At 70.6% G+C, this 55,727-nt stretch carries 55 protein-coding genes and 1 riboswitch (2 of these 56 only partly in view); of the genes, 32 read left to right on the top strand and 23 right to left on the bottom strand.

The features are described from left to right. From SALPAC2_RS0105050 to SALPAC2_RS0105035, 4 genes are all read left to right on the top strand, one after another. Positions 1–1,202: the 3' portion of a flavin-containing monooxygenase gene (locus SALPAC2_RS0105050; RefSeq protein WP_018215559.1), read on the top strand. Its footprint begins 283 nt before the window's first position; only the last 1,202 of its 1,485 coding nucleotides appear in the window; its start codon lies off the left edge, out of view; the stop codon is at positions 1,200–1,202. Continuing rightward, a complete protein-coding gene (locus tag SALPAC2_RS0105045; RefSeq protein ID WP_018215558.1) occupies positions 1,195–2,124 on the top strand; it encodes an SDR family NAD(P)-dependent oxidoreductase in 930 nt (309 codons plus the stop codon). The genes SALPAC2_RS0105050 and SALPAC2_RS0105045 overlap by 8 nt, the downstream gene beginning before the upstream one ends. A gap of 85 nt (positions 2,125–2,209) precedes the next feature. Continuing rightward, positions 2,210–3,463, top strand: a complete 1,254-nt coding sequence (locus tag SALPAC2_RS25760; RefSeq protein WP_080636872.1) for an MFS transporter — start codon at positions 2,210–2,212, stop codon at positions 3,461–3,463. A 336-nt stretch (positions 3,464–3,799) separates the two neighbouring features. After that, positions 3,800–4,642: a hypothetical protein gene (locus tag SALPAC2_RS0105035; RefSeq protein WP_018215556.1), complete on the top strand. Its 843-nt coding sequence runs from the start codon at positions 3,800–3,802 to the stop codon at positions 4,640–4,642. 45 nt (positions 4,643–4,687) lie between these two features. Here the strand turns inward: SALPAC2_RS0105035 and SALPAC2_RS0105030 are convergent, their stop codons facing one another. The 3 genes from SALPAC2_RS0105030 to SALPAC2_RS0105020 all read right to left on the bottom strand — a co-directional run bounded on the left by SALPAC2_RS0105030 (position 4,688) and on the right by SALPAC2_RS0105020 (position 8,123). Beyond that, positions 4,688–6,310 (bottom strand): alkaline phosphatase D family protein, encoded by a 1,623-nt coding sequence (locus SALPAC2_RS0105030; protein ID WP_018215555.1) that lies wholly within the window; start codon positions 6,308–6,310, stop codon positions 4,688–4,690. Between the two features lie 93 nt (positions 6,311–6,403). Beyond that, positions 6,404–7,849 carry an MFS transporter gene (locus tag SALPAC2_RS0105025; RefSeq protein ID WP_018215554.1) on the bottom strand — a complete coding sequence of 482 codons (1,446 nt, stop codon included), beginning with the start codon at positions 7,847–7,849 and terminating at the stop codon, positions 6,404–6,406. 37 nt (positions 7,850–7,886) lie between these two features. Further along, positions 7,887–8,123: a hypothetical protein gene (locus SALPAC2_RS0105020; RefSeq protein WP_018215553.1), complete on the bottom strand. Its 237-nt coding sequence runs from the start codon at positions 8,121–8,123 to the stop codon at positions 7,887–7,889. A 212-nt stretch (positions 8,124–8,335) separates the two neighbouring features. On the opposite strand from SALPAC2_RS0105020, the gene SALPAC2_RS0105015 reads away from it, so the two are divergent. The 3 genes from SALPAC2_RS0105015 to SALPAC2_RS0105005 all read left to right on the top strand — a co-directional run bounded on the left by SALPAC2_RS0105015 (position 8,336) and on the right by SALPAC2_RS0105005 (position 10,403). Further along, complete coding sequence (locus SALPAC2_RS0105015) at positions 8,336–9,484, top strand: geranylgeranyl reductase family protein (RefSeq protein WP_018215552.1); 1,149 nt, start codon at positions 8,336–8,338, stop codon at positions 9,482–9,484. 470 nt (positions 9,485–9,954) lie between these two features. Next, entirely contained in the window at positions 9,955–10,152 is a 198-nt protein-coding gene (locus tag SALPAC2_RS0105010) for a hypothetical protein (RefSeq protein WP_018215551.1), read from the top strand. Between the two features lie 92 nt (positions 10,153–10,244). Further along, on the top strand, positions 10,245–10,403 hold the full coding sequence (locus SALPAC2_RS0105005) for a hypothetical protein (protein WP_018215550.1): 159 nt from the start codon (positions 10,245–10,247) through the stop codon (positions 10,401–10,403). 4 nt (positions 10,404–10,407) lie between these two features. Here SALPAC2_RS0105005 and SALPAC2_RS0105000 read toward each other — a convergent pair whose 3' ends face one another. The 3 genes from SALPAC2_RS0105000 to SALPAC2_RS0104990 all read right to left on the bottom strand — a co-directional run bounded on the left by SALPAC2_RS0105000 (position 10,408) and on the right by SALPAC2_RS0104990 (position 12,911). Beyond that, on the bottom strand, positions 10,408–11,100 hold the full coding sequence (locus SALPAC2_RS0105000) for a hypothetical protein (protein ID WP_397540868.1): 693 nt from the start codon (positions 11,098–11,100) through the stop codon (positions 10,408–10,410). Between the two features lie 321 nt (positions 11,101–11,421). Then, complete coding sequence (locus SALPAC2_RS0104995; RefSeq protein WP_018215548.1) at positions 11,422–11,889, bottom strand: hypothetical protein; 468 nt, start codon at positions 11,887–11,889, stop codon at positions 11,422–11,424. A 140-nt stretch (positions 11,890–12,029) separates the two neighbouring features. Beyond that, the gene (locus tag SALPAC2_RS0104990; protein WP_018215547.1) at positions 12,030–12,911 is read right to left on the bottom strand and encodes a universal stress protein; all 882 of its coding nucleotides are present in this window, start codon (positions 12,909–12,911) and stop codon (positions 12,030–12,032) included. 370 nt (positions 12,912–13,281) lie between these two features. On the opposite strand from SALPAC2_RS0104990, the gene SALPAC2_RS0104985 reads away from it, so the two are divergent. From SALPAC2_RS0104985 to gcvP, 11 genes are all read left to right on the top strand, one after another. After that, the gene (locus SALPAC2_RS0104985) at positions 13,282–13,890 is read left to right on the top strand and encodes a CDP-alcohol phosphatidyltransferase family protein (RefSeq protein WP_018215546.1); all 609 of its coding nucleotides are present in this window, start codon (positions 13,282–13,284) and stop codon (positions 13,888–13,890) included. Further along, positions 13,887–14,810 carry a DUF881 domain-containing protein gene (locus tag SALPAC2_RS0104980; RefSeq protein WP_018215545.1) on the top strand — a complete coding sequence of 308 codons (924 nt, stop codon included), beginning with the start codon at positions 13,887–13,889 and terminating at the stop codon, positions 14,808–14,810. Before SALPAC2_RS0104985 ends, SALPAC2_RS0104980 begins: the two co-directional genes overlap by 4 nt. Continuing rightward, complete coding sequence (locus SALPAC2_RS0104975) at positions 14,807–15,139, top strand: small basic family protein (RefSeq protein WP_018215544.1); 333 nt, start codon at positions 14,807–14,809, stop codon at positions 15,137–15,139. Before SALPAC2_RS0104980 ends, SALPAC2_RS0104975 begins: the two co-directional genes overlap by 4 nt. 10 nt (positions 15,140–15,149) lie before the next feature. Further along, complete coding sequence (locus SALPAC2_RS0104970) at positions 15,150–16,103, top strand: DUF881 domain-containing protein (RefSeq protein ID WP_018215543.1); 954 nt, start codon at positions 15,150–15,152, stop codon at positions 16,101–16,103. 62 nt (positions 16,104–16,165) lie between these two features. Then, positions 16,166–16,546, top strand: coding sequence for a glycine cleavage system protein GcvH (gcvH, locus tag SALPAC2_RS0104965; protein ID WP_018215542.1), 381 nt, complete (start codon positions 16,166–16,168; stop codon positions 16,544–16,546). 217 nt (positions 16,547–16,763) lie between these two features. Continuing rightward, positions 16,764–17,216 (top strand): oxoglutarate dehydrogenase inhibitor Odhl, encoded by a 453-nt coding sequence (gene odhI / locus SALPAC2_RS0104960; RefSeq protein ID WP_018215541.1) that lies wholly within the window; start codon positions 16,764–16,766, stop codon positions 17,214–17,216. Positions 17,217–17,266: 50 nt separating this feature from the next. After that, positions 17,267–17,956 (top strand): transcriptional regulator FtsR, encoded by a 690-nt coding sequence (gene ftsR, locus SALPAC2_RS0104955; RefSeq protein ID WP_188115874.1) that lies wholly within the window; start codon positions 17,267–17,269, stop codon positions 17,954–17,956. 162 nt (positions 17,957–18,118) lie between these two features. Further along, positions 18,119–18,583, top strand: coding sequence for a bifunctional nuclease family protein (locus SALPAC2_RS0104950; protein WP_018724884.1), 465 nt, complete (start codon positions 18,119–18,121; stop codon positions 18,581–18,583). A 185-nt stretch (positions 18,584–18,768) separates the two neighbouring features. Then, the gene (locus tag SALPAC2_RS0104945; protein WP_018215538.1) at positions 18,769–19,344 is read left to right on the top strand and encodes a MerR family transcriptional regulator; all 576 of its coding nucleotides are present in this window, start codon (positions 18,769–18,771) and stop codon (positions 19,342–19,344) included. Between the two features lie 37 nt (positions 19,345–19,381). Further along, positions 19,382–20,317, top strand: a complete 936-nt coding sequence (locus SALPAC2_RS0104940; RefSeq protein WP_018215537.1) for an NAD-dependent protein deacetylase — start codon at positions 19,382–19,384, stop codon at positions 20,315–20,317. Positions 20,318–20,403: 86 nt separating this feature from the next. Continuing rightward, positions 20,404–20,503, top strand: a riboswitch (glycine riboswitch). Between the two features lie 71 nt (positions 20,504–20,574). After that, a complete protein-coding gene (gene gcvP / locus SALPAC2_RS0104935; RefSeq protein WP_018215536.1) occupies positions 20,575–23,391 on the top strand; it encodes an aminomethyl-transferring glycine dehydrogenase in 2,817 nt (938 codons plus the stop codon). Positions 23,392–23,515: 124 nt separating this feature from the next. Here the strand turns inward: gcvP and SALPAC2_RS0104930 are convergent, their stop codons facing one another. Further along, entirely contained in the window at positions 23,516–23,716 is a 201-nt protein-coding gene (locus SALPAC2_RS0104930; RefSeq protein ID WP_018215535.1) for a DUF5999 family protein, read from the bottom strand. Between the two features lie 97 nt (positions 23,717–23,813). Here SALPAC2_RS0104930 and SALPAC2_RS0104925 point away from each other — a divergent pair, with 97 nt between their 5' ends. Continuing rightward, positions 23,814–25,043: a chorismate-binding protein gene (locus SALPAC2_RS0104925; RefSeq protein WP_080636993.1), complete on the top strand. Its 1,230-nt coding sequence runs from the start codon at positions 23,814–23,816 to the stop codon at positions 25,041–25,043. A gap of 218 nt (positions 25,044–25,261) precedes the next feature. Here SALPAC2_RS0104925 and SALPAC2_RS0104920 read toward each other — a convergent pair whose 3' ends face one another. Continuing rightward, positions 25,262–25,849: a DinB family protein gene (locus SALPAC2_RS0104920; RefSeq protein WP_026184440.1), complete on the bottom strand. Its 588-nt coding sequence runs from the start codon at positions 25,847–25,849 to the stop codon at positions 25,262–25,264. Between the two features lie 268 nt (positions 25,850–26,117). Between SALPAC2_RS0104920 and SALPAC2_RS0104915 the strand changes: the two genes are divergently transcribed. The 3 genes from SALPAC2_RS0104915 to SALPAC2_RS0104905 all read left to right on the top strand — a co-directional run bounded on the left by SALPAC2_RS0104915 (position 26,118) and on the right by SALPAC2_RS0104905 (position 29,087). Then, complete coding sequence (locus SALPAC2_RS0104915; protein ID WP_026184439.1) at positions 26,118–27,542, top strand: right-handed parallel beta-helix repeat-containing protein; 1,425 nt, start codon at positions 26,118–26,120, stop codon at positions 27,540–27,542. A 97-nt stretch (positions 27,543–27,639) separates the two neighbouring features. Further along, the gene (locus SALPAC2_RS0104910; RefSeq protein ID WP_018215531.1) at positions 27,640–28,143 is read left to right on the top strand and encodes a peptide deformylase; all 504 of its coding nucleotides are present in this window, start codon (positions 27,640–27,642) and stop codon (positions 28,141–28,143) included. Positions 28,144–28,307: 164 nt separating this feature from the next. Beyond that, on the top strand, positions 28,308–29,087 hold the full coding sequence (locus tag SALPAC2_RS0104905; RefSeq protein WP_018215530.1) for an endonuclease/exonuclease/phosphatase family protein: 780 nt from the start codon (positions 28,308–28,310) through the stop codon (positions 29,085–29,087). A gap of 26 nt (positions 29,088–29,113) precedes the next feature. Here SALPAC2_RS0104905 and SALPAC2_RS0104900 read toward each other — a convergent pair whose 3' ends face one another. Then, the gene (locus tag SALPAC2_RS0104900; protein ID WP_018215529.1) at positions 29,114–29,680 is read right to left on the bottom strand and encodes a hypothetical protein; all 567 of its coding nucleotides are present in this window, start codon (positions 29,678–29,680) and stop codon (positions 29,114–29,116) included. Between the two features lie 854 nt (positions 29,681–30,534). Between SALPAC2_RS0104900 and SALPAC2_RS0104895 the strand changes: the two genes are divergently transcribed. Continuing rightward, complete coding sequence (locus SALPAC2_RS0104895) at positions 30,535–32,439, top strand: AfsR/SARP family transcriptional regulator (RefSeq protein WP_018215528.1); 1,905 nt, start codon at positions 30,535–30,537, stop codon at positions 32,437–32,439. 8 nt (positions 32,440–32,447) lie between these two features. Here SALPAC2_RS0104895 and SALPAC2_RS0104890 read toward each other — a convergent pair whose 3' ends face one another. Genes SALPAC2_RS0104890 through SALPAC2_RS0104855 form a run of 8 tightly spaced genes read right to left on the bottom strand, consistent with a single transcriptional unit; the run spans position 32,448 to position 41,848 of the window. Continuing rightward, positions 32,448–33,080 carry a hypothetical protein gene (locus SALPAC2_RS0104890; protein WP_018215527.1) on the bottom strand — a complete coding sequence of 211 codons (633 nt, stop codon included), beginning with the start codon at positions 33,078–33,080 and terminating at the stop codon, positions 32,448–32,450. A 4-nt stretch (positions 33,081–33,084) separates the two neighbouring features. After that, positions 33,085–35,208, bottom strand: coding sequence for a glycosyltransferase (locus SALPAC2_RS0104885; protein ID WP_018215526.1), 2,124 nt, complete (start codon positions 35,206–35,208; stop codon positions 33,085–33,087). Positions 35,209–35,225: 17 nt separating this feature from the next. After that, positions 35,226–36,449: an endonuclease/exonuclease/phosphatase family protein gene (locus tag SALPAC2_RS0104880; RefSeq protein ID WP_018215525.1), complete on the bottom strand. Its 1,224-nt coding sequence runs from the start codon at positions 36,447–36,449 to the stop codon at positions 35,226–35,228. Further along, complete coding sequence (locus SALPAC2_RS0104875; RefSeq protein ID WP_018215524.1) at positions 36,446–37,468, bottom strand: glycosyltransferase family A protein; 1,023 nt, start codon at positions 37,466–37,468, stop codon at positions 36,446–36,448. Before SALPAC2_RS0104875 ends, SALPAC2_RS0104880 begins: the two co-directional genes overlap by 4 nt. Next, a complete protein-coding gene (locus tag SALPAC2_RS0104870) occupies positions 37,465–38,475 on the bottom strand; it encodes a glycosyltransferase family 2 protein (RefSeq protein ID WP_018215523.1) in 1,011 nt (336 codons plus the stop codon). Before SALPAC2_RS0104870 ends, SALPAC2_RS0104875 begins: the two co-directional genes overlap by 4 nt. A 14-nt stretch (positions 38,476–38,489) precedes the next feature. Continuing rightward, positions 38,490–39,488, bottom strand: coding sequence for a UbiA prenyltransferase family protein (locus tag SALPAC2_RS0104865; protein ID WP_018215522.1), 999 nt, complete (start codon positions 39,486–39,488; stop codon positions 38,490–38,492). Positions 39,489–39,503: 15 nt separating this feature from the next. Further along, positions 39,504–40,538, bottom strand: a complete 1,035-nt coding sequence (locus tag SALPAC2_RS0104860) for an NAD-dependent epimerase/dehydratase family protein (protein WP_018215521.1) — start codon at positions 40,536–40,538, stop codon at positions 39,504–39,506. Beyond that, on the bottom strand, positions 40,532–41,848 hold the full coding sequence (locus tag SALPAC2_RS0104855) for an aspartate aminotransferase family protein (protein WP_080636992.1): 1,317 nt from the start codon (positions 41,846–41,848) through the stop codon (positions 40,532–40,534). Before SALPAC2_RS0104855 ends, SALPAC2_RS0104860 begins: the two co-directional genes overlap by 7 nt. 343 nt (positions 41,849–42,191) lie before the next feature. Here SALPAC2_RS0104855 and SALPAC2_RS0104850 point away from each other — a divergent pair, with 343 nt between their 5' ends. Genes SALPAC2_RS0104850 through SALPAC2_RS0104835 form a run of 4 tightly spaced genes read left to right on the top strand, consistent with a single transcriptional unit; the run spans position 42,192 to position 45,911 of the window. After that, complete coding sequence (locus tag SALPAC2_RS0104850; protein WP_026184438.1) at positions 42,192–43,205, top strand: glycosyltransferase; 1,014 nt, start codon at positions 42,192–42,194, stop codon at positions 43,203–43,205. Continuing rightward, complete coding sequence (locus tag SALPAC2_RS0104845; RefSeq protein ID WP_026184437.1) at positions 43,202–43,921, top strand: polysaccharide deacetylase family protein; 720 nt, start codon at positions 43,202–43,204, stop codon at positions 43,919–43,921. Before SALPAC2_RS0104850 ends, SALPAC2_RS0104845 begins: the two co-directional genes overlap by 4 nt. Further along, entirely contained in the window at positions 43,921–44,616 is a 696-nt protein-coding gene (locus SALPAC2_RS0104840) for a class I SAM-dependent methyltransferase (protein ID WP_018215517.1), read from the top strand. The genes SALPAC2_RS0104845 and SALPAC2_RS0104840 overlap by 1 nt, the downstream gene beginning before the upstream one ends. Then, entirely contained in the window at positions 44,613–45,911 is a 1,299-nt protein-coding gene (locus SALPAC2_RS0104835) for a glycosyltransferase 87 family protein (RefSeq protein WP_018215516.1), read from the top strand. Before SALPAC2_RS0104840 ends, SALPAC2_RS0104835 begins: the two co-directional genes overlap by 4 nt. Here the strand turns inward: SALPAC2_RS0104835 and SALPAC2_RS0104830 are convergent. Continuing rightward, positions 45,863–46,474 (bottom strand): TetR/AcrR family transcriptional regulator, encoded by a 612-nt coding sequence (locus tag SALPAC2_RS0104830; protein ID WP_033661791.1) that lies wholly within the window; start codon positions 46,472–46,474, stop codon positions 45,863–45,865. The genes SALPAC2_RS0104835 and SALPAC2_RS0104830 overlap by 49 nt on opposite strands. A gap of 170 nt (positions 46,475–46,644) precedes the next feature. On the opposite strand from SALPAC2_RS0104830, the gene SALPAC2_RS0104825 reads away from it, so the two are divergent. Next, on the top strand, positions 46,645–46,968 hold the full coding sequence (locus SALPAC2_RS0104825; protein WP_018215514.1) for a GYD domain-containing protein: 324 nt from the start codon (positions 46,645–46,647) through the stop codon (positions 46,966–46,968). Between the two features lie 99 nt (positions 46,969–47,067). On the opposite strand, the gene SALPAC2_RS0104820 is transcribed toward SALPAC2_RS0104825, so the two are convergent. Continuing rightward, positions 47,068–48,120, bottom strand: coding sequence for a bifunctional NAD(P)H-dependent oxidoreductase/GNAT family N-acetyltransferase (locus SALPAC2_RS0104820; RefSeq protein ID WP_026184435.1), 1,053 nt, complete (start codon positions 48,118–48,120; stop codon positions 47,068–47,070). Positions 48,121–48,220: 100 nt separating this feature from the next. Between SALPAC2_RS0104820 and SALPAC2_RS0104815 the strand changes: the two genes are divergently transcribed. The 4 genes from SALPAC2_RS0104815 (at position 48,221) to SALPAC2_RS0104800 (ending at position 52,194) form a co-directional block, all read left to right on the top strand. Further along, complete coding sequence (locus SALPAC2_RS0104815; protein ID WP_026184434.1) at positions 48,221–48,673, top strand: MarR family winged helix-turn-helix transcriptional regulator; 453 nt, start codon at positions 48,221–48,223, stop codon at positions 48,671–48,673. A 166-nt stretch (positions 48,674–48,839) separates the two neighbouring features. Further along, positions 48,840–50,012 (top strand): MFS transporter, encoded by a 1,173-nt coding sequence (locus tag SALPAC2_RS0104810; protein ID WP_018215511.1) that lies wholly within the window; start codon positions 48,840–48,842, stop codon positions 50,010–50,012. A gap of 198 nt (positions 50,013–50,210) precedes the next feature. After that, positions 50,211–51,182: a hypothetical protein gene (locus SALPAC2_RS0104805; RefSeq protein ID WP_018215510.1), complete on the top strand. Its 972-nt coding sequence runs from the start codon at positions 50,211–50,213 to the stop codon at positions 51,180–51,182. 13 nt (positions 51,183–51,195) lie between these two features. Next, positions 51,196–52,194: a tyrosine-type recombinase/integrase gene (locus SALPAC2_RS0104800; RefSeq protein WP_018215509.1), complete on the top strand. Its 999-nt coding sequence runs from the start codon at positions 51,196–51,198 to the stop codon at positions 52,192–52,194. A gap of 23 nt (positions 52,195–52,217) precedes the next feature. On the opposite strand, the gene SALPAC2_RS0104795 is transcribed toward SALPAC2_RS0104800, so the two are convergent. The 4 genes from SALPAC2_RS0104795 to SALPAC2_RS0104780 all read right to left on the bottom strand — a co-directional run. Continuing rightward, positions 52,218–53,150, bottom strand: coding sequence for an LLM class F420-dependent oxidoreductase (locus SALPAC2_RS0104795; protein WP_018215508.1), 933 nt, complete (start codon positions 53,148–53,150; stop codon positions 52,218–52,220). A 12-nt stretch (positions 53,151–53,162) separates the two neighbouring features. Then, positions 53,163–54,074 carry a sugar phosphate isomerase/epimerase family protein gene (locus SALPAC2_RS0104790; protein ID WP_018215507.1) on the bottom strand — a complete coding sequence of 304 codons (912 nt, stop codon included), beginning with the start codon at positions 54,072–54,074 and terminating at the stop codon, positions 53,163–53,165. Continuing rightward, positions 54,071–55,237, bottom strand: coding sequence for a 3-dehydroquinate synthase family protein (locus SALPAC2_RS0104785; protein WP_018215506.1), 1,167 nt, complete (start codon positions 55,235–55,237; stop codon positions 54,071–54,073). Before SALPAC2_RS0104785 ends, SALPAC2_RS0104790 begins: the two co-directional genes overlap by 4 nt. A gap of 87 nt (positions 55,238–55,324) precedes the next feature. Next, positions 55,325–55,727: the end of a Gfo/Idh/MocA family oxidoreductase gene (locus SALPAC2_RS0104780; protein ID WP_026184433.1), read on the bottom strand. 602 nt of this gene lie beyond the right edge of the window; 403 of the gene's 1,005 nt are visible here — the last part of the coding sequence; its start codon lies beyond the right edge, outside the window — the gene reads right to left on this strand; the stop codon is at positions 55,325–55,327.

The following is a 55,727-nucleotide window of genomic DNA, read 5'->3' as shown; positions in this document are numbered from 1 at the left end:
GCGTCACCGAGCACATCCGCTTCCAGCATCGGGTCGTCCGCGCCGACTGGGACAGCCGTACCGCCCGCTGGACGGTGTACGCCCGCCAGGAGGGCGGCGAGGAGGTCGTCGTCACCTGCTCGTTCCTGCACACCTGTGCTGGCTACTACCGCTACGACCGGGGTTACACCCCCCAATTGCCCGGGGCGGAACGGTTCGCCGGCCGAATCGTGCACCCGCAGCACTGGCCCGCCGACCTCGACCACACCGGCCAGCGGGTGGTGGTGATCGGCAGCGGCGCGACCGCGGTGACCCTGGTACCCGCGTTGGCCGAGCAGGCCGCCCACGTGACGATGCTGCAACGCTCACCCACCTACATCCTGGCGCTGCCGGCGCGGGACTCAGCCGCCGCCGCGCTGCGCCGGGTGCTGCCGAAGGGGGTGGTCTACCCGGTGGTCCGCTGGAAGAATATCCTGCTGCTCACGGCGAACTACCAGCTCAGCCGGCGGGCCCCCAACCTGGTCCGGCGGCTGCTGCGGCGGGCCGCGCGAGGCCGACTTCCGGCCGGCTACGACCTCGACCGGCACTTCTCGCCCCGCTACAACCCGTGGGACCAGCGCCTCTGCGTTGTTCCCGACGGCGACCTGTTCCAGGCGATCGCGGCGGGCCGGGCCTCGGTCGTCACCGACACCATCGACACCTTCACCGAGTCCGGGCTCCGGCTGGCCTCCGGCGAGGAGCTGGCGGCCGATGTGGTCGTCACCGCCACCGGCCTGGAGCTGCTTGCGCTCGGCGACGCCCGGCTTACCGTGGACGGTGCGCCGGTCGATCTGGCCAATACGGTCGCCTACAAGGGGATGATGCTCTCGGGCGTCCCGAACTTCGCGATGACCGTCGGCTACGTCAACGCCTCCTGGACGCTCCGGGCTGACCTGATCGCGAGGTACGTGTGTCGGCTCCTCACCCACCTCGACCGCTCCGGACAGCAGGTCGTCACCCCGTTGCCGCCGCCCGACGACGAGCGGCGCCCTCTCCTTGACCTGACCGCCGGCTACGTGCTGCGCGGCCTCGCCGCCCTGCCTCGGCAGGGGGCTCGCGCGCCCTGGCGGCTGCCCCAGAACTACCCGCGGGACCTGTTGCTGATGCGGTACGGCCGGCTCACCGACGCGGGAGTCCGGTTCTCTCAGGCGGGCAAGCCGGAGCGGAGTCCCGCGCGTGCGTAGGTTTGACTATCACCGCGCGACCGCTGTGGTCACCGGTGCCGCCAGCGGGATCGGCGCCGCCCTCGCCCATGGTCTGGCGGCGCGCGGCAGTGACCTGGTCCTGCTCGATCGCGACGCGGAACGCCTGGCCACCGTGGTGGGCGCGGTCCGCGCCGCGTACCCCGACCGGCGGGTGGACCCGGTCGTCGTGGACCTCGCCGACGCGGTGGCCACGGCGGGGGTGGCCGAGCAGATCCTCGTCCGCCATCCCCGAATCCGGCTGCTGGTCAACAACGCCGGTGTGGCACTGGGCGGTCGGTTCGACCAGGTGACCCTGGACGAGTTCCAGTGGGTGGTCGACATCAACTTCCGTGCGGTCGTGCAGCTCACGCACGCGTTGCTGCCCGCCCTGAAGGCGGAGCCCGGCGCGCACCTGGTAAACGTCTCCAGCCTGTTCGGGCTGATCGCCCCGCCCGGGCAGGCCGCCTACTCGGCGACCAAGTTCGCCGTCCGCGGCTTCACCGAGGCGCTGCGGCACGAATTGATCGCCGACGGCGTCGGCGTCACCGCCGTGCACCCCGGTGGAATCGCCACCCGGATCACCGAGAACGCGCGGTTCGGCAGCGGCGTCGACCGGGACGACCACGAGGCGGGCCGGCGCCAGTTCCGTCGCCTGCTCCGCATCCCACCCGCCCGCGCCGCCGAGGTGATCCTGCACGGCGTGGAACGCCGCCGGCCCCGGGTGCTGATCGGCTGGTCGGCGAAGCTGCCCGACCTGATCGCCCGGATCGCACCGGGCTGGTACGGGCGGCTGCTGCGGGTCGGGCTCAACCAGACCACCGGTGCGCCGACTCGTCGGCTGACCACGGGGGCCGCGCCGGCACCGCAGCCGGCCGACCAGCCGCCGGCGTCGCCGTCACTCCCGGCGGACGACCTGGTGTGACCGCCGACGTCTGGCCTGGTCAGTCGTTACTCCTGATAGGACTGATCGGGAAGTACAACGGGTTCCTCCGGGTGCCGGTCTGGTGATGAGGAAGCACTACCGGTTGGCGCTTACCTCGCTGGGCATGGGAATCGCTGAGTTCGGGGACGTCGCCTATGTCGTCAGCCTGGCCGCCTCCCTGTACCTGTCGGGATCCCGCTCCGCGATCCACCTCAGTTTCGCCATGGCCGCCTATGGAGTGGGAAGTCTGGCCGGTTCGTGGCTGGGTGGTGCCCTGGTCGACGTACTGCCCGCGCGTCGCTGGATCGTCACCGGGAACCTGCTCGCCGGCGGCCTCGTGCTCGTCAACACCGTCGCCACGACGCTCGTCGCGGTCGTCGCCTTCGCCGGGGCGGTCAGCTGTGCCTCGCGGGCGATGCTCGTCGGGCAGCAGACGGTCCTGCCCCTGGTGGAGCCGGACGATCTCGTACGGGCCAACTCGGTGGTCATGGTGAGCCGTCGCATCGGCCAGCTCGCCAGCCCGGCGCTCGCTGGCGGCCTGGTGGCCGCCGGGCGACTGGACTGGGTCTACGTGGTCAACGCCGGGACGTTCTGCATCGCCGGTCTGATGATGTTCGTTGCCCTGCCACCGGGCGGCCGGGTGTCCCGGTTGCCCCGCATGGAGCGTGGCAGCCGGATCCGTGACAGCTGGCACGCTCCCGCGGTGTGGTCCGCCTTCGCGGTCAACTCCGTCACTGGGGTCATCGTGGGGGTCAGTAGCGTCTCGATCGTTGTCTACACCGGGTCGGTGCTGGGGGGCGGCGCGGCGGAGTACGCGGCATTGGCGGCGTTTGCTGCGGTCGGAGCCGTGCTGGGCACCCTCACCGCCTCGCTGGTGGGTCGGCTGCTCCCGACGAAACCGGCAGTCGGGACCGCGGTCGCGGTCGCCGGGGCCGCACTGGCCGCACTTCCGTTCGTTACGTGGCTTCCGGCGGCGGCCGTGCTTCGTGTCGCCAGCGGGTGGTCGGTAAACGTCGTCTTCATCCTGCTGATGGCGAATCTGCACGAGGGGGCGCCCGCCGCGCTGCGTGGTCGATTGATCGCCGCGACGCGCAGCGGGCAGGACACCCTGATGATCGTGATGACCATGGCCTCCGGGTTCCTGATCGCGCAGGCCGGTGTGCGCTGGATCCTGCTCGCCGCGGGCCTGCTGGCCGGCCTCTGCGCGCTGTTGTTGGCGGTCAGCAGGGATCCGTTTGACTGGCGGCCGGCGGTTCGGCAGGACGACCTGCGCGCCGCCGCGCCGCTTCCACCGCAGCCGCAGCCGAGGGCGGGGGCGGGGGCGTTGGCGGAGCGCTGACCGCGATCCAGCCGGTTCGCGCCGTCTAGACCGGTGCAGCCTCCGAGTCCGCCGCAGAGGGCCGTAGCGCGGTCTGGCCCGGCCTTCCGTACCCAGAACGCCCGGTGCGAACGATCCGTCGTCCACAACATGCTTTTGCGTTCTCTATCCGGTTTGCTGCTGGAGGTCGCCATCTGCCTGTGACCTGCGCCGCAGCTACTCCCATCCGGGGCGATCCCGGAATGTCGGACATGGCGATCGGGTTGTGTCCCCGGTACCGCCGGAACCCAAACCCCGTGTGGCGGTTCCCCGAGGAGTGCTCACCCGGAGCGCTTCGCCTGACCGAAAGGGCACATCGTGAAGGATGACTTCACCCGATGGCTCCCGGCCATCGCGAAGACCCCGTACCAATGGCTCTCGACCGAGCCGAACCGCAAGCTCGTTCTGAGCGTGGCTGGCGTCGCGGCGATCGGAGGTCTCGCGCTCGCGCCGACCACCGCCGCGGCATCGGTGACCAATGGCCCAGACCCGGGCGCCGTAGCCGCCATTGAGCTGGCCACCGGCAAGCAGGCCGCAGACGGTGACCCGGACCCGGACCTCGAGCCGGACCCGACGGAGTCGACCACCGACCCGGACCTCGAGCCGGACCCGTCCGGGGCGACCACCGACCCCGACCTCGAGCCGGACCCGACCGAGTCGACTCCGGACCCGGACCGGAGCCCCGAGACGGCGGCGAGCGACACCGACAGCACCGACTCGCCCAGCCGGGAACAACTGATCCCCCACGGTGTGCAGGGCGCCCAGTCCTACATCCAGGTTGACGACGCCCAGCGCGCGAACGCCAAGGAGATCATCGAGGTCGCCAAGGCGACCGGAGTCGGCGAGCGGGGTGCGGTCATCGGCGTGGCGACCGCGCTGCAGGAGTCGAAGCTGTACAACCTCGGCCACCTGGGCAGCTACAACGACCACGACTCGCAGGGCCTGTTCCAGCAGCGCCCGTCGACCGGGTGGGGCACGCCGCAGCAGATCACCGACCCGCAGTACGCCGCGACGGCGTTCTTCGAGGCGCTCAAGAACGTCAACGGCTGGCAGGAGCTGCCGCTGACGACCGCGGCGCAGACGGTACAGGTGTCCGCGTACCCGTTCCACTACGCGCAGTGGGAAGAGCAGGCAGCGGAGCTCGTCGCCGAGCTCTGGTGACCAGCGGCCGGCCGTTGCCCAGCTGGGCAACGGCCGGCTCTCCGGTCAGCTCAGCGGCGCGCTCTCCCGGTGCAGCCGCGACGAACCGGCGGTAACCGACCAGCCCGTCACAAAGCGGCTACCGCTGCTGCTCTGGGTCCGGTCAACCAGGTGGAACCAGTCCATCCGGCACTGCTGCGGTGTCACCTCCAGCACCCCGTAGCCGTGCCCGTCCAGCTCGGTCCAGCGTACGTGCGGGTTGGTCGAGCGGATCAGGCCCGACGCCAGATCGCTGAGCACGTTGCCCTCCCGCATCCCCAGGAAGTCGTTGATGTTGTCACTGGTCACCGACGGCACCACGAACTCGGCGGCAGCCGGGTCGGTCAGCCCGGTCGACTGCGTGGTCAGTTCGTTCGCCCACGAGGTGTGGATGTCACCGGTCAGGAAGACCACGTCCCGGGTGTCGGTCGCCAACAGGTGGTCGATCAGCTCGTTGCGGTCGGCGTTGTAGCCGTCCCACTGGTCGGGGTTGAGCACCGCGCCGTTCTGCGGGATGCCGAGCAACGTGCCCAGCGGCCCGAGCAGCCAGGAGGGAAGGGCGCCCACGTCCAGGCGGGAGATCATGACCGGGTTGCCGACCAGCTTCCACTGGGCGTCCGAGGTGGCCAGGCCGGCCTTCAGCCAGGCCATCTGCGCCTCGCCGGTGATCGTCCGCTCCGGGTCGTCGATTGCCAGACCCGACGCCGGCTCGGACCGGTACGTCCGCAGGTCCAGCATGGACAGGTCGGCGAGCCGGCCGAAGCGCAACCGCCGATAGATCGCACCGTCCGTCCCGGTGCGCACCGGCATCCACTCCGCGTACGCCTGGCGCGCTGCCGCCACCCGATCGGTGAAGCTGCCCTCGTCGCCGGGGGTGTGGTTCTCCGCGCCGCCCGACCACTGGTCGTTGGCGACCTCGTGGTCGTCCCAGGTGATCGCCCACGGCACCGACGCGTGCAGGGCCTGAAGGTCGGGGTCGCTCTTGTAGAGCGCGTGCCGGATGCGGTAGTCCTGCAGCGTCAGCGTTTCGTGCGCCGGTTGGACGGACCGCACCACGGTGTCCCCGGCGGCGAACTCCCCGGTGCCGTACTCGTACAGGTAGTCGCCGAGGTGCACCACGAGGTTCAGGTCACCCCGCTCGGCGAGGTGCCGGTAGGCGGCGAAGTAGCCCGCCTCCCAGTTCGAACACGACACCACACCCAGCCGGATCCGGTCGATGTTGGCGTCCGTCTCCGGCGCGGTCATCGTTCGGGCTGTGGGCGACCAGGCGCCGGCGTAGCCGAAGCGGAACCAGTACGTGGTGGCCGGCGCGAGCCCGCTGACGGGAACTTTGACCGTGTGGTCCCGAGCCGGGCCGGTAGCGACGGTGCCCTGCGCCGCCACAGTGGCGAAGTCCGGGTCGGCGGCCACCTGCCAGGTCACCGTCACCTCCGGGCCGACGCCCGAGCCTGGCTGGGAGTCCTCGGTGGGGGTGAGGCGGGTCCAGAGCAGGATTCCGTCGGGCAACGGGTCACCGGAGGCGACGCCGTGCCGGAAGGCGCTACCGGTGGCCCCGGCCGGGCCGGCGAGGGCGGCGCTGGCGAGAACGGCGGTGCCGGCCGAGGCGCCGGCGATGCGCAGGAGGGTCCGACGGTCGAGGGAGTTCGTCATGGGCACTGTTTCTACCGGCAGGTAGGGTCCGGCCGCTGCCCCCGTATCGGCGTGTTCGCCGTTCTTTCAGTTAAGCGTCGTCGAGTCTTCCGCTCAGCGGCGGTCGCGGATGATGTCGGTCAGCGCCAGGCAGAGCGCGAGCATGCTGATTCCGCTGATCAGGAGCATCGCGTGGTGGAAGGCGACCGACCAGTCCCCGGTGGCCCCCTGCGCCGCGAAGATGACACTGCCGACCGTGGCGATACCGGCGGCAGAGCCGATGCGCTGGCCGGTCTGCAGCATTCCCGCGCCGCTGCCGGCCCGCGATACCGGCACCTGGGCGAGGGTGAGGGCCTGATTCGGGGTGACCACTAGGCCGCTGCCGAGCCCCGCCACCAGCAACGGTGTGGCGGTCCACCAGGACACGGTGGCGCCCGGGGGGACCCGGTTGACGACGAGGACCACGACGACGAGGCTGACGGCGACGGTGGCCAGACCGAGGGCTACCAGTGGTCGACCGACCCGGCTGACGATCCGGCCGCCCACCACGGAGGCGATGGCGAAGCCAACCGTGAACGGGGTGCTGGCCAGCCCGGCGGCGAGTGCGCTGTGCCCGAGACCGTTCTGCAGGTACACCGTGAGAACGAAGAAGATGGCGGTGAACCCGCCGAAGTACAGCAGGGCGATCAGGACACCGAACCGGTACGAGCGGATGCTGAGTAGGCGCGGGTCGAACAGGGGCTCGCGGCGGCGGGCGTACCACCGCTCCCAACCGGCGAAGGCGGCCAGTGTCAGCAGACCGGCCGGGAGCGTCAGCCACCTTGCCGGACCCTGCCAGTGCTGTTGGACTAGGGGCAGCAGGACAAGCAGGACACCACCGCCGAGCAGGAGCAGCCCGACCAGATCAAACCGGTGCCGGTCGGGGGTTCCCTGGGCGCGGTGCGGGAGAAGGCGCCAGCCGAGGACGGCGGCGAAAACACCGAGCGGCGCGTTGACGAAGAAGACCCACCGCCACCCGTGCTCGGTGCCGCCGATCTGGATGAGGAGGCCGCCGAGCAGCGGCCCGACGGCGGTGGAGATGCTTATCGCCGCCCCGAGCAGCCCGAACGGGCGGCCCCGCTCAGAATTCGGAAAGAGTTCCTGGATCAACCCGGTCACCTGTGGGTTGATCAGTCCGGCGGCGGCACCCTGGAGCAGGCGGGAAGCGATGAGCCAGGGGGCGGTAGGAGCCAGCCCGGCCGCCACGCTGGTGATGGTGAACAGCGCGACACCGACGACGAAGACGGTCCGCCGCCCATGCCCGTCGCCGAACCGGCCGCCGGGCACCAGCATCAACCCGAAGGTCAACGTGTAACCGGCGAGCACCCACTGCACGTCACTGGGGGCAACATCGAGTGCCCGGTCCATCGACGGGATGGCGACGTTGACGATGCTCACGTCAAGCACCGTCATGAAGACGGCGACCAGACCAACGCCGAGCGCCGCCCCTCGGCGTTGTGGCTGGGCCAGGTCACCACCGGGTGGTGCGGTCCGCGAACCGGGGGACGGGCGGCTACCCATCCGCCCGGCTACCCACCCACTTCTGGGTGTCGCGGCCTCACGTCAGCTGTTGGGCGCAGAACCGCGGGCCGAAGTCCAGACCGGCCATCGGTGAGTCCTCGCGGTGCAGCAGGTTCTTCTCGGTGAGTTGGTGTAGGGGAGCGATCAGTTGTTCCTCGGTCAACCCGGTCTCCTCGGCGATCAGGTCTGGGTACGGCACCTGGCCGCGGGCCTCCAGGACCGCGACCGCGTCGTACACCCGTTCCTCGAGCTCCGACAGTTGCACCTGCCGCATGTCGTCCTCCTTCGGATACCGCCGGACGGGCGGTCGGCCTGTCCGGTGGTTACCCGGCTGGCCACCGAAGATGCTCCCCCGATCGGGTATGTCGCCCTGCCCCGGCCGTCGGCTGGGGCAGGGCTGGGTGCCGAGGGTGCGCCGGGCGGTGACCGTGCCGGCACCCGCCCGCCTCGACCAGGAACGTTGACGTGGGCTCTAGGCTGGCAACGGTGACGGTCTGGGATCTTGCGGTGGTGGGTGCGGGCCCGGCAGGCCTGTCCGCCGCCCACGTCGCGGCACAGGCGGGTCTGACGACCCTCGTTCTGGAGCGGGCTGTACATCCGCGTTACAAGACCTGTGGTGGCGGCCTGATCGGCACCTCGCTGGCCGCACTGGCGGACCGGATCGAGGTGCCCGCGCAGGATCGGGCGGAGCGAGTGACCTTCACCCTGGACGGGCGGCGGGCGTTCACCCGGCAGAGCGCGGTCGGTCCGCTGGTGACGATGGTGTGCCGGGACGAGTTTGATGACCGGCTACGGGCCGCAGCGGTCGCCGCCGGGGCCAAGCTGCGTCAGCGGGTCGCGGTCCGGGCGGTGGAGTCGGAGCCGGACCGGGTCCGCCTGCGGCTGGCCGACGGGGCGACGGTGACCGCGCGGGCGGTGATCGGCGCCGATGGGTCGTCGGGGGTGACCGCACGGCACGTGGGGGTGCGACACCGGCAGGTCGACCTGGGGTTGGAGTTGGAGCTGCCGGTGACACCGGCCCAACGGGCCCGCTGGCGAGGTCGGGTGCTGCTGGACTGGGGCCCGCTACCCGGCTCGTACGCCTGGGTGTTTCCGAAGGACGACCTGCTGACGGTGGGGGTGATCGCGGCGCGGGGGACAGGGGAGCAGACCCGGGCGTACCTGCGCTCGTTCGTGGACCGGCTGGGCCTGGCCGGGGTCGAGCCGGCGCACGATTCCGGGCACCTGACCCGGTGTCGGCAGGAGGGCTCGCCGCTGCGCCGGGGGAGGGTTCTGGTGGTGGGGGACGCGGCGGGGCTGCTGGAGCCGTGGAGCCGGGAGGGGATCAGCTACGCCCTGCGTTCCGGCACGCTGGCGGGGGCGGCGGCCGCCGCTGACAACCTCGGCCAGTACGAGTCGGCAGTCGCGGGGGAGTTGGTCCCGTCGATGCGGGCGGGCCGACAGCTGCTGGAAACCTTCTCGCGTCGGCCGGGGCTGTTCCACGGGCTGTTGGCGACGCCGCCGGGCTGGCGGGCCTTTGTCGCCTTTTGCCAGGGCCGGGCTGGCTTCGATGACCTGCTCTCCCGGGTGCCGGTGCGGCTGGCGTTCGGAGTGCTGGCGGGGCTGCGCGGGCGGAGAACCCCCCGCCCGCGCTGACGCTGTTGGTCTCCGCGGCTCGCGGCCGGCATCAACTGCGGGACTCCCACATCCATCCAGGATCCTAGGATGCTCTAGCGGTGGTGTTGCCCCCATCACCGGGACCACCGGGGGAGCAGTCCAACCTGTTGTCCGCCACTGGTAGCAGCTGATTGACCGGTATGGCCCGGTGACCGTCGCCACCGGGCCGGTAGGAAGGGCCGGGGCGGGTACGCTGTTGACACGGGTGTCGGTGTGTCCAGTGTCCCCGGGCCTCACCAATAAGCCGTCGCGGAATACCGTTCGGCTGGAGCCGCCACGCGCCACGCGCCGAGAGGCGACCTGCACACCGGCTACCTCAGCACCGCCCTCCGAGGCTTAGGTCTCGGGGGGCGGTGCCCTTCTCCCGCCGAAGCCGAAGCAGTGCCGGCCACCGGCTCCGGGTCCCCGAGCTGGCCCCGCACGCGGGGCCAGCTCGGTAGCGTCTGAGCATGGACCCTTCAGCGATCTGGCGGGACCGGCAACACCGGTGGCGGATCGAGGCGTACCGGGCGCCCGACCTCCGGTTCGCGATTTTTGCCACCAGCGGGACGACCGAGTCGGCGCCGCTGTGGTTGTTCGGAATGTCGGCGTTGGCGCGTTGGCTGATGAGCCACAAGATTTCACTCGACGACCTGGAGGTCGACTGACCCTGTTCGGGGGAAAAAAGTAGTTTGCCACCCTTCGCGGCTAGCGGTGGCTAGGGTCACCGAGTGTGAGGGACCGAGGAGTACGCACCGCCGTGGCGGTGCTGACCGGGCTGGCAGTCATCTACTTCGGAACGACTGGCCGGGATCAACCGGACGGCGAGGGCGTCACCACCGGCCTGATCGTGCTTGCCGTGCTCGCGGCGCTGCTGGTGTGGCACCTCACCCGGCCCCGCGGCGACGCGACGAAGTGACCGGTCACCGGCGTGCCGCCCGGGTCACCGCGCCAGCGGATTCCTCGCCGAGCGCGACCCGCACCAGGGCGGCGGCGAAGCGGCCGAACTCCGCCTCCGCCACCAGGTCGGCGAGCCGCCGCGGGGTTTGCGGCAGGCCCAACCGCTCCGCGCCGCTGAGGGTGCGTCGGTCGGCGAAGGGACGCAGGTCCGGCCAGACCGCCTGGGCCTCGCGGAGGAAGATGTTCGCACCGGCGGGCCCGATGCCCGGAAACGCGGTGAGCAGCCGGCGTAGCTGCGCCGGCTGGCCCTGCGCGGTCTGGTGTAGTCGGCGCAGGTCACCCTGCCAGCGGTCCAGGCAGAGTCGTGCGCCCGTGCCGAGCAGCGTGGCGGTCCGCTCGTCGTAGCGCCGATAGTGCCCGCGACCCAGCGCGTCAACCCGGTCCTGCCAGGTCGCCGCCTCCATCGCCGACGGGGTGCGGTAGCCGGCGGCGAAGAGCTCCCGGGCGGCGGCCACCGCGACGCTGGCGCGAATCCGTGCGCTCAGCAGGGTGGCGAGCACCAACAGCTGATAGAGCGGGCCGGGCCGGTCGGCCAGCCGGATCCCGGCTTCCTCGGTGTAGGTCTGTCCGCGTCGTTCCAGCAGCACCCGCGCTGTCTCGTGACTGTCTCCCACCGGCGGGGGGTACCCGCCGGTGGCCCGGTTAGCCCGCGGCATGTCCGATGACGTCGGTGGGTATTCGGGGCGGAGCGGCCGCCACGGGCGCCGCCGTCCAGCGGGAAGGAGACAGCGGTGACGAACCCGCAGCAGCAGGAGGCCCGGCGTAGCGCCCGGGGCTCGAACGTGCAGAACACCAAGGGGCCCGGTCCGACGGGTCACCCACGTCACCGGGGATCGTCCCAGGGGGACCGGGGGCGTCCGGTGCCTCGGGGCCAGGTCTCCGGCCATGGACCCCCGGGCGAACCGGTTGCTGAGGACGACAGCTGATCCCCACCGCCCGCCCCGCGTTCGCAGGGCGGGCGGTGGGGTGGTTAGACCTTAAGCGGGTGGCATCCGGAGTCGGTTCCAGGTCGTCGCGGCGACTAGGCCGTACGCCAAGTGCGGGATGAGGTCGGACAGCCAGTCCCCACGGCTCCAGGTTCGTGGGTCGCTGACTCCGAAGACGGCGTACGAGCCGCCGGAGGCGGTCATCACTCCGCCGCCGAGCAGCCCACTGGCCAGAGCCGGCGGCATTGGTCGGCCCCGGGTCAGCAGGGCGAAGCCGACTCCGGCCGCGATCCCGATGCCGTAACCGAGTAGCGGGCCGAGTCCTGAGCGGCGGTTGGTCGCCTGGGGTTCGGGGCCGAGGTTGAGGTGGGTCACCTCGGCGACCCGGCCGGCGCTGCGCTCCGGGGTGTTACTCGCCGGCCGGGCTCGTAGCGTCATGTCCAGGTAGGTGACGATGTTGAGGGCGGTGGTGCCGGCCGCGCCGGCGATCGCTCCGTCGGCCAGGAATCCGGCTCTCATTGCGGGCCGCCGCCGTGCTGGCCGTACGCGTCGTTCCCTGGTTGTGGTGCGGGCATCCGGGTGCCTCCTCGGTCGGGCTCATCGGTGGTGTCTGCCGGGCGTCTACCCGTCTGAGTTGGTGACCAACCGCGTCGGGCGGTTCAGCCGGGAGCGCGGACCACGGCGACCGGGCAGTCGGCGTGGTGCAGTGCGGACTGGCTGACCGAGCCCAACAGCAGGCCGGTGAGCGCACCGCGTCCGTGCCCGCCGACGACCAGTAGTTGGGCCTGCTGGGAGGCCTCGTTGAGGATTGGCGCGGGCCGGCCACGGATGGTCTGGTGGTGGACGGTGAGATCCGGCCACCGCTCGGCCAGCCCGGCGACGGATTCGGCGAGGAGCTGGCGTTCCTCGTGGCGCAGGTTCTCTTCGTCGTAGACGAGAGGCTGCATGTCGCCAGGTTCCCTGGCGACCGGGTGTAGGTAGGTGTGTACGGCGACGAGGTCGCTGCCGCGCAGCGACGCCTGTTCGGCAGCGAATTCGACGGCGGGAGGGGATACCGCGGATCCGTCCACGCCGACGATCACCGGCCCTTCGGTGCGGTCCGTGCCGCGGGCGACCAGGACCGGGCAGTCGGCGTGGGTGGCGACCTGTACCGCGACCGAGCCGACGACGAGGGCCGCGAAGCCGCCCATACCCCGGTCACCCAACACGATCAGCACGGCGTTTGGTGCTTCGCCGACCAGCACGGCGGCAGCCTCGCCGTCGATGATCTCGCCGGAGACGCGGAGGCCGGGCGCGGTCGCTTCGGCTTCGGCGACCGCGTCGGCGACGAGCTGCTCCGCCTGGTTGCGGAGGCCCGATCCGGGCGGTCCGCCGGGTGGTGCTCCCACCGGGACGTGGAGGAGTGGCCAGATGAAGCCGTGGATGATCCGCAGCATCCGGTTGCGGCGGGCGGCCTCGCCGGCTGCGAGGCGTACGGCCCGTCGCGCCTGCTCGGAGCCGTCCACGCCGACTACCACCGCGGCGCCGTTCGACGAGTTCACCCCTTCACCCCCACGGTCAGTATCGCGGCCACGGGGTGGCGCGGAGCCGCAAACTGGCGGGTTAGCCCCCAGTTGGAGTTGCCGCTTGGGAGGTGGTGTCAGAGTTTAACCCTAGTATCCTAGGCTGCTCTAGGATACGTGCGCCACCCCACACCCGGACACCACACGTATCCGCGCTGAGTCAGCGCATCCATGCTGTGAACGGGCGGATATAGTGGCAGCGCAACTGACCCGACCACGATCATTTCGATCGGAGGGCGGGTCCAACGGGTCGGTCCCGCGCTGGAGTAACCGTGCCGATGCCTACCGACCCGGCAGCACAGCTGGCAGACGTGGGTCGGGCGCCGAGGCGCACAGTGGAGGAGGTTCGGTGTCGCAGCGGCCGGCTCGAGTTGGCACTCCGCAGGCCTCCGGCCACCTCACCGACCAGGTCTTCACGCTGCCGAACCTGATCAGCTTCGTCCGGCTCCTCGGTGTTCCGGTCTTCCTCTACCTACTCCTGGTAGCCCATGCCGATGTGGCCGCGATCGTGGTGCTGGCGGTCGGTGGCACCACCGACTGGGTGGACGGCTGGGTCGCCCGGCGGCTCGGGCAGGTGAGTCGACTGGGCGAGCTCCTCGATCCGTTCGTGGATCGCCTCTACATCCTGGCCACACTGGTCGCGTTCACCGTCCGTGAGGTGGTGCCGTGGCAGTTCACGGTGGCGCTGCTCGCCCGTGAACTGCTGCTGGTGGGTTCCCTCGGCGCGCTACGTCGCTACGGATACGGGCCACCGCCGGTGCACTATGTGGGCAAGACGGCGACGTTTCTGTTGTTGGCCGCGTTCCCGGTTCTGCTGCTGGCGAAGGCGGCACCGGGAGCAGCCGCCGGCGCGGTTGGCTGGAGCCTGGCCTGGTGGGGTCTGAGCCTGTACTGGGTCGCTGGCGCGATGTATGTGGTGCAGGCCAGGCGGCTGGTGCGGGCAGCGAGGGCACGATGACCGACTCGCAGCTTCGACCGGAGAACCGGGAGCCGACCGGGCGGGCGTACGCGCCGGATTTCCTCACCGAGCTGTTCCGCAATCCGCTCGATCCGGGGTACGCCGACGCGGCGGCCCGCCGGCGGCAGGGGGCCACGGTGCGGTGGCACCGGTCGGTCCGGGCCGTGAGCCTCGTCGTCGTCGTGGTGCTCGGCTTTCTGTTCGCGGTGGCGTACCGCCAGACGGTGGCGGCGGCGCCGGGGCGCCAGCAGGCCCGGGAGGGTCTGGTGGCGCAGATCGAGCAGCGGGAGGAGGAGACCGACCAGCTGTCGGAGTCGGCCGACGCGTTGCGGGCGGAGGTGGCCCAGCAGCGGGCCGCCGCGCTGGGGACGGAGGCGGCGCAGCTGCACGAGCTGGAGGCGGGCACCGGTTTGGGCCGGGTGAAGGGGGACGGTGTGGTGGTGCGGTTGGCCGATGCTCCGCCGGATCAGCAGATGGTGCCGGATCCGGTCTCCGGGCCGCCGCGGGTGATTTACCTCGATCTCCAGGGGGTCGCGAACGGGCTGTGGGCGGCGGGGGCGGAGGCGATCTCGATCAACGGGCAGCGGTTGACGGCAACGTCCACGATTCGGTCGGCGGGGCAGGCGATTCTGGTCGATTTGCGCCGGGTGATCGGACCGTACGAGGTATCGGCGATCGGCCCGGATGAGTTGCGGGAGCGGTTCGCACAGACCCGGATCGCGGCGACCATGAAGCAGGTAGCGGCGGATACCGGGGTGGCGTTCGAGGTGCGGGACGCCGATGGCCTGACCCTGCCTGCCGCGCCGGATCCCCGGCTACAGTACGCGCAGTCACCGGCCAGTCCGACGCCGTCGGCCCGGTCGGTCAGTCCCGGGGCGTCTGGTTCGCCGACGGCTCCCGACTTCGGAGGTGGTCGATGATTGCGGCGTTGGCGTTGCTCGCGGGCGTGCTGCTCGGGTTGTGGCTCGATCCAACGGTGCCGGGGGCGTTGCAGCCGTATCTACCGATCGCCGTAGTGGCGGCGTTGGACGCGGTGTTTGGTGGGGTGCGGGCGAAGCTGGACCGGATCTTCGACGACAAGCAGTTCGTAGTGTCGTTCATCTCCAACGTGTTGGTGGCTGGCCTGATCGTATATTTGGGGGATCAGTTGGGGGTGGGTAGCCAGCTCTCCACCGGTGTGGTGGTGGTGCTGGGGGTTCGAATCTTCGGGAATGTGGCGGCGATCCGCCGGCACCTGTTCCGGGCGTAGGTTTGTCGTGATGAGTGGTGACGAGCACAACGAGACGGGTACGGGTTGGCCGGGTCAGCCGGGTCCGCTGCCGTCGGCGGGTCCGGCGAGGGAGCCGGACCCTCGTCCGGACGCGCCGGAACCGGACGAGTTGAGTCCGCTGGCACCGGAGGCCGAGCCAGCCGAGTCGGGTGAGCCAACCCAGCCAGCCGGGACGGGTGAGGCGACGCTGGAACGTTCAGCGCGGCGTCCGTTCACGTCCGCCCTTGCCCTCATCGGTGGCTGGCGGCGGACGAGTCCGGCCACCGTGATGATCTTTGTTTTGCTGGCGTTGCTGGGGTTCACGCTGGTGGAGCAGTTGCGGACGACGTCAACGGATCCGTATACCTCAGCCATGCGACAGGAAGATCTGGTGCAGATTCTCTCCGACCTGAATGCTCGGGAGGACCGGCTGCGGCAGGACATCGCGGCGTTGGAGGACAGCCAGCGGCAGCTGGCGTCGGGGGAGCAGGGCCGGCAGGCCGCGTTGGAGGAGGCGGCGCGGCGGGCGGATGAGTTGGGGATTCTGGCGGGGACGCTGCCGGCGCAGGGGCCGGGGTTGGTGGTGCGGTTCGAGCCCGGTGGTGGGGCGGCGATTTCGGCGATGCGGGTGTTGGACGCGGTGCAGGAGTTGCGGGGCGCGGACGCTGAGGCGATGCAGATTTCCGGCGGCGACCAAGTGACGGTACGGATCGTTGCTTCGACATATTTCCTGGATGGGGAGAACGGCTCCCTTTTCGTGGATGGGCGGTTGTTGACCGGGCCGTACACGATCACGGTGATCGGGGATCCGCCGACGATGCGTACGGCGTTGAACATTCCGGGCGGGGTGGTGGCGACGGTCGACGGCGACGGCGGTACGGTGATCGTCGAGGATCGTGAGGTGGCCGAGGTTTCGGCGCTGCACGCCCCGATCGAGCTGGAACACGCCCGTCCGATTCCGTGACTGGCGGCGCGGCTGCGCCGTCACGTGGGGGACTGGCGCACGATGGATGAAGGACGCATCTGGTGATTCCTGAGGATCTACGGTATACCGCCGAGCACGAGTGGGTTGCGGGTGGTGGCGACGGTGTGCTGCGGGTTGGTATCACGCACTTCGCGCAGGACGCGCTGGGTGACATCGTCTTCGTCCAACTGCCCGAGGTTGGGTCGGCGGTGTCCGCCGGCGATTCGGTAGGTGAGATCGAGTCGACGAAGAGTGTGTCGGAGATCTACGCGCCGGTCGGCGGGACGGTGTCGGCGTGCAATGAGGCGCTGGGCGATACTCCCGAGTTGATCAATAGTGATCCGTATGCTGCGGGTTGGCTGTTCGAGGTCACCGTGGCTGACCAGGGCGGGCTGGACGGCCTGCTGTCGGCGGGTGCGTATCGCGAGCTCACCGAGGGCTGAGTGGTGCCCTTCTGCCGGCGCGGGGGTTGGTTCCGCGCGTCCGGTTGCCCTGCTTTTCGGCGCTGGCTAGGCTCGCCCAGTCGACCGAGAATCCGATAGTTGAGCGTTGTGTAGGTGCCTTCCTGGCACGGGGAGCCAGCCGCCGGGTGCGAGAATGCCCGGCGGCCAAACCCGCTCCTACCCGACGCTGACCGAATAGATCCGTGAGGTGGTCCCGATGACGCGCCCAGACGACGAGTTCCCCCCACTCGACGTCACTTCGACGCTCAATCTCGGCTCGCTCGAAGAGGCCCTGGAGGGGCCGGTTACCGATGTGATGCCGAACCGGATGTCCGGTTCGTTGCCGCCAGGGATGGCTCTGCTGGTGGTGCGGCGGGGGCCGAACGCGGGCGCCCGCTTCTTGCTGGACCACGATGTGACGACCAGTGGGCGGCATCCGGACAGTGACATTTTCTTGGATGACGTGACGGTGTCGCGGCGGCATGCGGAGTTCCACCGGGATGGTGGGACGTTCACGGTGCGGGATGTGGGGAGCCTGAACGGGACGTATGTGAACCGGGAGCGGGTCGAGGCGGCTACGTTGAGCAATGGCGACGAGGTGCAGATCGGTAAGTTCCGGTTGGTGTTCCTTGCTGGTCCGCGGCCCGAGGAGGGGGCCGGCCGGGGGTGAGTGAGCCGGCGGCGTCCGCTGCGGCGGGCTCATCCCGTCCGCAGCCGTTGATGAGCATCGGTGAGGTGCTGGCCCAGTTGCGGGTGGATTTTCCGGATGCCACGTTGTCGAAGTTGCGGTTCCTCGAGGCTGAAGGCTTGGTGGAGCCGCAGCGGACGGCGGCGGGGTACCGGAAGTACAGCTGGGATGATGTGGCGCGGTTGCGGTTTGTATTGACCGCGCAGCGGGATCAGTATCTGCCACTGCGGGTGATCCGTGAGCAGTTGGCGGGCTGGGATGCCATGGGTGAGCCGCCGGGTCGTTCTCGGCCTGCATTGGTGGCGGTGGGCCCGGGTGGGGAGGTGCCGGGGCAGCAAGCGGAGGCCGAGTCGGCGCGGTTGGACCGGGCCGAGTTGATTGCCCGCAGCGGTGTGGATAAGGCGACGCTGGCGGAGCTGGAGCGCCTTGGTGTGGTGGTGTCGGATCCGCCGGGCTGGTACGACGGAGATGCGTTGATCATCGCTGAGGCGGTGGCGGGTCTGGCGGCGTACGGGTTGGAGCCGCGGCATCTGCGGGGGTATCGGTTGGCGGCAGACCGTGAGGTGGGGTTGTTTGCGCAGTTGGTGACGCCGTTGGCGCGGCAGAGTGATCCGGCGGCACGGGCGCGGGCGGCGGAGACGGCGCGGGAGTTGGTGGCGTTGTCGCAGCGGCTGCACGCGGCGTTGGTGCGGGTGGGGTTGCGTTCGACGTTGGGGCGGTGAGGCGGGTGTGTGCGGAAAGATCTGCCCGGTGGCGCGTGCCGTAGGCTTGCCGGGGTAACCCCTTCTGCGGCGCGTGCCGCGCGTGCGACGGCCGGGTCGCGGTCCGTGTACCGTGCAGAAGGGGTGCGGTGCGGCGTAGGTGACAACGACACGGAGGCGGCGGTGCGCGAGCTGAGTGTGGTCGGAGTTCGGGTGGAGCTGCCGGGCAACCAGCCGATCGTCTTACTCCGGGAGGTCGAGGGGGACCGCTATCTGCCGATCTGGATCGGCGCGGTCGAGGCGACGGCGATCGCCTACGAGCAGCAGGGGGTCAAGCCGACGCGGCCGTTGACGCACGATCTGCTGCGGGATGTGTTGGCGGCGTTGGAGGCGCCGTTGCAGGCGGTGGAGATCACCGAGTTGAAGGAGAATGTCTTCTTCGCTGATCTGTTGCTCGGTGACGGGGTGCGGGTGTCGGCGCGGCCGAGTGATTCCATCGCGTTGGCGTTGCGGGTGGGGGCGCCCATTCGGTGTGCCGACGAGGTTCTCAGTGAGGCCGGGATTGTGATTCCGGATGAGCAGGAGGACGAGGTGGAGAAGTTCCGGGAGTTCTTGGACCAGGTGAGTCCGGAGGACTTTGCCGGTTGACCGGTTGATCCGGGCCCTGGTTGCGGTGTCGTCACGGTTGGTGACGCTCTCTGTGGGCGTGTTGCGGGTGCGGCGTGTCGTGTTGTTGTTGCCTGGTAACCGTTGGGTGCGGCGTTAGGGTGACCGTATCGAGGGGTGCTCGTCTCGGCGTGGGCGTGGCACCGCACGGCGGGGAGGTTGTCCGGATGCAGGAGCCGTGGGATTCCGATGTGGGTTCGGGGCCAGGTGCGGCGGCGATTGACGGTGACAGCGAGGTCGGCTACCGGGGTGTGACGGCCTGCCACGCGGTGGGTATCAGTTACCGGCAGTTGGACTATTGGGCGCGGACGGGTCTGGTCGTACCGGGGGTGCGGGACGCGTCTGGTTCGGGTACGCAGCGGTTGTACTCGTTCCGGGACCTGGTGGTGTTGAAGGTGGTCAAGCGGCTGCTGGACGCTGGGGTGTCGTTGCAGAACATCCGGAAGGCGATTGAGGCGTTGCGGTCACGGGGGGTGGCGGACCTCGCGGGCATCACGTTGATTTCCGATGGGACGACGGTGTACGAGTGCCGGTCGCCGGAGGAGGTGGTTGACCTGTTGCAGGGTGGCCAGGGCGTGTTTGGGATCGCGATCGGTGGGGCGTTCAAGGAGGTCCAGGGTTCGTTGTCGCATCTGCCGGCGGAGTCGGTGGTACCGCAGCCGGCGCCGGCGCCGGCGCCGGCTGCGGTGGAGGTGGTGGCGGACGAGTTGGCGGCGCGGCGGGCGCGGCGGCGGGTGAGTTGAGCGGCGGTGGTGGGCGGTTGGTCGCGGACGCGGCAGCATGGTTCTGGTGAGCGAACAGGTTGACGTGTTGGCGGGGTTGGTCTCGGGTGGTGGGGTGGTGGTGCTCAGCGGCGCCGGCCTGTCCACCGAATCGGGTATTCCCGACTACCGGGGGGCCAGTGGGGCGGCCCGGCGGCATTCTCCGATGACGTATCAGGTGTTTACGCGGGATCCGTTGGCGCGGCGGCGGTATTGGGCGCGGAGTCATCTGGGGTGGCGAACGATCGCCCGGGCGGTCCCCAACGCCGGGCATCGGGCGGTGGCTCGCCTGCAGCAGGCCGGTTTGGTGGACGGGGTTGTCACGCAGAACGTGGACGGGTTGCACACGGCGGCGGGTAGCCGCGGGGTGGTGGAGTTGCATGGGCGCCTGGCCGAGGTGGTGTGCCTGGGGTGTGGGGTTGGGGTGTCGCGGTCAGAGCTGCATCAGCGGCTGGCGGAGGCGAACCCCGGTTTTGCGGCGTGGGGGTCGGCGGTCAATCCGGATGGTGATGGGGATCTCGCTGATTCGGCGGTGGCGGGGTTCCGCATGGTCGATTGCGCCCAGTGCGACACGGGAGTGCTGAAACCGGATGTGGTGTTCTTCGGGGAGTCGGTGCCGGCGGCGCGGGTGGCCCGGTGTTTCGCCATGGTGGAGTCCGCGCGGCTGCTGCTGGTGCTTGGTTCGTCGCTGACGGTTATGTCGGGGCGGCGGTTTGTGGTGCGGGCGGCAGGTTTGGGGATTCCGGTGGCGATTGTTAACCAGGGCGCGACTCGCGGCGATGCGTATGCGGCGGTGACGGTGGATGCCCCGCTGGGCCAGGTGTTGCCGATGCTGGCTGATCGTTTGAGTGCCGTCACAGAAGGCGCAGGTCAGCCGGGTGCCGTCGTCCCCGACGACGCGGACCAGCCGGGTGTCCTCCCGGGCGGCGCGGGGGGAACGGTGGCGGTGGGCTGACCGTGGTGGGCTGTTCTGCGGTCGGTAGTGGCCCGGGTGGGGACGCCCGGGTGGGGATGGCCGCTGGTAGCGTTGGTCGTGCCGGTCGCACCCGTGTGGGAGAGACCGCCCGGAAACCACCCGGCGCGGCGCCGAAGGGGCAAATCCTCCCCGGAACCTCTCAGGCAAAAGGACCTCACGGGTAGGCACTGTGGAGCGTCTGTGGGCGCGACAGAGGGGGAGGCCGACCTGTCGACCTCATCCCCGGGGAGCGCCCCATGTCCCTTGAGCAGTTCGCCGCCCGTCATATCGGTCCGGATCCACAGGACGAACGCCGGATGTTGGAGGTCGTCGGCTACGACTCTGTTGACGAGTTGATGGACGCGGCGATCCCGGAGGCGATCCGGTGGTCGGGCACCCTGGACCTACCGGCGCCGGCCAGTGAGTCGGAGGCGTTGGCGCAGCTGCGGTCGCTGGCTGAGCGCAACACTGCTGCGGTGTCGATGATCGGTCTGGGCTACTACGGCACGCACACGCCAGCGGTGATCCGGCGTAACGTGTTGGAGAATCCCGGCTGGTACACCGCGTACACGCCGTACCAGCCGGAGATCAGCCAGGGCCGGCTGGAGGCGTTGCTGAACTTCCAGACCATGGTCACGGATCTGACCGGGTTGGCGACCGCGAACGCTTCGATGCTCGATGAGGGCACGGCGGCGGCCGAGGCGATGACGCTGGCGCGGCGGGCGAGCCGCAGCCGGAGCCAGGTGTATGTGGTGGATGCGGACACGTTGCCGCAGACGGTGGCGGTGATCGCGGGTCGGGCCGAGCCGCTCGGCATTGACGTGCAGGTGGTTGACCTTGATCGTGGGGAGCTGCCGGCGGAGTTCTTCGGCTTGCACGTGCAGTATCCGGGGGCGTCCGGGGCGGTGCGGGACCACGCTTCGGTGGTGGGCGCCGCGCATGCCGTGGGCGCGTTGGTGACCGTGGCCGCCGACCTGTTGGCGTTGACGCTGCTGCGTCCGCCGGGGGAGATCGGTGTTGATATCGCGGTGGGAACCACCCAACGGTTCGGGGTGCCGATGGGCTTCGGTGGCCCGCACGCCGGCTACCTGGCGGTCCGCGCGGGCCTGCAGCGGATGCTGCCGGGACGGTTGGTCGGTGTGTCGCGGGACGCGGACGGGGAGTCGGCGTACCGGTTGGCGTTGCAGACCCGGGAGCAGCACATCCGTCGGGAGAAGGCGACGAGCAACATCTGCACCGCGCAGGTTCTGCTTGCGGTGATGGCCGGGATGTATGCGGTGTACCACGGCCCGGACGGGTTGCGGGCGATCGGGGCGCGGACCCATGCGATGGCGGCGCGGCTGGCGGCCGGGTTGCGCGCGGGTGGGGTGGATGTTGCGGATGTTCTGTTCTTTGACACTGTCTCGGCGGTGGTGCCGGGCCGGGCGGCCGAGGTGGTGGCGGCTGCCGCGCAGCGGGGGGTGAGTCTGCGGCTGGTGGACGCCGACCGGGTGGGTGTTTCCTGCGACGAGACCACGACGGAGGCGCATCTCGCGGCGGTGTGGGCGGCGTTCGGGGTGCCGGTCTTCACCGGTGCGGTGGATACGGCGTTGCCGGCGGCGTTGGCGCGTACGTCGGATTTCCTCACCCACCCGGTTTTCAGCGCGCATCGGTCGGAGACGGCGATGCTGCGGTACCTGCGTCGGCTGGCGGACCTTGACTATGCCTTGGATCGGGGCATGATCCCGTTGGGGTCGTGCACGATGAAGCTGAACGCGACCACCGAGATGGAGCCGGTGAGCTGGGCGGAGTTCGCGCAGGTGCATCCGTTGGCGCCCGAGTCGCAGACCGCTGGTTACCGGGAGCTGATCGCTCAGCTGGAGGGCTGGCTGGCGGAGGTGACCGGGTACGACGCGGTCAGTGTGCAGCCCAACGCGGGTTCGCAGGGGGAGCTGGCGGGGCTGTTGGCGATCCGCGCGTATCACCGGTCGCGGGGTGCGGGGCACCGGAATGTGTGTCTGATTCCGTCGTCGGCGCACGGCACGAATGCCGCGTCGGCGGTGATGGCGGGGATGCGGGTGGTGGTGGTCGGCTGCGATGCCGACGGCAACATTGACCTGATCGACCTCGACACCAAGATCGATGCGCATCGGGAGACGCTCGCCGCGATCATGGTGACGTATCCGTCAACGCATGGCGTGTATGAGACGGGTATCGCTCAGGTGTGTGCGAAGGTGCACGACGCGGGCGGGCAGGTGTATGTCGATGGGGCGAACCTCAACGCCCTGGTCGGGTTCGCGAAGCCGGGACGGTTTGGTGCGGATGTGTCGCACCTGAATCTGCACAAGACGTTCTGTATCCCGCATGGTGGTGGCGGGCCGGGGGTGGGGCCGGTGGCGGTGCGCTCGCATCTGACGCCGTTCCTGCCCGGTGACCCGCTCGCGGTGGATTCGCCTCGGCCGGCGGTGTCGGCGGCCCGGTACGGATCGGCGGGGATCCTGCCGATTCCGTGGATGTATCTGCGGATGATGGGCGCGGCTGGGCTGACCCGGGCCACCGGGGTGGCGGTGCTGGCGGCCAACTATGTGGCGGCGCGGCTGCGGGGCGCTTTCCCAGTGTTGTACGCGGGTAACAAGGGCCTGGTGGCGCACGAGTGCATTCTGGATCTGCGGCCGGTGACGAAGGCGACGGGAGTCAGCGTCGATGATGTGGCCAAGCGGCTGATCGACTACGGTTTCCACGCGCCGACGATGTCGTTCCCGGTGGCGGGGACGTTGATGGTGGAGCCGACGGAGAGCGAAGATCTCACCGAGTTGGATCGGTTCTGTGACGCGCTGATCGCGATCCGAGCCGAGATCGACAAGGTGGGGTCGGGGGAGTGGCCGGCGGAGGACAACCCGTTGGTGAACGCCCCGCACACGGCGGCGATGGTCTCGGCGGACCAGTGGTCGCATCCGTATTCGCGGTCGGTTGGGGCCTACCCGGCGGGGAATCGGCTGGGGAAGTACTGGCCGCCGGTGCGGCGGATTGACGGTGCGTACGGTGACCGGAACCTGGTGTGTTCCTGTCCCGCACCGCAGGCGTTTGAGGAGTGATACGCGGCCGGCGGGCCGGGCGGGGTTTCCGCCCGGCCGGTTGGTGTCGACACTCCCGGGCCGGTGACCTGTGCGGACGGCTAGCCTGGGGGCAACGGAACCAAATAATTACTGTCAGTTGTCATCAGGCGACGAGAGCGTGCCGGGCTGGGCCGCGGTGCGGGGCGATGCTGCGTCCGTCGGGGAGTATCTCGCCGGTGTCCTCGAACCTGATGACGCCGTTGCAGAGCAGGCTCCAGCCCTGTTCAGGGAAGCAAGCGATGACTTTGGCGGCGTCCCGGTCGGTGGCGTCGGCGGAGGGGCAGGTGGGCTGGTGCTGGCACATCGGGGTTCTCCGGAGGGTGGGGGAACTGTGTGATGGTTCACATGGCCAGTGACGCACAGTACCAAGTTCAAGGGACCAGCATCGAGCGGGTGTGCGCGTGCCGCGTGGAAAATCCACTGAACGGTTGAGGCGGAATGGACCGGATAGCGTGGAAACGCTTCCAGCGAGGGTGACGGCTGCTCCGCCGGCGGCGCCGCCGGACTGCCGGCGCGCCCACGTCGAACGCGCCCGGTGGGAGTGGCGCATCGGCGACGGCGGTGACCCGGCACCGCTCGTGCAGGAATTCCTCGCTGCCCACGGTCTCGCCCTGGACGACCTTGCTCGGCCGGCGGGACGAACCCCGGAACTGGTCTGTGGGGCTGCCCTCTACGTCTCGGCCGCGGCCGGCGCGCTGGGGGTCGGCCGCGGCCCTGGCCCGGCCACACCGGCCCCCGCCCTGCCCGACGTGGCTGTCGTCGTCTACGGCCACGCCGCCACGTCCGGGAGCCGCCCGGCCCGCCGCCGGCCGTCGGGCTGGTGGCTCGGTACCTGGGCGGAGGGTTGGACCCCACAGCAGCACGCCGACGCGGTGCGTGCCGTCCGGGCGGCAATCGGCCGCGGGGATGTTTACCAGGCCAACCTGGTGGGACACGCCGCCGCCCGCTACGCCGGTGATCCGCTGCCCGCCCTGGCCCGCCTCGGTGCGCTGCCGGGTGCGCGGTATGCGGGCGTGCTCACCGGCGCCGGGTGGGCGATTGGCTGCGCCTCCCCGGAGACCCTCGTGGAGGTCACGGCCGGGCGGATGATCACCCGGCCGATCAAGGGCACCCGCCCGGCCACCCCCGCCGGCCGGGCGGCGCTGTTGTCCAGCGCGAAGGAGCGCGCAGAACACGTCATGATCGTCGATTTGCAGCGTAATGATCTGGCTCGGCTTGCCCGTACCGGCACCGTGGCGGTGGACGAGCTGTTCGCCGTACGACGGTGGTGCGACCTGTGGCAGGCCGAGTCGACCGTCTCCGCGGCGGTCGCCGATGGGATCGGCCTGGCGGAGCTGCTGCGTGCCGTCTGCCCTGGCGGGTCGGTCACCGGGGCCCCGAAGCTCGCCGCCCTGGAGCACATCGCCGCGTTGGAGCCGGTTGGTCGGGGGGCCAGCATGGGCGCGCTGGGTTGGGTCACTTCCGGCCGGGTCGACCTTGGTTTGACTATTCGCACGGCCGCGGCTGACGCCGATCACCTGCACGTGTGGGCCGGCGGTGGGATCACCTGGGGCAGTGACCCGGAGGCCGAGGTCGCAGAGGCGGCGGCGAAGTCGGCCCCGGTCCGCGCCGCATTGGCCGCCGGGCCCTGAGACGGCCCGCCCGACTGGTGCGGGCCGGTATCGGTTCACCGCTAGCCCTCCGCTGCACCCCGGAGGACCGACATTGCCCACCTCGGCTGATCAGAGGCCTCCGCTGGGCCGGCTCGACGCGCTCGCCGCTACCCCCTGGGCGGGCCCACGCGCACTAGGTCGAGGAGGACGACCTGGTGCGCGTCGTGACAAGCGCTGTCATGGCGGCAGGTAGCAAGTCAGCCGAACTGAACCGTGCTGCCGGCCGCGGTCCGGGCAGCTTGCTCGATCTTCGCGCGGTAACTCTCGCGGGCTCCTGTGTCGATCTGCTCCTCGTGCTCGGCTCTGAGCCCGGTCCGGCCGTCGAGCTGTTCGCGCAGGATGTCGGCGTGTCCGGCATGCCGGGCGGTGTCGGTGAGGACGTGGACCACGACGTTGAGCAGCGTGACCTCGGGGCGCGGCCACCACGGCACACAGCCGGCAGCGTCGATGGGTAGCTCCTCGATCGTGGCCTCCGCATGCTCCGATGCGCGCTGGTAGAAACCGATGATCTGCTGTCGGGTCTCGTCCTGGGAAACCCACAGGTCGCTGCCGTCGGCGTCGCGCCAGTGCCGCAGCGGCTCCGGAAACGGGCGGCCAAAGATCTCACCGAAGTACCAGGCCTCGCAGGTCGCCAAGTGTTTGACCAAGCCAAGAAGGTTGGTCCCGGTCGCTGTCAAGGGGCGTCGGAGGTCGTACTCGGACAGGCCATCGAGCTTCCAGACCAGGGCCGCACGGGTCCGCTTGAGCTGGCCATGAAGGCAGTCCTTCACCGGGTCATCAATCATGGTGCACGAGCCTGTCATGCGGCAGCAAGAGCAGCGGCACCGCAGCCGACCTGCGCGAGACCCGGTGCCGGCTGCGGCGAGCCCGCCAGCGGTCGGTTCCGGCCAGCGCCACCGGGCGACCGGAATCGCCCAATATATGGTGTTTTCATGCTTTAGGTTCATGTTCGTCGCTACTGGGCAATTAGCTGGCGTTTGTGCACTTGACTCCTGTTGTGGCGTCATCTCGCTGCCACCGCACCCGGACCGACCGCACAGAAAGCGATGAACGATGTTGCAGAGCAGGAGACTCCCTCGCCCGTCCGGGGGGCGCGGTCGGCACCGCGCCCCCCGGACCGTCGCGGCGATCGGCGCCGTGGCCCTCACCGGAGTCGCTGGCCTGGCCGGCGCCGGACCGGCCACCGCGTACCAGTCCTCGCCCGACCGCGCCGTCACTGACGGCCAACCACACCGGGAATGGTCGAAGGTTGACGGTGAGTGGGGTGGTGACTGGGGAAAGGCCGGCCACTCGGGCTGGAAGGGTGAAAGCCATGGTGACAGGAAGGACAAGGGCACCCCGGTGCCCTGCGACCCCAACGCGCTGATCGCCGCGATCACCGCGGCGAACCAGGCCGGCGGCGGCACGCTCCGCCTAGCCGAGAAGTGCACCTACACCCTCACCGTCAACCAGGACGACAACGGGCTACCCCCGGTCTTCCAGCCCATCACGATCTATGGCCAGGGCGCCACCATCGTCCGGGCCGCCTCCGCCGACAACTTCCGCATCTTCGAGGTCGTCACCGGCGGAGACCTCACCCTCAAAGACCTCACCGTCGCCGGCGGAAGGCTCGAGGGCGGCAACGACGACGGCGGCGGCATCTTCGCCGGCGAAGGCACCCGGCTGACCCTCGAACGCGTGACCGTCCGGGACAACATGACCCTCGGCAACAACGGCGACGGCGGCGGCATCTCCGGTGACCGGAGCAAGGTCACCATCACCAAGAGCACCATCACCCGCAACACCGCCACCGACGAGGGCGGCGGCGTCTCCAGCGACAACGGCACCTTCACGATCAGCAAGTCGAAGCTGACCCACAACACCTCCGGCACCACCGGCGGCGGGTTCTCCAACGACGAGGGCTACGCCACCATCAGTCACACGCTGATCAGCGACAACACCGCCGCCAACGGTGGGGGTGTGGACAACGACGGCGACCTCTCCGAGATCGTCCACAGCACCATCACCCGCAACACCGCCAGCGGCCTCGGCGGCGGCATCTACGACAACGGCGACGAGGCCCTCCTGCTCCAGCACGTCAAGGTCGCCGAGAACACCGCCATCTCCGGTGGTGGGCTCTACCTCACCACCGATCTCGGTGTCACCGTTGAGGGCAGCAAGATCGTGTACAACACTGCCACCAGCGGCGACGGCGGCGGCATCGCCATCGTCGGCGATCCCGTGGTGGCCCTGCGCCGTACCACCGTCTCCGGCAACCAGGCCGGGGGATTCGCCGGTGGCATCTTCTTCGACCCGTCCGACCCGACCACCGTCCTCACCCTCACCGACGTCCGCGTCACCGACAACCTCGCCCAGAACGAACCCGGCGGCGTCTACAACGGCGGCGTGATCGACGTCTTCGGCAAGGTCACCATCATCAACAACCGACCCACCAACTGCACCGGCAGCCCCAACCCCGTACCAACCTGCTTCGGCTGACCGACCTGCTCGAGGTGCCCCGGCGGCTACCGCCGGGGCACCTCGCTGCGCGACGGGCCGGCGTCACCGCCCGGCGCCGGGCGATAGTCTCTGGGCCATGACGATGCGCCCGATCCGGATCATCGGCGACCCGGTGCTTCGCACTCCTGCCGCACCGGTCACCAGCTTCGACGCCGAACTGCACGCGCTGGTCACCGACCTGATGGACACGCTGCTCGGTGCTCCTGGCCGCGCCGGGGTGGCCGCCCCGCAGATCGGCGTCTCCGCCCAGGTGTTCGTCTACGATGCCGACGGCCACCGCGGCCACCTAATCAACCCCAGGCTGGAACTCGGCGAGGGCCGCCAGGACGACGATGAGGGCTGCCTGTCGATTCCCGGCCGGTACTTCCCGACTCCGCGCGCCATGCGCGCCACCGCGCACGGGGTGGACCAGTACGGGCAACCGTTGACCATCACCGGCACCGGTTTCCTCGCCCGCGCTCTGCAACACGAGACCGACCACCTAGCCGGTCGTCTCTACGTGGACACGTTGCGCGGGGAGACCCGCCGCCGGGCCCTGCGGGAGATCCGCGCCGGCCGTTACGCACCGCGTAGCCGGTGACCGCCCCCTTCGCCGGGGGCACCTACCGGTCGGCCGCGCTCACCTCATCGCCCCCGACGTTGCCGCAGCCACAGGCCGAGCGACCCGACCGCCACGAACACCAGCACTGAGCACAGGAACACTTTCACCACCGGCCCACCATGCCACGGCCCTAGGCTGACCTGGTGCGCCTGGCCACCTTCAACCTGCTGCACGGGCGGTCACTCACCGACGGGCTGGTCGAGTCGCCGCGGCTCACGGCTGCCGTCGCCGCTCTTGACGCCGATGTGCTCGCCCTCCAGGAGGTCGACCGGGGTCAGGGCCGCAGCGGCAACCTGGACCAGACCGCTCTCGCCGCGGACGCCCTAGCCGCCGGCGAGCACCGCTTCGCCGCCGCCGTCGTTGGTGAACCCGGCGGCCGGGTCCGCCCTTTGACCCACGACGATGACGGCCAGGATGAACCCTGCTACGGCGTCGGCCTGGTCAGCCGCCACCCGGTCATCTCCTGGCAGGTCGTCCGGCTGAAGCCGGCCCCGGTCCGGGCGCCGATCTACATACCGGGATCCCGCGGTGGCCTCGTGCTGCTCCGGGACGAGCCCCGCGTCGTACTCGCGGCGGTCCTGCGCACCCCGCTCGGTCCGTTGACGGTGGCCACCACCCACCTGTCGTTCGTTCCCGGTTGGAATGCCCGCCAGCTACGCCAGGCCGTCCGCGCGCTGCGGGCCCTGCCCGCACCACGGATCCTGCTCGGCGACCTCAACCTGCCCGCCGGTGCGGCCCGACTCCTGACTGGATGGCGTCCCCTCGGCTGCCGACCCACGTATCCGGCGGAACAGCCCCGCATCCAACTCGACCACGTCCTGGCCGACCGGCAGGACCAGCACCGGCTCCCACCGGTGACGGCCGTGCGAACCCCACTGTCGGTGATCTCCGACCACCGGCCCCTCGTGGTTGACCTCGGTTGACCGGCGAGGCTGGCGTGGTGTCGGGCTCACGTCGCCCGCGGGCCGGGCAGCAGGTGCCCGAGGAGGAGTTTGAGGATCAGCAGCGGCGCCAGCCAGGCGAGTGCTGGTGGGGCAGGCAGGAGTGTGACCGCCGCGACCAGTAGCCCGGCCGCGGCGGCGAACGCCAACGGGCGCTTCGACATCGGAGCGGCGGTGGCGACTAACACGGCGGCGGCGAGGGTGCCGGCGTAGAGCGTGATCGCGGTCGACCACGGGTACGCGGGCAGGATCAGCGCCAGGACCGGCAGGTGGACGTGGGCCGCCACGAAGATCACCTGCCGGCGGACGGCGGTCGCGCCAGTGTGGAACCGGCGCGACACCGACGCGGTCGCGTTGACCACGGCCCCCCCGAAGATGTCGAAGCCGAGGACCGCCAGTACCACCACGACCGGGGGCGGGTAGCCCGCTGCGACGCCGGTGGCGGAGGCGACACCGGCACCGACGACCGCGGTGAGGTAGCTGAGCCACCGCTCCATTCGGGTGGCACCGGGGGCGATGAGCAAGTCGTTGAGCCGCGAGGTGGTGCGTCGTGACAGGGGTATGGGAGCTGTCATGGCATCTCCATCCTTCACCCAAGCCTGTGCATGTTCGTTTACCTTAGTAAACATCTAGACACCTGTCGAGTGCGTCTACGACAGATGCAGTATCAGTCCCGTCGATTGGTCGGGGTTTCAGTGGCATCCACACCCTGATGGTCGGCGCATGAACACGAACACGGCCCACGATCTTGGCGGGCGTCGGCGTGGACCGCAGGGCCGATTTGAATCGACCGCTATGCTCCGAGGTGGCTTCCGACTCCGTCGATCTGGATTGCATCGGTGGGGCTGGATTTCGCACGGCGAATTCCAGCACGAGGCGCCAGTGGCGGGCAATCCGATCACCAAAACCGACTACCCGCCTCCACCATAATCGATGGATGAGGGATCCCCGGACTGACGTGAATGAACGCTGGCTGAGGTCGGCGGGCCGACCATTCGACGCGCTTCGGCGGCCGACCGGGTTCATTCACCCCATCCAACTGGCCACCATATCCCTGCCGCTTCGAAGATCGACGAGAGTCGGGGTGTAGCGCTCCCGTCCGGGCTGGGGAGTCCTCACCCGGCAGTAAAGGGCCGTTTTCCCATTAGTCGGGCGATGAACGTACCATTTTCGATCCAACGTTTCGCCGAGGTTAAGTGGCACGGCAGATCGGGGTTAGCTCACCCACTGGGTCGTATCGGAAAAACGCCGCTAGTCGCCCGGAAGTGCTGCAATGAAGATGTACCAATGGATGCCATGCCATTTGCTGGTGCAACGTTCTTGCCCGTTGCAGTGTTCGCCGGCATTGATTAGCTTGAACTAGGCGAACGCTAAATACAGTTAACCGTTGCGGGCGGCGACGTCGGCACAACTGGAGACGGTGGCGACTGTGCGAATTCAGATCCTCGGCCCGGTTTCTGCCTGGCGCGACCACGAACCCCTGAATCTTGGCCCCGCGGCCCAACGGGCCATGCTGGGACTGCTGACGATCGTCTGCGGACAACCGGTGTCGCACGCCGAGATCATGGCGGCGGTGTGGCCCGACCGACTACCGCCGCCCACCGCCCGAAACGTGATCCAGACGCACGTCAAGCACCTGCGCTCCATCCTCGAGCCGGACCGGCGACGACGGGCGCCGAGCCAGATTCTGCGCCAGGTCGGTGACGGCTACGCCCTGCACGTGCCGGCCAGCGCGGTCGACGTGGCGCGGTTCCGGCACCAGGTCACCACGGCGACCGGCTTCGCCCAGCGGGGCGAGATCAACGGCGCGGCCGACCTGCTCGGGCAGTCCCTCGCGCTGTGGAACGGTTCGCCGCTGGCCGACATCCCGGCGCTGACCGCCCACCCCAAGGTGGTCGCGCTGGCCGCGGAGCGGCAGGCCGCGCTCGACCGCTACGGCGACATTATGATCGCCGCTGGCCGGGCGGGGGAGGCCCTGCCCGTGTTGGAGGAGGCAGCCGCGGCCCAGCCACTGGACGAGTCAGCCCAGGCCCGCCTGATCCGGGCCTACCACGCGGCTGGACGGCGTTCCCGCGCCTTCAGCCGGTATCACCAGGTGCGGCGGTTGTTGACCGAAGAACTCGGGGTGGGGCCGGGACCGCAGCTGGCCACCGCGCACACCGCGCTGCTGCACGACGAGGCGCCACCAGCCGAGCCGGGTCCCGCAACCGTCCCGGCAACACCCACGAAAGCCACCGGCGGGGTCTTCGTGGTCCCAGCCCAGTTACCCGCCGACATTCCCGACTTCACCGGGCGCGGTGCCGAACTACATCACCTGGACCGACTCCTCGCCGAACGAGCCGAACGGCCCGCACGGCCGGGCCCGACCTCCGCCGGTGCGGCTGGGGCCGCCCTCGTCGCCGTGTCCGGTACGGCCGGGGTGGGCAAGACCGCCCTGGCCGTACGCTGGTCCCACCGGGTACGCAGCTGGTTCCCCGACGGCCAGCTCTATGTGGATCTGCGGGGGCACGACGCGGACCCGCCGGTGACGGCCCGGCAGGCCCTCGCCGGGTTCCTCCGCGGGCTCGGTGTCACCGGTACCGACCTTCCACCGAGTACGGAGGAGCGGGCCGCGGCATACCGCAGCCGCATGGATGGCCGGCGGATGCTCGTGCTGCTCGACAACGCCGTCTCCGCCGAGCAGATCCGTCCGCTGCTACCGGGCTCGCCATCCTGCTTCGTCCTGGTGACCAGCCGAGACTCACTCGCCGCCCTGGTGGCGCGGCACGGTGCCCGACGCATCGAGTTGGACCTGCTGCCGCAGGACGACGCCGTGGTACTGATCCGTCGGTTGACCGACCCGCGGCTCACCGACGAACCGGGCGCGACGGCGGCGCTGGCCACCCAGTGCGCCCGGCTGCCGTTGGCGCTGCGACTGGCGGCCGAGATGACCGACAGCCGGCCGGGCACACCGCTGGCCCAACTGGTCCAGGAACTGGCCGACCAACGCCACCGGCTGGACCTGCTCGACGCAGGTGGGGACCGGCGCACCGGCGTACGCGCGGTGCTCTCCTGGTCCTACCGGCGGCTGCCGGCGGATGCCGCCCGCGCGTTCCGGCTACTCGGCCGGCACTGCGACCCCGGCGTGGAGCCGCAAGCCGCGGCCGGAATCCTCGGCACCACCGTCGCGGAGGCGTGGCGACTGCTGGACCTGCTGGCCCGCGCCCACCTCGTACAACGCGGCCCGGGTTGCCGCTACGGCATGCATGCGCTACTGCGGGCCTACGCCGGCCACCTGGTGGAGACCGAGCACGCGCACACCGACCAGCCGGCCGCGATCGGTGTGCCCGGCTGACCGCCGGCCTAGCCGGTTCGCCACAGCCACCGGGCGAGCAGCCAGATGCCGGCCAGCGGTAGGGCGATGGGCACAAGCAGCACCAGCCACTGGCCGGCCAGCAGGACGGCGACGGGGACCGCCAGACAGCTGACCAACACGGCGCTCGTGCGTGCCGGCCACACGTACGAGGTGATCAGCGGGAGCGTGACGAACGCGATCGCCGCCAGCATGAGCGCCGCGGCGCCCCAACCTCTCATAGTGGTGGGCGGGGTGAGCACCCAGCTCATCAGGAGCACGCCGGGTACCGCCACCAGACCGGTGGCCAGCCACAGGGCATGCCGGGCGATCCGGATGGTCGTCGCGGCATCCGCCCGCCGGATGATCAACGCTGTCGCCACCGCGAGTACGGCCAGACCGCCGAGGCCCACGAGCAGCAGCGCGGGAAGCGCCTTGCCGGTGCCGTCGGAGCAATACAAATTCTCCGTGCCGGGCAGCACATCCCCGCCCGCTGGGCGGCACCCGATTTTCAGGGCGGACATCACCGACAGCCCAACCGCGCCGGTGACCACGCCGACCACCGCAGCGACGCTGCCGAGCGCGAGGTACAGCAGGAACAGCTGCTCCCCGCCGAACCGCCGTCGCGGATGCTGCTGCGGCATTCTTTCAGGGTGCCAGCGGTTGCCGGGAAAGGCGATCACCGCGGGGCCGGCGTCGGTGTAGGTATTGGGCGAGCAGCAGCCCGCCCGCTCCGACGACGACGTCGCTGAGCACCGAGACTATTCGGCTGGCCAACACCACCGTGCCGGCCAGGGGCAGCGGCAGGATGGTCGCCAGCGCCAGGGCGAGCACCCCCTCCCGGACTCCGATCCCGTCCGGGGCCACCATCACCACCAGCCCGGCCACGGTGGCCAGGGCGAACCCGGCCACGCAGAGCAGGTAGGCGCGCCCTGGTGGCGCACCCACGACCACGGCGAGCAGCCACAGGTGGTGCCCGGAGATGATCCAGGACAGGGACTGGGTGACGATGGCCCGCCGCAACCCCGACCGGGACGCGGCGAACGTCGGGGCGGGCCGACGGAGGACCCGCGCGGCGGTACGGATGCCCAGGTTGAGCAGGTCCGGCCGGATCAGCAGCGCGAGCACCGGCACCGCCGCCAGCCCGAGCAGCCACCACGTCTGCGTGCCGGCGACGGCCGGCGCGGCGCCGAGTCCGACGGTCACCCCGGTCAACGCCACGATGCCCCAGCTCACCATGAACACCGAGGCGAGCCGGACCGGCCCCACGTCAACGGCCTTGCCCAGTCGAAGTAGCACCGGCAGGGCGACGAACCGGCCGGGTACGAATTTCACCAGGAACCCGACGAAGAAGATCCGGGAGGCGGTCCACGGGTCCACTCGGGCCCCGAGGTCAGCAAAGAGCGCCCGCCAGGAGAGCACCCCGAAAACCAGACCGACGCAGTTGATGGCGAAGGCCGCGCCGAGTGCGAGATAGACCGTGGCCAGGTCCAGGCTCGCTGCCAGCTCCCGGACGGGGCGCCAGTCCTGCCCGCGCAGCACGGTGACCAGACCAACGGTCAACAGCGCCGCGAACAGCACGGTGACGGCCCGGTGCAGTAGCCGCCGCCACTTCCCCCCGGCGCTCCCGGACGGTTCCGGACCGTCCGGGAGCTGCCGGCCTGCCGTGCCACCGCGTCGTCGGCGGGAGTCCACGGTGGCGACAGTGGCGCCGACGGCCATCCCGACGAGTTGGGTGGCGTGCATGAGCATGTGCATACCGACGAAGTACGCCAGGAACAGGTGCCCCTTACGGCGCCGGACGAAGCCGAGCAAGCCCCGGTCGACCACGGCGAAACCGGCCGCCAGCAGCAGGGGAACGGCGATCAGTTCGACGGCGACCGCCGCGAGCGGCAGGGTCAGCGGCACCCCGGCGCAACAGAGCATGGCGGCGACGGCGGCCCGGTCCACCGTTTTCCCGGCCCGACCCCCGTCCGGTCGGGTGCCCGCGGTACCGGTGGCCGCATGCCGGTGCCCGGCCAGCAGGTCGGCGAGCAGCCGGCCGTAGCCCACGGCGCGGCGCACGTGCTCGGACAGGTACGGCCAGAACCGGTCCACGTCGTCGTGCCGGCCGAGTACGTCCGCGTTCATCCGGATCTCGTAGCGGGCCGGTAGCCGGGTGCCGAACTCGATGTCCTCGGCGTCGCGCAGCGTTTCGTCGAAGCCGCCAACTTCCTCGAACACCGGTCGGGGAATGGCCGTCAGCGCGAACAGCGTGGCATCGGTCACCCCGGCGCCCCGCCGGCGCCAGTAGTGCTCGAACAGGGTCTTGTAGACCTCCACCGGGCCGCCGTCGTGCAGCGGCTGGGCATCGTAGATGCCCTGGACGACGCCGCAGTTCGGATGCGCGCGCAGGGTTCGCACCGCGGTGGCGATCGCCTCCGGCGCGAGGGCGATGTCGGAGTCGAGAAAGAACAGCACGTCGCCGCTGGCCGCGGCGGCACCGACGTTGCGGGCGGCCGAGACGCCCCGGTTGGTGGGCAGCGCGATCAGCTGGCAGTCGAATCCGGCCGTGATCTGCCGGGACCGGTCGGTGCTCGCGTCATCCACCACGATGATCTCGACGGGCGGGCGGGTCTGCTCCTGGATGGACCGCAGGCAGTCGGCGAGGCTGGCGGCCTTGTTGTAGTTGGGCACGATCACCGACACCGTCGGCGGGGGCGGCTCGGACCGGTCGGGGATGCTGCCGGCTCCGGACGCCACGGTCCGGGCCGCGCCGGTCGTCGAGGTCATGGCACTCCTCCCCGGGTTCAGACCGAGATCGACAGGAACTGGAGCCGGTGGTCGGAGTGGCCGGCGGGGTCCCGGAACTCGTAGCGATGCACCTCGACGTCGCCGGAGACCAGCGCCCAGTCCAGCCGCCACAGCAGCAGGTTCGGGCCCCCGGCGGACCAGGAGACGGGGTACGCGGAGCGGCTGGCGTAGCCGGCGTCGCGCAGCTGTGGGGGGAACCGGTGGGTGTCGCCCATCGCCGGTGAGGTATTCAGGTCCCCGGCGACCAGGATCGGGTGGGGGTTGTCCGCCACGTCGGCGGCCAATGCCCGAAACTGTGGCACCCGGCGCTCGTGCTGGGTGCGGATCGCCTCGTGGAAGGCGCCGCTGAACAGGCTCGGACCGCCGGCCCAGAGCGGCACCGGCAGGTGCGCGTTGTAGGCGGACACGACCCGGCCGTCGATCAGCAGGTCGGTACGCAGCACCTGGTGGTTCCAGAAGTCGGTGAAGTCGGTCGGCGCGGGCGGTAGGCCGGTGGCGGACAGCGGCGTGGCGGCCACAATCGGGTACCGGGAGAGGGTGAGCAGTTCACCCACCACCGCGAGGTGGTAGCCGGGAAACTGCTGGCGAACCTGGTCGAGTTCGTCGGCGCGGACCACCTCCCCGTCCACCTCGTCGAGGTACTCCTGCAACAGGTACACGTCCGCGCGTTGGGCGCGCAGGAGGTCGTAGAACTCGGTGGCCCGGTCCGCCGGATGCCAGTACTCGGTGTTCCAGGACACCACCCGCAGCGCGTCCGCCGGCACCGGCGGCGCCGGGCGCAGCGGGCCCGGCAGGTTCACCCCGGTCAGACCGGCGCCGAGCAGCAGGGCCGCGAGCGACAGCAACGCCACCGGCCGGCGGGCCCGCCGGCTCCCGGCCGCGACCACCGCGAGCAGCACCGGGATCGCGAGGAAGGCGATCGGCGGTAGCAGGTCGGCCAACCGCCACCACCAGAGTCGGCCGCTGAGCAGCAGGTGCGCGGTGGTGAAGCCCAGCCACAGCGCCGCGGCCGCGAGTAGGGCCCGGCGCGGCCAGCGCCGCCACCACCGACCGGTGGGCCCCTCGGCGACCGTCGGCCCGACCTGCCCCACCCGCATCGGCTCATCGTCGGCCACCGCCGCGGCGGAGGCCGTGACCGACACGGCGGGATTAGTCGCGGCCTCCACCGCGACCGACACGGCGGGAACCGTCGCGGCGGAGGCGTGGGGCGGTGCCGTCACGCCGGGGCCTCGGCCGGGAAGGTGCCGTCGTACAACCGGCGGAACGGGCGGGACGTCAGCCACTGCAGTACCCCGACGCCCACTCCGGTGGTGATGGTGACGTTGACCGTGAAGTGCACGGCCACGAAGAACAGCAGGAAGCGTGGTCCGCGCCGCCGCAGCACCAGCGCGTACATCCCGCGGTCGACGGTGATCGAGGCGCCGAACAGGGCGGCGGGGGCGAGCAGCCACGCCGGCCCGGCCAGCGCGGCGAGCAGCAGCGCCGGCAGGCTGGCCGCCGCCAGCAGCGACCCCCACGCCCGCGCGGCCGTCTCGAACCCGGTGGCGAACCGCCGGGCCCGGGCGTACAGCGGGATCCGCAGCCGGGCCCGGTGGAACAGTTTGCGCAGCAGCGGCAGCAGCTCGTGGTCGTGGTCGTGGCGGCCGCGTACCCGGGAGGTGAGCAGGAGGCGGTGCCGGCGGGACAGCCGGTAGCCGTAGTCCACCTCCTCGGTCTGCTTCAGCGCTGGGTTGAAGGGGCCGACCTGGTCGTAGACGGACCGTCGGATCGCGCACATGGCCGGGAAGAGGAAGGTGACCTCCCCCTCCCCGCTGGCCGACCAGTGGTGGTACTGCAACCCCCGGTAGCGCGCGACCGGCGTGTCGTGCAGCAGCGGCTCCGGGTCCTCGATCCCGCACACCGCACCGACCTGCGGATCGGCGGCGAGCACGGCGACGGCCTCGGCGACCGCGTCGGGGGCCATCGCCACGTCCGCGTCGACGAAAAACAGGATCTCGCCGGCGCTGTTGGCGACCCCAACGTTGCGGGCCCGGCCGCAGCCACCGTTGTCCGGCAGGGCGATCACGCGTACGCCGAGGGAACGGGCCACGGCGGCCGAGTCGTCGGTGCTGTGGTCGTCCACGACGAGCACCTCGATGGCCGGGTACGTCTGGTCGAGCACAGCCTGCAGGCAGACCTCGAGCGAGGCGGCGTAGTTGTAGCTCGGCACGATGACCGAGACCAACGGGGTGGGGTTCACAGCGCCTCCGCGGGCTTGTCGTACAGCCGCCGGAACGTCCTGGAGGTCAGCAGCCCGAGCACCCCGACGCCGGCCGCGACCGCGATCACCAGGTTGAGCAGGAAGTGCATGACGACGAAGTAGGCGACGAACACCGGGCCGCGGCGGGCAGCGACGAAGCGGTACATCGGCCAGTCGAGGCGCAGGTAGCCGGCGAACGCGAGCGCGGGAAGCACCGCCCAGACCGCGCCGAGCAGCACCGGCGCCACCGCGGTCAGGAGCACGACCGGGGCGGCAACGCTGCTCCAGGCGCGCGGGCCGCTGCGCAGCCCACCGGGGAAGCGGGACGCCCGGGCGAACATCGGAATGTGCAGCATGGTGCGGGTGAAAACCTTGCGGACCAGGACACGCAGGTCGTGGTCGTGGTCGTGGACACCGCGGACGGCCGGGGTCAGCCAGATCTCGTACGCGCGGGCCAGCCGCAGGCCGTAGTCGGCGTTCTCGGTCTCGCGCAGCCGGGGGTCGAAGGGCCCGATCTCGGCGAACACGTCGGCGCGGATGGCCAGCAGCGCGGTGTACAGGGTGTAGATGCGGCCCTCGTCGGCGATCAGCCAGTAGGACTGCTGCAGGCAGCGGTACTCCTCCAGCAGGCTGTCGCGGATCAACGGTTGCGGGTCGTAGTTGCCGCAGACCGCCCCGATCTGCGGGCGTTCGGTCAGCAGCGCCACCGCGTTCGCCACCGCATCGGGTTTGGCCGCGACGTCGGAGTCGACGAAGAAGAGGATCTCACCTCGGGCGTGTGCCGCGCCCAGGTTGCGGGCCACCGACGGGCCGCCGTTGGCCGGGGTGCGCACAACCCGCACGCCGTACGAGCGGGCCACGGCGACCGAGTCGTCGGTGCTGCAGTCGTCCACGACGATGATCTCCAGGTTCGGGTAGGTCTGGGCCTGGAGCGCGGCCAGGCACAGCCCGATCGCGCGGGCGTAGTTGTAGTTCGGTACGACGACCGAGACCAGGGGTTCGGGCATGAGGCAGACCGCTTTCAGGAGGTTGGCAGGGAGGCGGCGAGCAGACCGGCGCCGACGGCCGCCGCCAGCAGGGCGGCGGAGCCGACGATCAGCCGGTCCCGCAGCAGGGTGCGGACCGGATCCGCGCCGCCGTGGTGTACCAGGACGGCCTGCAGGTAGCGGGAGATGGCCAGGAGGGTCAGGGGTACGGCGGCGAGCACGATGGCCTGGCGGTGCGCGCCGATCGGGGCGTCGGTGTGCAGGTACATCAGGAACGCCGCGACGGTGAGGGTGGCGTTGACGCTGATCAGGTGGTCGGCCAGGTTCAGGGTGTAGCCGCGCAGCGCGGGCCGGTACCCGGTGCCCTGGGCGGCGAGTTCCCTGCGGCGCTTGCCGAGGATCAGCACCAGGCAGGCGGTGAAGACGGTCGTGAGCAGCCAGACCGACACGGTCGCGCCGGTCGCGGCGTAGCCGAGCACCACCCGCAGCCCGAAGCCGGTGGCCACCACACTGATGTCCACCAGCGGGATGTGTTTGAGCCAGCGGCTGTAGGCCACGTTCAGCACCAGGTAGGCGGCCAGCGGCCACCCGGGCAGCGCGGGGCCGACGGCGAACGCCAGGCCCAGCAGTCCGGCGAGGACGCCGGCGAACCCGACGGCGGTGGCCACCGAGATCCGGCCGCTGGCCACCGGCCGGGTCCGTTTCACCGGGTGCCTCCGGTCCAGGTCACGGTCGGCGATGTCGTTGACGACGTACACCAGCGACGAGGCGAGGGTGAACAGCAGCACCGCCCAGCCGGTGCGGGCGAGCGCGCCGACGGTCCAGGCCGGGGTGTCGAGCAGGGCCAGCGGCACGGCCAGCACCGTCTTGGCCCATTGGCGGGGCCGCGCCAGCTGGGCTAGGTCGCTGGCGTGGCGGACCAGGCGCAGGTCGAGCCGTCCGGCCGCGGTCGCCGGCTGCGTCGGGTTACGCCTGCCGGCGGCGTTGGGGGTCTCGGCCGGAACCGACTCTGCCGTCACCTCGACCGGGGTCATGGCTGACCTCCTGCGTTAGAAGAAGACCCGGGCGGCGGCGAGTACGCCCTGCCGCCACGGGTCACGGCTGGTCGGTCCGCTGGCCGTCGTGGCGGTGGTGGTGGCTTGCTGGCCGCGCCACCACCGGAAGGTCTCCAGTACCGCGTCCTGGTTGCTGTGTCGCGGGTGGAAGCCGAGGCGTTGCCGGGCCCGGTCGATGTCGACGTAGGAGTCGGCCATGAGCTTGTGCAGCAGCCGCCCGTAGACCGGCGAGAGGCCGCTGCGTTCGAGGAGCGCGAGCGCGGCCCGGGCCGGACGGGCTGGCAGACCGATCACCCGTTTGCCGTGTCCGGCGGCGTCGAGCACCGCCTGGAAGTCCTCGCGGAGCGTGCCGAACGTCGCCGCCGCGATGTTGTACGTGTCGTTGGCGGCCTCGGCGGGCACCCGCAGCACCGTTTCGACGGCGTCCACGAGGTCCGCGACGTGCAGCATCTGGATGCGCACTGAGCCGTCGCCGAGCACCGGGAAGTTGCGCCCCTCGTGCGCCCACTGGAACAGCATTGCGAACAGTCCCATCCGGCCGGGGCCCAGGAAGGTTTTCGGTCGCAGTACCGGCAGGATCAGTCCGTGCTCGCGGTAGCCCACCGCGAGTCGCTCCGCGTCGGCCTTGGCGGTGCTGTACGCGTCAACCGGCGCGTAGGGGTGCTGCTCCGGTGTCGGCACCTGGGTGGGCAGCCCGTACACGGCGGTGGAGGAGATGTAGACCAACCGGGGCACCCGGGCGGCCCGGGCGGCGTCCAGCACGGCCCGGCTGCCGTCGACCACGATGGCCCGGATCTGCTCCGGCGGGTAGCTGGGGAGCGCGGCGGCGCAGTGCACGACCGCGTCGGCGTCGTCGAAGGCGGCCCGCAGCACCGCCGGGTCGCGGATGTCCCCGACCAGGTGCCGGTAGCCCGGTGTGTCGGGGGCCGCCCGTAGGTCCACGCCGGTCACCGCGGATCCGGCGCCGGTCAGCCGCTGCACCACGGTCGAGCCGAGCATCCCGGCGGCGCCGGTCACCGCGATCACCACAGCGAGCCGAACTTCTGCGCGACAAACCGGCGCAGGAGGCGGTTGAGCCCCTGGTCTAGGACCGCGTCGAGGGCGTTGAGGAAGTGTTCGATGTCGTCGTCGGTGGCAACCAGCGGCGGTCCGACCACCAGCGGGCTGGCGCCGTTGAGGGTGTAGTACGTGTAGATGTCGTGCTCCCGGTAAAGTGCGTTGATCACCGATGCGGTGATCACCTTGGTGCGGAGTCGCGGATCTCGGGCCAGGCCGGCTGGCGCGATCTTCGCGGCTAGGTCCAGCACCTTCGGTCCGCCGTCGAGGAAGACCCCCCACAGCGCCCCCGCACCGGTGACCTCGGCCACCGCCTCGGGGTGCTGCTTGGCGATCCGCCGCAGGCCCGGTCCGAGGAGTTGCTCGATGCGTCGCGCCCGGGCCGGGTAGTCGTCCTCGACGGCGATGGCGATCGCCTCGATGGCGGTGGCGCACTCCTCGCCGAAGCCGTAGTAGGTGGTCGACGTCGAGTGCATGAGCGCGTCGACCGGGTTGTCGTAGGCCTGCCGGAACACCGGCTCCCGGGCCACATATGCGGATATCGACGACTTGCCGCCACCGAAGGACTTTGACGTGGTCACCACATCCGGTAACAGCCCCGCATGGCGCATGAAGTAGAACATGCTGCCGGTCTTTCCCCAGCCGGTGTAGATCTCGTCGAACACCAGCACGATGTCCTGCTCGCTGCATAACGCGCGTAGCCCGTGCAGGAAGTCGGCGGAACACGAACGCATGGTGGAGGCGCTGAACGGCTCGACGAGAATGGCGTACACGTCATCGGGGTGCGCCGCCACAGCGGCGCGCACCGACTCCAGGTCGTCATAGGTGTACGAGACCACCCCGGGAATCCCCGGAAACGCGAAGTGGTTCTGCGCGGCGCCGGTCAGGCTGCCGGAGCCCAGCAGTTTGCCGTGGAAGCTGATATCGGCGTGCAGGATCGTGTTACGCCGGCCGCCGTGGTATTTGTAGGCCAGCTTCACCGCGCCCTCGACGGCCTCCGCCCCGGAGTTCGGCAGGAAGGACATGTTCAGGTCGCCCGGCAGCACCTGGGCCAGGTTGTGCGCCAACCCCGCCACGTACGGGGAGAAATAGGTCTTGTGCACCTCCATCCGGCGCCGCTGCGCGAACTGGCGACGGGTCGCCAGCAGGCGCGGGTGGTTGTGGCCGTGGTTGAGCACGCCCACCCCGCCGGTGAGGTCGAGCACCCGGCGACCGTCGCGCAGATACAGGTACGCGCCCTCGGCGTGGTCGACCAGTTCCCGGCCAAAGCCGAACGACGTCATCAGGCCGACCTGACTTCGGTTGACAAAACGACGGTACAGACCGTGTACGTCTTTCACCGAAAGCCGCTCACAGTCCTCGACGCTGAGTAACCCCGTCATGCGCCCCCCCTTCTTCAGTTCTGGCGCGGGCCTGGGGGCACGTCAACAACGACCACTCCCGGCGACACCGGACATTATTTCGAGCGGCACTGAACTGCGACTGGACGACGACTGGAACCACACCACAGGCCGACTGCGCACCCCGTTGGGGCGCTTGTACGAAACTCGCCCCGTCGTTACCGTGCACGAAAACATCACCGCGTCCGCGTACGAGTCCCGGCGGGCGCCTGGCCATTTGACATAGGTGGTGTTCGTGCCTGCGAACGTCTCGGTCGTCATTCCCGCCTACAACAGCGAGCGGACCCTGCGCGCCTGCCTGTCCGCGGTCTTCGCCCAGTCCCACCCGCCACACGAGGTGATCGTCGTCGACGATGCCAGCACCGATTGGACGCCGCGGATCGCCCGCGAGTTCCCGGCCGTTGTGCTGCTGCCCAACCCGGTCAACCGCGGTCCAGCCGCGGCCCGAAACCAGGGCATCCGGGCGAGCCGGGGCGAGGTGGTGTTCTTCGTGGACGCCGACTGCGCGCCGGCACCGGACGCGCTCGCCAACGCGCTGCGGGTGCTCACCGAGACTCCCGGCGTCGACTGCGTACACGGCATCTACCTGACCGAGCCGCTGTTCGACGACGGTCCGGTGGAGGCGTACCGCCTGCTGCACGCCCACTACTGGCGCATCCGCAACACCGGTCGGGTCCGTACCGCCATCTTCGCGCTCTGCGCCGTACGCCGGACGGTCTTCGACGACGTCGGCGGCTTCGACGAGAACCTGCGCGCCTCCGAGGACGTCGAACTCAGCGACCGGATGGCCGACCGGCACGGCATCTGGCTCAGCGCCGAGGTGACGTGTCGGCACGACGACGACAGTCGGTTGTGGCCGATGCTGCGCAAACAGTTCGGCCGCTCCCAGCTGCTCGTGCCGGTGGCCGTTCGGGAACGCGGCCCGGCGGGCCTGCGGGCCAACCGGGGCTCCGGCGTGCTGGCCGCGGCGCTGGCCGTCGGCACCCTCCCGGCGGGTCTCTTCGCGCCCGCCCTGTTCGCCCTGCCCGCCGCCGCGCTGCTCGGCTTCGCCGTGGCCGACCCGGGTCTGGCGCGGTTCGTGCTACGCCGGCGCGGTCCGGCGTTTCTCGCCTTCTTCCTCGCCACTCACCTGCTGGTGCACCTGGCGATCATCGCCGGGGCGGCGCTGGGTGGGGTGCGGTTCCTGACCGATCGGGATTTCGGCCCGTCCCGTCCCGCGGCGGCGCGGGCCGACTCGTGACCCCGGCACTGCCGGGCCGGGCCTGGGAAGCGGTCTTCCTCGGCGTACGGACCTACCACCGGCTCTGGCCGAGCAGCGCGAGGGCCCGCCCGCGGTGGCCGATGTTCCGGGTCGCACCCGGCGCGGTGGCCCTGACCGTGGACGACGGACCCGACCCCCGCTGGACCCCGGCCCTGCTGGACCTGCTGGACGCGTACGGCGTGCCGGCGACCTTCTTCCTCATCGGCGCACGGGTGGCGCAGCACCCCCGGCTGGCCCGGCGGATCGCCGCGGCCGGACACGAGATCGGCAACCATTCGATGCATCACCCGATGCCCTTCGCCGCGCTCCCCACCGCGCGGCTACACGATGAGGTCCAGCGGGCGCAGCAGCAGATCACCGACGCCGTCGGCCAGGCGCCGCGCCTGTTCCGGGCACCCAGCGGCGGGTGGTCGCCCCGGGTCCTCGACACGGTGGCGCAGGCCGGGCTCACCCCCGTGGACTGGACGGTCAACTCCAGCGACTGGAAGCAGCCGGGTGTAGCGCACATCACCCGTACGTTGACACGCAGCCGCTCCGGCCATGTCCTGCTGTGCCACGACGGCGGCGGCGACCGCCAGCAGACCGTGATCGCGCTAGCGGCGGTGATCCCCCGGCTACAGCGACGCGGGCTACGCTTCGTCCCGGTGCCGGCCGCACCGGGTCCGGGGCGCCCGAGCTACCCGGGGCGAAGCTGATGGGCAGCGCCGTGGTGCGGGCCGTCGCCCGCGTACTGCACTGGCCGCTGGCGGTGCTGATCCGCCCATACCCGCGGCTCAACGCGCTGCTCTGGGAGACGCAGTACGCCCTGGGCCGGTGGAACTACCTGGACCGGGCCGGCGACCACGCCACCGTGCAGCTCATCCACCGGTGGGTGCCGCGACCCCGGATCCTCGACCTCGGCTGCGGCTCCACAGTGAATCTGGCGCTGCCACCGGCCGGCTACCGGCACTACCACGGCGTCGACATCAGCCGGACCGCCCTGCGTCGCGCCCGGTCGCTGCGCCGCCCGCGCAGCTCGTTCCAGGTCGCCGACGTGCTCACCTACCAGGCCACCGAGGCGTACGACGTGATCCTGCTGCGGGAGGTGCTCTACTACTTTCCGGCCGAGCAGGCCATCGCGCTGCTGCACCGGATGGCCCGCGCGCTCGCCCCCGGTGGTGTCCTCATCGTCTGGCTGTACGACAGCGGCGGCGCGCACGCCGCCCTGGCCGACCGGATCCGGGGCTGCGGGCTGACCGTGCACGAGGAGAAAACCCAGCTCCGCGACGGAGCGCCGGCCGGGGGCACGTTCGTGCTCGGCCCGGCGCCAGCGGGCCAGCAGGCGGGCGAGGCCAGCGGGTCGCGCACGGCGGGCGAGGCCACCGGGTCGCCGGCGGGGGAACGGCGGTGAGCAACGCCCCGACCGCCGGTTCCGAGCTCTCCCGGTCGCCGCAGGCCACCCCGCCGGTGGTCGCGCTGGCGTCGAGGGCGACGCTGGTGGGAATCGTCGCCCTGCTGGCCGCGGCGGCGGCGCTGGTGCACCGCAGCACCGGGCGGTTCTGGGGAGACCTGGCCGCCTATCGCACCGGCGCCGCCGCCGTGGCCGCTGGGGACGGCAACCTGTACCAGGTCTCCTACCGGGGCGCGGACGGCATCGAGCTGGGGTTCACCTATCCGCCGTTCGCCGCCCTGCTGCTGCGACCACTGGCCGCCGTCCCCGCCGATGTGGCCGTGGGGCTCTGGACGGCCGCGTCGGTGGCCGCGCTGGTGGCGGTCGTCCGGCTGACCCTCGACGCCAGTAGCGTCGCACCCGGTCGCCGGCCAGTTGCGACGCTACTGGCGGTGCTCGCCGTGCTGCCGCTCTTCCCCGTCACCGGTCATCTGCAGGCAGGGCAGGTCGGCCTCTTCCTCATGTGGATGGTGCTCTACGACCTGGTACCGGGCCGCACCAGCCGGTGGTGCGGGATCGGCATCGGGGTGGCAGCCGGACTCAAACTCACCCCGCTGATCTTCGTGGGTTTCCTGCTGTTCACCGGCCGGATACGGGCGGCGGCCACGGCCACGGCAGTGTTCGTGGCAACCATCGGCGTCGGGTTCGCCTGGCGACCAACGGACTCGGCCTGGTTCTTCGGCGGTGGCCTGCTCGACACGGCCCGGGTCACCGGTGATCCCCGTACGATCCTGAACCAATCGCTGGCCGGCGCTCTCGCCCGAATTGCCGACACGCCCGACCTGGCCTGGGTGTGGGCGGTGACCGCGGCGGTGGTCGCCGCAGCAGGTACGGCCCTCGCCGTCCGGTGTGCGCGCGTCGCGGATCAGCTGGTCGCGGTGCTGGCGTGCGCCGGCACCGGGCTGCTGGTCTCCCCGGTCTCCTGGCACCACCACTGGGTTTGGTGGGTGCCCGCGCTGGTGCTGCTCGCCGACCGCTGCCGCCGGCACGGTCACCGTCTCGGGGCCGCCGCGCTCGGCGCGGTCTGGCTCGCGCTGGTGGCCAGTACCAGCTGGGTGCTGGCCGCGCCGGGCGGCTGGGACCTGCACTTCACCGGCCTCGGCCTGGTGTACAGCAACCTGTACGTGTTGATCGCGCTCGCCGGGCTGGTCCTGCTCGCCGGTTGGCTGCTCCGGCGGAACGCCGCACGCCGTGAGCCCAGCCGGCGTTACGCCCCGGGTTGGCCGGACGGCTTCCGGACCGCCGTACCCGAGTAGAGCTGGTCGATCGTGTCCCACCAGCGCCGGAGGCCGTCGCGGCCCACCGGGTCCGCGCCGAGCACGTCGGCGATGCGGTCCCGCAACAAAATGATCGACAGCTCGTGGGCCAGGAGTACGACCGACAGCTGCGCCCGGTCGGTGTCCCCGGCGACGGCACCCGCCTCGGCCATGCGGCGTACCAGCGAGTCGGTGAACTCCTGCACCCGGCGGTACGCCTCAACCGAGCGGGCGGTGTCGCCGATGAGCAGGTGCGCGAGGTAGCGGGTGGTGGCCGGCGCCCGGAGCGTGTCGGCCGAGGCGAGGAAGCGGTGGGGCGTACCGGCTCCGTCGGTGTCGGCGAGCGCCTCCAACGCGTTGCCCAGCAGGCCCAGCACGTGGGTGTCCACCGCGGCGACTAGGCCGTCGCGGGACCCGTAGTGTTTGATGATCAGCGACTGGGAGACCTGTGCCCGCTCCGCCACCTGCTTGAGCGAGGCCGCCGCCGGCCACTGCCCGCCGAACAGCTCCAGGGCGGCATCCCGAATGATCGCCTTCGCGGTGCGATCCTCGGGTACATACATGTTCACCACGGTAACAACCCGGGTGCTGTGCACACCGGTTGACCTCCCGACGCCCGCGCCGTCCGGCCATGCGGTCTCGCCGCGTGGCGGCGAGGCGTGGCCGGACGGATTGCGGGTACAGGGCGAAGGCAGCGCGAGTAGCAGCGACGGTGAAAGGTGGTGCCAGCGTAGTGAAGTTTTTGGCGATAGCGACCTACACCACCCAGGGCGTCAGCGGACTGGGCAAGGAAGGAGGGACGCGGCGGGCTGAGGTGGTCCGGGCACTTATCGAGAACTCCGGCGGACAGATGGAGTCGCTGTACTTCTCGTACGGCGAGCACGACCTGTACATCTTGTGTGACCTGCGGGACAACGTGGTCGCGGCCGCGCTCAGCATCGCCGTCCGCGCGGCCGGCGGCGGGGAGACCATCATGGTGCCGCTGTTGACTCCGGAGGAAATCGACGAGGCAGTGAGGCTCCCGGTCACCTACCAGGCGCCCGGCCGGTCGGAGTGAGGCCGGGCAGCACACCCGGCCTCGCCCCCCCGGCTCCGCTGGCGAAGGTGGTGGTGGCAGCAGCTACCTGGTTGACCAACGCGGGAACCCGCCCTGACCTCAGGTGCGGCGTGCGCGCGGGTGGGTCAGGTCCTTGCTGAGACCGGTGGTTCCGTCTGGGCTGGCGAGCGTTTCCGAGTGGTACCCCTCGCTGCGGTAAAAGTCGATATTCCGCAGGCTCTTGGCTCCGGTCGCTAGGAGGATGCGATTGCAATCGGAGGCGGCGTCGGCCTCGGCGGTACGCAGCAGCCACCGGCCCAGCCCTTGGCCGCGTAGGTCGGGCACGACGGCGAGCCGGCCTACGTGCCAGTCGGTGTCGAGGCTGCGGGCGCGCACCATCCCCAGGAGGCGGCCGTCACGCCACAGACCTGTGGTGTGCCACGCCGCGAGCCATTCGCGTACCTGTGCTGGCGACTCGTGTAAGGCGGGTATGTCCATGGTCTCGTTGGTGAGGGCCTCGTCCACCCAGCAGCAGCGCTGCAGTACCGTCGCCTCAGGTGCGTCGTCGCCGCTCAGCCGTCTGACGTAGGACCCTGGCAGCGGTCCGGATCGGCTGTCGACTCGTGCGTGTTCACGCAGCGGCCGCAGGGCGTTTGCGACCCGGACCAGTTCGTCCAGTAGGCCGAGGCCCGCCCGGTCGCGAGCCGCGTCGGGTAGTAGTCGTCCATCCGTCATTGCGTCAGTGAGACGGATCGCGACCGTGGCACCCAACGGAACCAGACGCAGCGTGGTCACCACCTGCTTGGCGTGCTGAACCGATCGGGTGCCCGCCGACGTGTTGCCGTAGCTGACGAAACCGATCGGCTTCCACGCCCACTCGCGGCGAAGATAGTCCAGCGCGTTCTTCAGGGTCGCCGGCATCCCGTAGTTGTACTCCGGCGTGATCGCGATGAATCCATCCGCATGGTCAACGATCGAGCTCCACCGCCGCGTGTGCTCATGCTGGTAGATGCCCGACGAGGGGTGTTCCTCCTCGTCAAGAAACGGCAGGTTCAAATCGCCGAGGGCCACCGGCATCAGCTCGACGCCGAGCTCCGCGGCGCGTGGGGAGATCGTTTCGGCCAGCCACTGGCCCACGTGGGGACCGAGAGCACCTGGGCGGGTGCTGCAGATCAGCAGAAGAACACGAACCGATTTAGTTAACATGGAAACGAAGTGTAGATGCTAGATTGATTACATGTCAACGAATCCGTCGATCGACGCCGTACGCTGGTTGAACCCGGACCAGGAACGCGCCTGGCGGGCGTTCCTGCGCATCACGGTCGCCGTCCAAGCCGGCACGGCGCGCGACCTAGCCGCGATCGGGCTCTCCGAACCTGACTACGAAGTACTGAGCACCCTGTCGGAACGACCCGGCCACACCAGCACCCTGGGGGAGCAGGCCGACAAGATGGGCTGGTCACGCAGCCGGCTATCCCGGCACGCCACCCGGATGGCGGCGCGTGGTCTCCTGAAACGCACACCCGACCCGAACGACGGCCGAGGCTGCTTCCTGGTGCTCACCGCACAGGGGCTAGCGGTGCTCGAAGACGCCGCACCGGCCCACGTCGAGTCGGTACGACGCCACTTCATCGACCGGCTCACCCCCGCAGACCTCATCGCTATCGAACAGATCGCCCGCAGGTTGGAAGAGCCCCAGGCCAGCGAAGACCGCCCGGTGACGTGACAATCGGTCGGTGACCCCACCCAGGCGTCCATGCGATCTCGGTTTGACCGCATAGCCCGAACTCCGATTAGGTGAGGCTGTGCTAACCACGGACTCCGGGTCGACGCCGCGCGCTCCGGCAGACTCCGACGATCGACGGGCGTTGCGATGGTCGCCGTGGCGGGCGGTGGTCGGCTTCGGAGTGGTGAGCCTGGCCGCCGACATGGTGTACGAGGGCGCCCGGTCGGTGTATGGGCCGCTCCTGGCCTCGTTGGGTGCCTCCGCACTGATCGTCGGTGTGATCACTGGTGCCGGTGAGGCGGCCGCGCTGGCGCTGCGGCTGGTGTCGGGGCCGCTGGCCGACCGGACCCGCCGCTACTGGACGTTGACCACCGTCGGGTACGCGTTGACGGCGGTGTGCGTGCCGCTGCTGGCGGTGACCCCGCGGTTGGGTGCCGCGGGGCTGGTGGCGGCCGCGGTGCTGATCGTGGTGGAACGGCTGGGAAAGGCCGTGCGGTCACCGGCGAAGTCGGTGCTGCTGGCCGACGCCGCCGGCGCGGTGGGGATGGGCCGCGGGATGGGCGTACACAAGGCCCTGGACCAGGTCGGGGCGTTCGCCGGCCCGCTGCTGCTGGCGGCACTCACCACCGCCGCCGGTGGACTCCTGTGGCCGGGGCTGGCCGGGTTGGCGGTGCCGGGAGCGCTGGCGATGGTCCTGCTGCTGCTCCTGCACCGCCGCGCCGGTATCGCGCACCCGCGTGACGCTGCCGTCGGCGCCCGGGACGAACGCGATGACCCCGCCCAGCATGCCTCGCTGCCAGCGTCCTTCGGATGGTTCGCGGTGGCCTGCGCCCTGTGCACCGCGGGGCTGATGACCTTCGGGTTGATCGGGTTCCACCTGGCACAGACCGGTCTGGTGCCGGCGGCGGGGGTGCCGCTGCTGTACGCGGCGGCGATGGCAGCGGCGGCCGTGGCCGCGCTGGCCACCGGTGCGGCCTACGACCGCATCGGAGCCCGGGTCCTGCTGGTCCTGCCCATTCTGGTAGCCCTGGTGCCCCCGTTGGCGTTCACGTCCGGCCTGGCGGTGGCCGCTGGCGGGGTCCTGGTGTGGGGCGCCGCGCTGGGGGTGCAGGACTCGACGGTCAAGGCCTTCGTGGCCGACCTTGTGCCCCGGACCCGCCGGGCCACCGCGTACGGCATTTTCGCCGCCATCCAGGCCGCCGGTGCGCTCGTCGGCGGTGTCGCCGCCGGCGCCCTGTACGACTCTGCTCGGGGCGGGCTCTTCGCCGCGGTCGCCGCCGCGCAGGCCACCGCGATGCTGATCCTGGTCCGCGTGTTGACCCGTACCCGCCCTCGGTGACGCTGCCGCCCGAACCGGCTCCCCGCCGGCCCCGGTCAAACCAGCCGCGGTGACCACGCCAGGACCGGGTCCGCAGAAGGGGGGGTTAACCCCCGGCCCGGCTGGTGGCCTGCGGGATGGTGCGGCGCTTCGCGTTCGAGGACGCTCAAAAGCGCATCCGGCATCGGGCCGGGTGCGCACCGGCGGACGGAGCGAGGCATGAGTACGATCACCGCACCGCACCGTGTGCAGACCGAGTGGCACCGGCCGCTGCTCGCGAACGCGGTCTTCATGTTCACCGTCGCCCTGGTCTCCGTCGGGGGCCTGCTGCTTGACGACCGGCAGCTCGTCGGTGAGCCGGTCTGGCTGAAACCGTTGAAGTTCGGGTTCGCCATGGGCGTGCACGCCCTCGTGTTGGCGTGGCTGCTCGGCAAGCTCCGCCGGGGCCGACGCCTCGGCTGGTGGCTCGGTACGATCTTCGCGTTCGCCGGGGTGCTGGATGTCGGGGCCATCGTCTACGCCGCCGCCAACGGCACCTTCAGCCACTTCAACGACAACACCGACCCGGTGGCCCGCACGGTACAGGCGTTGTTCTCCGTCGGCATCATGCCGCTGCTGCTGACCACCTTCTTCGTGGCGATCCTGCTGTTGGTCCAGCGCGTCGGTGACCGCGCGCTGACCCGGGCGCTGCGCGCCGGGCTGGGCCTGGCGGTCGCCAGCATGGTCGTGGCCCTGTGGCTGAGCAGCTCGGGGCAGGCCCCGCGGGTGGTGGCCGACGCCAACGGGCAGCAGGTGTCCCTGATCGGCGCGCACGGCATCGGCGACCCCGACGGCAACGGCATGCCGGTCACCCGGTGGAGTACGACCGGTGGGGATCTGCGGGTTCCGCACTTCGTGGGAATGCACGCCATCCAGGGGCTGCTGTTGCTCACCGTGGCCCTGGGCGCCGCAGCGGCCCGCCGTCCCTGGTTGCGCGACGAGCGGACCCGCGCCGACCTCGTCGGCGCGGCCGCCGTCGGCGGTACCGGGGTGTTCGCGGTGCTCAGCTGGCAGGCCAGCCGGGGCCAGTCAGTCCTGCACCCCGACCTGGCGAGCATGACCGCGTTCGCCGCGGTCGCCGCGCTCACCCTCGCGGCGGTGACCGCAGCGCTCCTGCGGGCGCGCCTCCGACCGTTAGCCATCCCATCCTGAGAACCTTTCGGACATGCTCTCCTCCGAGGTCCCGGTGCGGCGCCGCGCGATACCAACGCCGGCGCTGCCGGCCGGCGCGGCTGACTTCACCGAGGCGTGGCTGGCCAACCGCCGGCTCAGCGCACACACCCGGGCCGCCTACCGGCGGGACGTCGCCGGCTGGCTCGGCTGGTGCGCCGACGTCGCCGCCGACCCGCTGCGGGCACAATTCCTGCATGTCAACGCGTACGCGCGGTGGTTGGAATCGACGCCGAACGCCCGCAGCGGCAAGCCCCTCACGCCCGCCACGGTCGCCCGTAAACTCTCCGCCCTGTCCAGCTGGTACGACTTCCTGGTCAAGCTGCGGGCCGTCGAGACCAACCCGGTGACCGGAGCGGATCGTCCCCACGTTGACCGCGACCACTCGGCGACCATCGGGCTTACCCCCGAGGAGGTCAACGCGCTACTCACCGTCGCCGACCGCGCCACCGGCCCGACCGCTGCCCGTAACCGGGTCGCCGTGGCGCTCCTAGTCGACCTCGGGCTGCGGGTCGGCGAACTGGTGTCGTTGGACGTCGGGGACCTGGGCGCCGAGCGTGGCCACCACAGTGTCCGCTTCACCGGTAAGGGCGGCCAGGCCCGGCGGCGGGCCCTCACCCCCAGCGCCTCGGCGGCGGTGCACGACTACCTGGCGCTGCGCGCCAGCGCCGCCGGTGTGCCGGTGCACCTCTTGACCGGTGCGCTGCTGGTGACCTCGACCGGAGCCCGGCTGGACCGGCACTCCGTGTTCCGGCTGGTCCGCCGGCTCGCCCGGGCGGCCGGCATCCCGGGGTGGGCGCGGCTGTCACCGCACTCGCTGCGGCACTCCTTCGCCACCACCGCCCGCGCCGAGGGCGTGCCGTTGGAAGACGTGCAGGACGCGATGGGGCACGCCGACCCGCGTACCACCCGCCGCTATGACCGCGACCGGCACAACCTCGACCGGGACCCGGCGTACGCGATCTGGGCGGCCCGGTCCCGGCGCCGCGGCTGACCCTCCGGGGCCGGCGGCACCGGTCAGTCCAGCTGCGGCAGGATGTGGTGGCTGAAGTACGCCAGGTGATCAACGTCGAACTGGTGTGGGGTCTGCAGATAGAGCCGACTGATGCCCGCCGCGGCCAACTCCCCGATCCGGTCGACCACCTGCGTCGGGGAACCGACCAGCCCGTGCTCCATCATCTGCGCGGTGAACAGCCCACCGACCGGTTCCGCGCGCCGAGCCACCTCGGCGGAGTCCCGGCCGCAGACGAGCAGGACAACAGCCGAGCGGCGAAGACTCGACGGCACCCGACCGGCCTGCTCGCAGGCCGCGTCCACCCGCGCGCCCTGCTCCGCGATCTCCGTCAGGGTCGGGAAGGCAAAGTTGAACTCGTCGGCGTAGCGGGCCGCCAGGCGCGGTGTCCTCGTCGGTCCGGTGCCGCCGATGATGATCGGAGGGCGCTGCTGGGCAGGCTTCGGCAACCCCGGCGCGTCGGTCAACTGGTAGTACCGCCCGGGATGGGTGAACAGCTCGCCCGGCGGGGTGCCCCACAGGCCGGTGACGATGTCCAACTGCTCCTCGAAGCGGTCGAACCGTTCGCCGAGGGCGGGGTAGGGGACACCATAGGCGCGGTGTTCCGGCTCGTGCCATCCGGTTCCGAAACCGAAGTCGACCCGCCCGTTGCTCATCTGGTCGACCTGGGCGACCGTGACCGCCAACAACCCCGGCTGCCGGAACGTCGCCGAGGTCATCAACGACCCGAGTCGGATGCGTCGGGTCTCCCGGGCCAGCGCGCCCAGGGTCACCCAGGTGTCCGTGGGACCGGGCAGTCCCGCGGCACCTTCCATCGCCAGGAAGTGATCCGAGCGGAAGAAACCGTCGAGCCCGAGCTGCTCCACCGCCCTGGCGGTGGCGGCGATCTCGTCGTAGCTCGCCCCCTGCTGCGGATTGGTGAACACATGGCACTGCATGTGTTGATCCCATCACACCCCGTAGGAGCGCAGGAGTCGGCGGGTTCGTTCCGCGATCGGGAACGGCTTGTCGGCGGGGCAGGGGTACAGGTCCTGCTCGACGATGGCGAACATGTCGGTGTCGAGTCGTCGCGCGGCGGCCAACACCGGCTCCAGCGCGGGGAGCCCGTTCGGCGGCTCGCACCACACCCCCCGGGTCACCGCGGTACCGAACGGCTCGTCCTTGGCGACAACGTCGGCGAGCACCGCGGGGTCGACCTGCTTGAGGTGCAGGTGGCCGACGCGCTCGCCACAGGTGTCGAGCAGCTTCACGCTGTCTCCGCCGCAATAGGTGTAGTGCCCCACGTCCAGGCAGAGGGAGACCAGGTCCGGGTCCGTCGCGTCGAGGAAACGGGTAACCGCCGGCTCGTTGTCGATGTGGGTGTAGGCGTGCGGGTGGAGCATGACGCGTAACCCGAAGGAGTCACGGACCTGTCGGGCTAGTCGGTTGGTCAACACGGTGAGGTCCCGCCACTGTGCCGCCGTGAGGTGCGGCTCCTCGGTCGGCTCGCCAGTCCACGGGTCTCGCCAGTAGCCCGGCATGATCACGATGCAGGTCCCGCCCACCGCCCGTACGAGCGCTGCGGTCATCGCCACCCGGGGCCAGGTCTCCTGCCAGCCGCTGTGACCCCGGTGCAGGGACGTCGAGAGGGTCGCCGCAGCGACCCGCAGGCCACGGAGGGCGGTTTCGCCGGCGAGCCGGGTCGGGTCGGTCGGCAGATACCCGTACGGGCCGAGTTCGATCCACTCGAATCCGGCCCGGGCCACCTCGTCCAGGAAACGTGGCCAGGGAACCTGCCGTGGGTCGTTCGCGTACCACACCCCCCAGGAGTCTGGGGACGAACCAACCCGGATCCGGTGGTCCAGACGGTCCGATGGACTCATCGCCGACCACCGTCCTTCGCGGCATCCGACCGCAGGTCGCCGGATTCCCACTGGTGTTGGTCCTCGACGGCGCGCCGCAGTTCGTCGGTCGTGACATCCCCCAGGTATGTCACCCGGCCCACGCGGTCCGGCGTCGGGATGAGCTGCTGGCCACCACGGTGTCGGACGGCGTCGGACAGAGCGGCCACCAGCAGGTCCGTGTCGGCCATCGCGGGATGCCACACGTCCAGGCCGAATGAGCGGATCAGGCGCAGGATCCGGTCGCGGACAAAACGCCCGATCAGCCCCCGCCGCCAGCCGATCATGCTGGTCCAGGCGATGTCCAACGCCACCGCGTGGCCGTGGGTCACGGTGGGCTCAAGCCCTGGCGAGATGTTGTGCCCGAGGTAGCTGGCCCGGGCCGTCTCGCGCTCGAACGGGTTGCGTTTCAACTCCCGCAGCATCCACGAGATCGACCGGCGGAGGATCTCCTCGGAAGGGCCGTCGTAACTGCGGAAGCGCTCCTCGGCGACCCGCGGTCCATGCTCCTCGAGGAGCCGGAACAGGGCACAGTCTCCAGCGACAGCGATCTTGATGATCTCCGCGAAGCCATCCCGGATCTGGTGCGGCGGCAACGTCTGGAAGAAACGGGCATCGGTCATCGAGGACCGCGCGGGATGGTACAGACCGGCCCGGTTCTTCCATCCCGCGCTCACGCCACACTTCAGGGCGAACATCGAATCGATGGCGGACACGAGCGTCGTGCCGATGAAGTCCCACGACACGCCCCGCCGGTATTCGCCCGCCACCAGACCGAACACGTCGTGCAGCACACCGCCGCCGATTGCGATCGGCGGTTCGCCGAATCGGGCGACGCCGAAGGCGTTCATCTCATCGGAGATCCGGTTCGCGCTGTCGCGGGTTTTGGCGTCCTCACCCCCCGGCAACAGGCTGGGCGGATTGTTCCACTCGAGTCGATAGCGGTCCAGCAGCGAGATGATCTCCTTCTGGTACAACCCCCACGCATTCTCGTCGACGGCCACGAAGCGTCGCCGGGAGTGGTTCAGATCACCGAAGAGCTCCGGGTCGCTGCGCGGCGTGAGCTCCAGCAACCCGTCGTGCAGTGCGGTCCGCCACTCGACGGGCCGGGTAACCTGCGCCTCCCACTTCCAGGATCGGGGCATGAACCCTGGTTCCCGCCGGGCCCCAAACCATGCCACCCGCCCGCAGCGGCACCCCGGGGCCGACAGGCCACGCCGACCGTGACCGCCTCAGAAACCGCCGATCTCCGTCATCCGAACCGGTCGCCGCTCTCGCTGCGACCGCCAGCACGCCTCCGCTACCCGTAGCGCCTCCACCGCCTCCTGCCCGTCACACGGGTTCTCCAGATCCCCACGGGCAACCTGGAGAAAGGCATCGATCTCCGCCTCGAACGCTGGCGCGAAACGGTCCAGGAAATTCTGTACGGGATCCGCCGACGGGAACGTGGCCTCCGGCTCGACGGAGGTCAATGGGGTGTGCCGGTCGAGCCCGATAGCGATGGTGTCCGCATCCCCGCACACCTCCATCCGCACGTCGTAGCCGGCCCCGTTGCACCGGCCCGCGGTGGCGGCGGCGAGCGTCCCGTCGTCCATCGTCAGCAGCGCCATCGCGGTGTCGAGTTCCCCCAACTCG

Source organism: Salinispora vitiensis (genome assembly GCF_000378825.1).
GTDB classification, from domain to species: Bacteria; Actinomycetota; Actinomycetes; order Mycobacteriales; family Micromonosporaceae; genus Micromonospora; species Micromonospora vitiensis.
Note: the sequence above shows the minus strand (reverse complement) of the source record. Positions and strands in the feature narration are given on the sequence as shown.

Excerpts from the sequence above, each read along its gene's own strand:
- SALPAC2_RS0104885 (WP_018215526.1), bottom strand. The coding sequence starts at position 35,208 with ATGACCTCGACGACCGGCGCGGCCCGGACCGTGGCGTCCGGAGCCGGC.
- SALPAC2_RS0104980 (WP_018215545.1), top strand. The coding sequence starts at position 13,887 with ATGACCGACTCGCAGCTTCGACCGGAGAACCGGGAGCCGACCGGGCGG.
- SALPAC2_RS0104790 (WP_018215507.1), bottom strand. The coding sequence starts at position 54,074 with ATGAGTCCATCGGACCGTCTGGACCACCGGATCCGGGTTGGTTCGTCC.
- SALPAC2_RS0104870 (WP_018215523.1), bottom strand. The coding sequence starts at position 38,475 with ATGCCCGAACCCCTGGTCTCGGTCGTCGTACCGAACTACAACTACGCC.
- SALPAC2_RS0104975 (WP_018215544.1), top strand. The coding sequence starts at position 14,807 with ATGATTGCGGCGTTGGCGTTGCTCGCGGGCGTGCTGCTCGGGTTGTGG.
- SALPAC2_RS0105025 (WP_018215554.1), bottom strand. The coding sequence starts at position 7,849 with ATGGGTAGCCGCCCGTCCCCCGGTTCGCGGACCGCACCACCCGGTGGT.
- SALPAC2_RS0104900 (WP_018215529.1), bottom strand. The coding sequence starts at position 29,680 with ATGACAGCTCCCATACCCCTGTCACGACGCACCACCTCGCGGCTCAAC.
- SALPAC2_RS25760 (WP_080636872.1), top strand. The coding sequence starts at position 2,210 with ATGAGGAAGCACTACCGGTTGGCGCTTACCTCGCTGGGCATGGGAATC.
- SALPAC2_RS0104840 (WP_018215517.1), top strand. The coding sequence starts at position 43,921 with ATGGGCAGCGCCGTGGTGCGGGCCGTCGCCCGCGTACTGCACTGGCCG.
- SALPAC2_RS0104890 (WP_018215527.1), bottom strand. The coding sequence starts at position 33,080 with ATGCCGCAGCAGCATCCGCGACGGCGGTTCGGCGGGGAGCAGCTGTTC.
- SALPAC2_RS0104995 (WP_018215548.1), bottom strand. The coding sequence starts at position 11,889 with ATGAGAGCCGGATTCCTGGCCGACGGAGCGATCGCCGGCGCGGCCGGC.
- SALPAC2_RS0105020 (WP_018215553.1), bottom strand. The coding sequence starts at position 8,123 with ATGCGGCAGGTGCAACTGTCGGAGCTCGAGGAACGGGTGTACGACGCG.
- SALPAC2_RS0104785 (WP_018215506.1), bottom strand. The coding sequence starts at position 55,237 with ATGCCCCGATCCTGGAAGTGGGAGGCGCAGGTTACCCGGCCCGTCGAG.
- SALPAC2_RS0104970 (WP_018215543.1), top strand. The coding sequence starts at position 15,150 with ATGAGTGGTGACGAGCACAACGAGACGGGTACGGGTTGGCCGGGTCAG.
- SALPAC2_RS0104805 (WP_018215510.1), top strand. The coding sequence starts at position 50,211 with ATGAGTACGATCACCGCACCGCACCGTGTGCAGACCGAGTGGCACCGG.
- SALPAC2_RS0105000 (WP_397540868.1), bottom strand. The coding sequence starts at position 11,100 with ATGCCGCGGGCTAACCGGGCCACCGGCGGGTACCCCCCGCCGGTGGGA.
- SALPAC2_RS0104865 (WP_018215522.1), bottom strand. The coding sequence starts at position 39,488 with ATGACCCCGGTCGAGGTGACGGCAGAGTCGGTTCCGGCCGAGACCCCC.
- SALPAC2_RS0104910 (WP_018215531.1), top strand. The coding sequence starts at position 27,640 with ATGACGATGCGCCCGATCCGGATCATCGGCGACCCGGTGCTTCGCACT.
- SALPAC2_RS0104915 (WP_026184439.1), top strand. The coding sequence starts at position 26,118 with ATGTTGCAGAGCAGGAGACTCCCTCGCCCGTCCGGGGGGCGCGGTCGG.
- SALPAC2_RS0104830 (WP_033661791.1), bottom strand. The coding sequence starts at position 46,474 with ATGTATGTACCCGAGGATCGCACCGCGAAGGCGATCATTCGGGATGCC.
- SALPAC2_RS0104940 (WP_018215537.1), top strand. The coding sequence starts at position 19,382 with ATGGTTCTGGTGAGCGAACAGGTTGACGTGTTGGCGGGGTTGGTCTCG.
- SALPAC2_RS0105030 (WP_018215555.1), bottom strand. The coding sequence starts at position 6,310 with ATGACGAACTCCCTCGACCGTCGGACCCTCCTGCGCATCGCCGGCGCC.
- gcvP (WP_018215536.1), top strand. The coding sequence starts at position 20,575 with ATGTCCCTTGAGCAGTTCGCCGCCCGTCATATCGGTCCGGATCCACAG.
- odhI (WP_018215541.1), top strand. The coding sequence starts at position 16,764 with ATGACGCGCCCAGACGACGAGTTCCCCCCACTCGACGTCACTTCGACG.
- SALPAC2_RS0105010 (WP_018215551.1), top strand. The coding sequence starts at position 9,955 with ATGGACCCTTCAGCGATCTGGCGGGACCGGCAACACCGGTGGCGGATC.
- SALPAC2_RS0104795 (WP_018215508.1), bottom strand. The coding sequence starts at position 53,150 with ATGCAGTGCCATGTGTTCACCAATCCGCAGCAGGGGGCGAGCTACGAC.
- SALPAC2_RS0104855 (WP_080636992.1), bottom strand. The coding sequence starts at position 41,848 with ATGACGTCGTTCGGCTTTGGCCGGGAACTGGTCGACCACGCCGAGGGC.
- SALPAC2_RS0104800 (WP_018215509.1), top strand. The coding sequence starts at position 51,196 with ATGCTCTCCTCCGAGGTCCCGGTGCGGCGCCGCGCGATACCAACGCCG.
- ftsR (WP_188115874.1), top strand. The coding sequence starts at position 17,267 with ATGAGCATCGGTGAGGTGCTGGCCCAGTTGCGGGTGGATTTTCCGGAT.
- SALPAC2_RS0104945 (WP_018215538.1), top strand. The coding sequence starts at position 18,769 with ATGCAGGAGCCGTGGGATTCCGATGTGGGTTCGGGGCCAGGTGCGGCG.
- SALPAC2_RS0104920 (WP_026184440.1), bottom strand. The coding sequence starts at position 25,849 with ATGATTGATGACCCGGTGAAGGACTGCCTTCATGGCCAGCTCAAGCGG.
- SALPAC2_RS0104930 (WP_018215535.1), bottom strand. The coding sequence starts at position 23,716 with ATGTGCCAGCACCAGCCCACCTGCCCCTCCGCCGACGCCACCGACCGG.